Below are 48,447 nucleotides of genomic sequence, written 5' to 3' on the forward strand. Positions count from 1 at the left end.
GATGGCCGACATCGGGATGCCGGTGGGCCTCACGTTCGCCGGCCGCGCCTACGACGACACCGCGCTGCTGCGGCTCGCGGCGGCGTTCGAGGCGACCGGCGCCCGCCGCACCGAGCCGCCGCGGACCCCGCGCCTCGGCTGACACCGCCCGCGCGAGGCCCGGTCCGGCCGAACGGACCGGTTCCCGGGGCAATTTCCGTCTTCGAGATGAGGGAGAAAGGTAGCCGGCGACTACCTTTCTCCCTCGGTCGCGAGGCGGATCCCCTGCTCGACTACCATTCGGGGATGACGACTCCCGGCTCGATCGAAGACGTCCCGATCGGCGGCGAGATGATCCGCCTCGGCCAGTTCCTGAAGTTCGCGGGGCTCCTCGACTCCGGCGGTGAGGTGAAGGAGGTCATCGCCGAAGGCATGGTGACCGTGAACGGCGAGGTCGACCTCCGCCGCGGTCGGCAGCTCCACCCCGGCGACATCATCGAGTTCGAGGGGCACCGCCGTCGCGTCCAACCGTGAGACGTGCGCCGATCCCGACCGATCGGTGAGCGCTGGCGAAGTCAGAAGCAGTCAGGCTTGACCGGAATCGTCGTTCACTTGTTGAATGGTGCGCGGACGGGCCGTCCGCGAAGGGTTCCCGGCCTCGAGCCCGCCCGGATGGGAAGTCTGCAATGGCGCAGTACGACGTGGGAGACCGCTCGGCGATCGTGACGGCCGCGGGCAGCGGCCTCGGCCGGGCGACCGCGCTGCTCCTCGCCGCGAACGGCGCCTCGGTGCTCGTGAACGACATCGAGGCCGATCGCGCGAACGCCGTGGTCGACGAGATCCGAGCGGCGGGCGGGATCGCCGAGGCATCCCCCGGCGACGTCTCGGACCCGGCATGGATCGCGGCCTCGATCGAGCAGGCGAACGCGATCGCGCCGCTGCGCATCGCGGTCGACAACGCGGGCATCGGCGGCGCGGCAGCGCCGATCGGCGACTATCCGGATGACTCGTGGGATGCCGTCATGGACCTCAACGTGAACGCGACCTTCCGCAACCTCAAGGCGCAGCTGCCGCCGATCGTGGCGAACGGCGGCGGCTCGATCGTCGTCATGAGCTCGGTGTTCGGCAGCGTCGCGTTCCCCGCGCAGTCCGCCTACGTGACCTCGAAGCACGCGCTCGTGGGTCTCACGAAGACCGCCGCCGCGGAGTACGCCCCCGCCGGGGTGCGCGTGAACGCGGTCGGCCCGGCGTTCATCAAGACGCCCATGCTCACCGCCCACGCCGACGAGGCGCTCATCGAGCTGCTCGTGACGAAGCATCCGATCGGCCGCCTCGGCGAGCCCGAGGAGGTCGCCGCCCTCGTCGCGTTCCTCGCGAGCGACGCGGCGAGCTTCATCACCGGGAGTTACCACGTGATCGACGGCGGGTACGCCGCCGTCTGACCCCCGAGCCGGTCGTCGCGATCGGCTCAGGCGACGTCGAACGTGCGCTCGTGCAGCCCGGTCGCCCCATCGGGGGCGACCGGCGCGCGGTCGGCGGTCTGCACCTCGCCGTCGGCCGAGATCGCGCGCACCCGGATCGTGTGACGGCCGGGCGCGGCATCCCACTCGTACCGCCACTGCACCCAGGTGTCGGCCGAGATCGCCGTCGCGAGCGTCGCGGGCTGCCATGCGCCGTCGTCGACCTGCACCTCGACCGCCGCGACCCCGGTGTGCTGCTGCCAGGCGACCCCGGCGACGACCACGGCGCCGGCCGAGACCTGCTGCCCCACGCGCGGCACGTCGATGCGCGAGGAGAGCTTGATCGGGCCGCGCTCACTCCAGCCGCGGTCGGACCAGTACGCGCGATCGAGGTCGAACCGGGTGACCTCGAGCTCGGTCACCCACTTCGTCGCCGAGACGTAGCCGTAGAGGCCCGGCACGACCATCCGCACCGGGAAGCCGTGCTCGACGGGCAGCGGCGTGCCGTTCATCCCGACCGCGAGGATCGCCTCGCGGTCGGGGTCGGTAAGGACGTCGAGCGGGGTGGACGCGGTGAACCCGTCGATGCTGCGCGAGAGCACCATGTCGGCGTCGGCGCTCGGCGAGGCATGCGCGAGCAGCTCGCGGATCGGGTGGCCGAGCCACACGGCCGTGCCGATGAGGTTCCCGCCGACCTCGTTCGAGACGCACGCGAGCGTCGTGACGCTCTCGCCGAGGGGCAGTGCGAGCAGGTCGTCCCACGTGAGTTCGACCTCTCGGTCGACCATGCCGTGGATCCGCAGTCGCCAGTCCGCGGGATCGACCTGCGGCACGTTCAGCGCGGTGTCGATGCGGTAGAACTCGCCGTTCGGCGTGATGACCGGGGCGAGCCCGTCGATGCCGAGCTCGGCGGATGCCGGAACCGACGCCCTCGTCGCGGGCGCGGGCAGCTTCAGCGCCTCGCGGACCGTGCTCACCGCTCGGGACCCGGCCGAGAGCGCGGTCGACGCGATCGCGGCGAGGACGCCGACCGCGGCGGTGCCGCCGGCCCACACGAGGAAGCGCCGTCGGTCGAGGTCGGCGACGTTCGGGGCGGCAGCCGCGGCCGCGCCGGAAGCCTCCGCCGGGCGCGCAGGGGACGTGTCCGGGGCCGCCGCGGCACCCGTCGCGGGGCCCGGCGCCGCGACCCGTTCCGGAACGGCGACCCGCTCCGCGGGCAACCGCACCAGCAGCATCGACAGCGCACCCATCGCCGCGACGGCTCCGATCGCCGCAGGCAGGATCGCGAGGACCGAGGCGTTCGCCCGCGTCGCGGCCGCCAGCGCCCCGAACACGCCGAGGAAGGCGAAGAGCCCGCGACCCCAACGGGGATGCCGCGCCTCGAGGATGCCCGCGAGGGCGCCGACGATGACGAGCACCACGCCCACGCCGATGAGCAGTGCGAGCTTGTCGGCGGTGCCGAACAGGGCGATCGCGGCATCCTTCGCCCACGGCGGGGCGACGTCGATGAGGAGCCCGCCGATCGACGTGAACGGCGACGCCGTCGCGGAGATGATCGCCGCCGCGAGCTCGCCCGCCCCGGCGCCGAAGGTCGCGGCCGCGACGCCCGCCAGCGCGGGCCGCAGCCGTCCGACGGGCGCGCGTTCGGTCGGCATGCCCTCAGGCTACGTCCGTCCGGGTGGCGGAGCGCACGCGCAGGCACCGCCGTAAGCGGTTCGTAAGCAGGCCCGGTCCGGCTACACCCAGGGCAGCGTCGGGAGCACCTGGTCGGTCAGGAACGAGAACGACTGCGTCACGGCGCTCATGACCCAGCCGAACAGGGTGACGGCGGCCGTCACGATCCACGCGATCGTCTGCTCCTGGCGGGTGCCGAGCACGCGCCGGCCGTCGACGTCCTTGGCGCTGTTGGTGAGCGTCAGCACGAGGTCGACGAGCCACCAGATGCCGAAGCCGCCGACGGTGATGAGCTTCAGGACGCCGGTTCCGACCTTGCCGAGGTAGAACCGGTCGACGCCGAGCACGCCGAGCAGCCAGGCGAACAGCCACGTGGCGACGAACGAGCGGGTGGAGGTCGCGTCCTGTGCGGCTCGTGCGACCTGAGGGTTCTGGCCGGGCGCCGGGCCCGGCGGGTAGGCGGTCATGACGATTCCCCCTTCGTCACCGTCCACGATGCCGCCGGACGGCCCGGCGCTGCGAGGCCCTAGGTCCTGCGGCCGGGTCGGGCGTGCTGCGCGATGAAGTCCGCGACGCGCGGCGCGAGCCCGGCCCCGATCTCGGCCGCGGGGCGCTTCGCGCCCTTCACCTCGAACGAGTGGTTCGCGTCGACGATCCAGTCGAGCACGGCGGCGGGTGCGAGGCCCGCGACGAGCGCGTCGAGCTGGTCGTTCGGGATCGCAAAGGGGTCGTTGCGCCCCTGCAGGAACAGCATCGGCACACCCGCGAGCTTCGGGAAGTGCTCGTCGCGCGACTTCTCCGGCCGTCCGGGCGGATGCAGCGGGTAGCCGAGGAACACCAGGCCCGCGGCATCCATGCCCTCGGCGACGGCCATCGACGCCATCCGCCCGCCGAACGACTTGCCCGACGCCCACGCGGGCTCGCCGTCGGGCGCCTCGGCGCGCGCCGCGGCCATGACCGCGCGCCAGGTGGCGATCGCGACGGGCGGCCGGTCGGGGAAGCGGCGCCCCGCCGCGCGGTACGGGAAGTCGAAGCGCACCGTCGCGACGCCGAGTTCGCCGATCGCCCGGCAGAACCCCGTGAGAAACTGATGATCCTTGCCCGCGCCGGCGCCGTGCGCGACGACGAGCGTCGCGGACGCGCCAACCGGTCGCCGCAGCACCGCCGGCACCTCGCCGATGTCGTCGCCGACCTCGATCGACAGGATCCGCTCGTCGTCCATGCATCCATGGTGCCCGAGTGCGTCCGCGGCGGCGCGCCGTGCAGGCCGTCGCGGCGCGTGCGGACGCGCGCCCGGAACGTGGACGGGGCCGGGACGACTCGAAACGTCCCGGCCCCGCGCCTGCCGCGCCCCCGCGCAGCATCCGTGTCACCCAGTCCCGGAGGTCCCCACCCGCCGGTCGTCGCGCGTGGAGCGCATGGCTCCGATCCGCACGACGAGGGTGACCACGATGACGACGGCGGCCGCGATCGCCGCGGCGATGCCCGTTGCCGTCGACTCCGGCTCGTCCGCGAGGCGTCCCACCGCGACCCACGCGAGCCCCCACGCCAGGGACAGCGCCGGGGCGATCCGGCCGCGGCCCCACCAGGCGAGCGCGACGCCGACCGCGGCGGCCGCCGCGATGACGCCGATGGCCCATGCCTCGGCCGGAAGGCCCCAGCCCTCGAACCCGGCGGCCTGCAGCACCGCGGTCGCGTTCGCTGCCGTCGCGACGACGACCCAGCCGAGGTACAGCCCGATGGAGCCGTCGGTCACGACCGCGTCGACGACGCCGCTCGGCGGCATCCGTCGCAGCTGCACGAAGAGCCACGCGAGCACGACCAGCAGGACGACGATGACGGGCAGGCTCGCCCACAGGAGGTCGAGCTGCACGACGCCGATCCACACGGCGTTCAGCACGAGGGAGGCGGCGACGGCGTAGCCGATCCGGGGGTGCCGCGCGCTCGTGCGCTGCGCGGGCAGCACCTGGATGATCGCGTACGCGAGCATGCCGGTGTAGATCACGCTCCAGATGCCGAAGGCCGGCCGTGCCGGCGCGATCAGCGTCGAGTCGGCATCGAGCCAGCCGCCCGCCGCATCCTGGATCGGCGTCCCCCCGGCGGCGCCCGAGCCGATGAAGGCGGCGGCGATGGCGAGGAGCGAGGTCACGAGGACGACGACCTGGCGCGCCGTGTCGGCGACGCCGCCGCGAGGAGTGCCCTGCGCGGTCGGTCCCGTGCCCGGACGGCTCCGGCTCCGGTCGCGGCTCTGCGTCGAAGTCAACGGATGCCTCCCCTCGTCGTCGCGGTCGGCCGACCGGTGTCGCCGTACCGATCGGCCGATGCCCGCCAGCGTACGAAGCCGATACGGGCGCGGCGTCAACCGTTCGATTGAATCCGGCGTCCGGTCTCGGATGCCGGCCCGCCGGTGCGGCCGCCCGTGCTCCGGGAGCCCGGTCCCGCAGCAGACGTCGTGCTCGGGCGCGCGGTGATGGTCGACGCGAACAGTCGCCGCAGGCCGGCGATGCCGCCGCGGTGCCAGGCCGCCAGCTGGCGCTGCGCACCGGTGCCGTCGCGCAGCAGGCGTGCGACGAGCCGGTGGACGAGTTCGCGGTCGCCCGCGCGCTCCAGCGGCTCGGTGAGATGGCGTTCGAGCCGGCGGACGAGTTCGTGGGCCGGCGCCAGCCGACCGCTCGCGGGATCGAACGCACCGCCCGAGAGGCCGGCGTGCGCCGCATGCAGCGTCGCTGCGCTCAGGAGCTCGGGCGGCGGGTCGGGGTCCGGGTCGTCGACCGACCGCAGCGGGCGGATGGCGGCGGGGTCCGAGCCGAAGCGATCGTGCTCGTCGATCGCCCGCATCACGAAGGCCCGGCAGAGCGCGGCCACGAGGAGCGTGTCATCCGTGGTGAGCTGCGCGTCGGACATCCGGAACTCGATCGTCGGCAGGTGCTCGGAGAGCCGCACGTTCCAGGCGATGAGGGCGAGTTCGACGAGCCCGCCCAGCCCGAGCATGTCGTGGGTGCGACGCTCGTAGTCGGCGGCGTCCGCGAAGCGCGGCGGGCATCCGGCGGTCGTCCAGCGGCGCAGCTGCACGGTGCGCCAGCTCTCGTAGCCGGTCACGTGGCCGCGCCAGAGGGGCGAGTTCCCGGTCATCGCGGTGAGCAGCGGCAGCCACGGTCGCACCGCGTTCAGCGCGGCGACGCCGTGTTCGCGACTGGGGATGCCGACGTGGACGTGCAGTCCGCTCATCTGGTGGTCGGCGATGATCCCGGCCATGTCGCGCACGATCCGGTGGTAGCGATCCACGTCGGTGATCGACGGGAATCGGGGCGCGTCGGGCGAGGTCCCGACGCTGGCGACGCAGACCGCGTGCCGGCCGGCGTCGGCGTCCACCTCGCGGCGGAAGGCCGCCAACTGGTCGCCGGCCTCGGCGAGCGTCTCGAACACGGGCGTCGCGAACTCGACCTGCGACGCCAGGAACTCGGGGTGGGCGTGCTCGCCCCAGCGCGGGTCGGCGGCGAGCCGGCGATGGACGTCGGCCGCGACATTCGCCGGCATCATCGTCTCGGGGTCGAGGAAGAAGAACTCCTCCTCGATGCCGAACGTGGTCATCGTGACTCCCGTCCGGGGCGTTCCGTCCGAAGGGATTCCGGATGCCTCATGGCGGCAGCGTGCGCCCGCCGCGCGCCGGTGTCAAGGGGCTATCCGAGGGTGCCGCGAGTGTGCCTCGAACACCTCCACCGGCTCGGACAGGCCTTTCAGCTCGACGGGCCCGATGGGGCGGAACGACAGGCCGGGGTCGTCGTTGAGCTGCACCACCGCGCCGGTGACGAGGGTCTGCCCGGCGGTCGCCGCGCCGGAGATCCGCGACGCGAGGTTCACCGCCCGGCCGAAGTAGTCACCGTCCTGCATGACGACGGGGCCCGCCGCGATGCCCGCGTGCGCGGGGAGGCCGATCGTCGGCGCCGCCTCGACCATCTCGAGCGTGGCGCGCACCGCCCGGCCGGGGTGCCGGAAGTGCACCATGACGCCGTCGCCGAGCCACTTCACCGGGGTGCCGGCGTGGTCGGCGACGATCCGTTCGACCATCGCGCTCAGCTCCCTCGCGAGCCGTGCGCCGGTCGCGTCGCCCTCCTGGTCCGTGACGCCCGTGTAGCCCGCGAGGTCGATGAAGACGAAGGCCGGCGGGTGCGCGGATCCGACGGGCGCGCCGGACGCCTCGATCGCCCGCTCGATCCCCTCCACGATCCCCGCGGTCCAGCCCCGCTCCTGCTGCCGGCGGTACAGCGTGAGCACCATCCGCTCCATGAGCGGCGCCAACTCCGAGCCGAGGTCCGCCGACTGCACGAGCGCCTCCCCGAAGTCCAGGCCGGAGCGCATGAGCCCGCCGACGATGTACGTCTGGAACAGCTCGTTCTCGGCCTCGGTGACGCGGCGCAGGCCGTCGACGTAGACCCGGCCGATCCGGATCATCGCGTCGAGGTCCGTGAGGGCCGCGACCATGCCGATCAGCCGGTAGATCGACTCGTCGTCCTCGCGCGCGACGTCGTCGGGTTCCAGTCGCCGGTTCACGAGGGCCGCGCTCGTCTCGTGGATCACCTCGAACGGGATCCCGAGCCGTTCGGCGAGCTCGCCGTACGTCTCGGTGCCGAGTTCCGCCCACGAGCGATACTGCGGCGCGTCCATGAACGAAAGCGGCAGCCGACCCGCCGAGACCGCCGCGCCGATGGTCTCGGCGTCGAGGCCAGCGCGATCGCACGCCTCGAGGAGTCGGACGCGCTGCACGTCGCTCCGGTCGAAGGTGCCGTCGTCGGCGGGCGCGAGCACGCCGAATCGCAGCAGCTGCTCGATGAACCCGAGGCCGACGCCGGAGCGTTCGACGAGTTCATCGCGGGTGTATCGAACGACGGTGCCGCTCACGAGGGCGAGCCTACGCCGTCGTCACCACCCCTCGGTGAGCACCCGGTCGAGCATCTCGACGAAGAAGTCCGCGCTCTCGCGCGTGACCACGAGCGGCGGCTTCACCTTGAGCACGTTCTTGTGGTCGCCGGTCGGCTGCATGATCACCCCGAGTTCGAGCAGGCGGTCGCAGATCGCCGTGGTCTCCTCCGTCGCGGGTTCGAGCGTCGCACGGTCGCGCACGAACTCGACGCCGAGGTAGAGCCCCAGCCCGTGCACGATGCCGATGAGCGGATGCCGCTCCGCGAGCGCCTCGAGCCGGCCCTTCAGGTACGCGCCCGTGTCGGCCGCGTTCCGCTGGAGCCCCTCGTCGCGGAACGCGTCGAGCACGGTGAGCCCGGCGACGCTCGAGGCGGGGCTGCCGCCGGTCGAGGAGAAGAAGTAGCCGCCGGCGCGATAGCGCGCCGCGATCTCGCGCGTCGTGATGACGGCGCCGAGCGGGTAGCCGTTGCCCGCGGCCTTCGCGACCGCGATCACGTCGGGCACGACGCCCTGCTGCTCGAACCCCCAGAACCACTCGCCGAGCCGGCCGTACCCGGCCTGCACCTCGTCGGAGATCGCGAGCCCGCTGGCCTCGCGGACGGCCGCGTACACGTCGGCGAGGTAGCCGTCGGGCAGGGGGATGCCTCCGGCGTTGCCGGCGAAGCTCTCCGAGATGAACGCCGCGGGCGGGCGACCGGATGCCGCGAGCTCGCGGATGCGCGCGGCCGCCTCGGGTCCGTACCGACGGGCTTCCTCGCCGCGGTGCACGCCGCGGAACGGGTTCGGCGCGTCGACGGGGTGCACCCAGTCGGGGCGCGTCGCGAGCGCGTTCGGGTTGTCGGCGATCGACGTGCTCACGGCGTCGGACGCGTAGGTCCACCCGTGGTACGCCTCGAGCAGCGAGACGACGTCGCGCCGACCTGTCGCGGCCATCGCGACGCGGATCGCGAGGTCGGTCGCCTCGGAGCCGGAGTTCACGAGGAACACGGTGTCGAGCGGGTCGGGCGCGAGCGCCGCGAGGCGCTCGGAGAACTCGACGACGGCGCCGTAGTTGAAGCGCGAGTTCGTGTTGAGCGTGCGGAGCTGCTTCGCGACCGCGGCGGCGAGCCCGGGGTGCCCGTGCCCGAGCGGCGTGACGTTGTTGACCATGTCGAGGTACACGCGCCCGTCGGTGCCGACGAGGTGCTCGCGCCACCCCCGCTCGATGCGCGGCGGTGCGTCGTAGTAGTGCTCCTGCACGTCGGCGAACGAGCGGTCGCGGCGCGCGATGAGGTCGGCCGCATCGTCCCCGGTGGTCGAGTAGGCGCGAAGCGCCGTATCGAGACCCTCGTCGTGCAACCCGATCGCGACGGCTGGATCCTCCGTGACCGCGAGCCAGCCGGGCGCGACCTCGGGCCGCACGAGGTGCGGGACGTGCTGCGGTGCGTCCGGGGCCTCGAGTCGGATCCGGGCGCGCGTGCGCGCCGGCACGGTGCCATCGAGGATCGTCATGCCGTCGGCGGCCTCGACCACGAGCCGCGTGTCGGCGTCGGTCGTCGACACGCGGGTGGCGGCGGCGAACCAGACGTCGATGCCGTTCGGCACGGTCGCGGCGGAATCGGGTGCGTGCGTGCGGCTCGCCGTGAGGCGGGGCGTCGAGCGTTCGAGCCAGGCGAGCGGCGCGCCCGCATCGAGGGCGGCGTGCGCGAGGCGCTCGTCGAGGTCGGCGTCGAGCCAGGCGCCGGCGTCGACGTCGCCGGACGTGATCGACACGTCGAGGCGGGTCGCGCGCGTGAGGTCGATGGCGGGGTCGAGCGTGATGCGCGGGGAGGTCTCGATACGCGCCGGCTTCGCCGGTGCTACTCGACCACCGGCGGCGAGGCCCGGAGTCTCGGTACGCGCCGGCTTCGCCGGTGCTACTCGACCACCGGCGGCGGGGTCGACGCCGAGGGCCGCGGCGAACACGTGCGTCATCACGACCGACGGGATCGAGACGGCCTGCTCGAAGATGCGCCACTCGCGCTCGACGCCCTCGGCGGCGTACGCGTTCGCGCCGCCGTCGATCTGCACCTGCTGCTCGCCGCTCACGACGAGCACGGCGCCGCGCAGCACGACGAGCGGCCACAGCGCGCGAACCTCGGCGGCCGACAGCGGACGCATGGCGTGGAACGCCCGCACCGCGGGCAGCACCGAGACGGGCTCGGCGCCCGCGTGGTGCAGCACCGACGAGATCGTGATCGCTAGCTCGGCGACGGCCCAGCTGCGCGTGACGTCGCCGAAGTCGATCATGCCGTCGGGCAGGCGGATGCCGCGCTCGGTCGTGCACACGACGTTGTCGTCGGTGAGGTCGAGGTGCACGGCCTGCATCGGGAGGTCGGCGGCGACGGCCTGCAGGTCCGCCCAGGCGCTCGCCGCGGCATCCGTCACCTGCGCCCGCTTCGCGGGGTCGGGGTGGAGGTGCGCCAGCAGGTCGACCACGCGGTCGGCGTACCGGAGGTCCCACTGCAGCACGCGGTCGAGGCCGGGGTGCTCGAATTCCGCGAGGGCGAGGCTGGCGTGCGCGGCGACCTCGCCCATGCGCGAGACGACCGCGGGGGAGAGGTACGCGGGCCCGTTGAGGGTGCCGCCCGGCAGGTAGTCGAGCAGTCGGATGGCGAGCGGTCCCTCGCTCGTCGCCGCGACGACCGATCGGGGCGTGCCGTCGTCGGCGCGGCTGGTGGTCGCGATGCGGAGCTGCGGCGCGGCCTTGGCGATGCGGGACGCCGCGTGGTCCTGCGCGTCGAGCTCGTCGGCCGTGAACGCGGGATTCGTGATCTTGACCACGCCGACGGGTGCGCCGCGCTCGCCGGGGGCTTCCGCGGTGCTGGTCCGCGCGAGGAAGTTCTGGTCCTGCTGGCTGCCGAGCGGCTCGAGTCCTACGTCGAGCCCCCAGCGCTCGCGCACGATCGCGACGACCTCGTCGGCGGGCAGCGCGGGCGCCGGCAGTTCGCCGGCCGAGAAGAAGTCGAAGCCCCGGGCGTTCGCGGGCTGGCTCATGTTCGCCCCTTTCCGCCTCGAACATAGTCAGGGCGGATGCCTCCGGCCGAGCGCCGTCGTGTCGATCTCCGTGCCGTTCGTCCGCCCGGCGGGCGACGCGCGGGCCGCCTGCGACGGATGTCGGCGGTCGCTCGTACCGTGATGGCCATGACGAACCAGCCGCTTCCGACGCTCGAGCCCGACGTGCTCGACGAGCCCTGCCTGCGCTGCGGCTCCGCCGCGGTGCGGGTCATCGTGTACGGCCCGCTCGACCTCGAGGTCGAGGCGGATGCCGCGGCCGCCGGCCTCGCGGGCGAGGCGCCGATCTTCGACTGCCGCGACTGCGGCTTCGAGTGGGGCGAGGCGGTCCGCGACCTGCTCTCCTGAGGAGCGGGTCCTGCGCACCGCGAGCTACACCGACGTGCGATCGGTTCGGTCGGCGCGAAGCGACGCGAACGCGGCTCGGACGACGAATGCCGACCACGCGAGCACGCCGAGGAGCTTGGCGCCGTCTTCCGCGATCACGGAGAGTCGGGTCGCCGGTTCGACGAGCACGTCGATGCCGGCTGATGCGCCGAGGCTCGCGAAGGCGACGATCAGGAGCGCCGGGTCGAGGCGATCGATGATCGTGACGCGGAAGCGAACGGCGAACGCGACGAATCCGACGGCGTAGGCCGCCGCGAGCACCGTGCCCGAGCCCGGACCGAACGCCGCGGTCTCGTGCAACAGGAGGAGATCGTCGAGCGCGAACACGAGGCTGAGCGCGAGGCCCCATGCGAGCGGGCGGCGGAACCCGGTGCTCGGTCGCGCGTGCGCCATCGCGGCGACGACCGTGCCGGCCGCCATCACGAGGACGACGATGCCGAGGTTCGAGACGATGCCGTATGCCGGACTGGAGTCTCCGTGCGCCGCTGCGACGGCCTGACTGTCGCGCAGGAGGTCGGTGGGCGTCATCCACGGCTGGGTGAGCACTGCCGCGACGGTGGCCGCGACGGCGGCGGTGATGCCGACGTGGATCCGGGCCGGTGTTCGTCGGAGTGCGTCGCCGACCTGCTGACGGGGCGTCGGACCGGGGCTCGGTCGTTCGCTGGTGCCGGTGGCGCTCGCACGCTGCTCGCCGGTCTCGCGGTCGGCGGTGGCGCTCGTGGTTCGCGGGTTCGTGATCGTCGTCCCTCCCTGCGCCACTGCGGCGCATCACGCGAGCGTAGGCGGGACGCGGAGAGGGCCCCAGTCCTTGACAGGCGGCCGGGGTTTCGCCATCGCGCGGGCGCGGGCGCGGGTGTCAGCCTGGCGGGTGGGTCCCCGGTCGGTCTCCGGCGGACGACGGGAGGCGTGCGAACCACGAGCTGCGGGCGTTCGTCGCCACGATGTCGACGAGCGCGTCGAGGTGCTCGAGTGCCGCGATGAGCAGCGCGCCGAGCGCGAACCGATCCGGGTCGTCGAGTTCGACCGTGAGGACCGTCGATGTCGGATCCCGCCCGAGCTCGCGAGGGTCGACGAGCCTCGGGTTCCGCGCACCGAGCTCGCCGAACGCGGCCTCCAGTTCGGTGCGGCGCAGCTCGAGCCGCTCGGCCACTGTGAGCCGCCGGAAGGTCGACTCCGACATGCGGCTCACGCCGATCCGGGATCGATCGGCCTGTTCCGCCGCCGAGATCTCGAGTTCGCCCGACGCCAGCAGCGCGTGGTGGCGCGCATTCGCGAGAGCGAGCCGTTGCTCCCGGTCCACCGCCCCTTCGTCGAGGAGCGCCTCGCGCCACACGGCGAACGCGTTCACGGCGTCCCGCACCACCACCCCGCGAGAGCGGCCGAGCACGTGCGCGAGGTCGCCGATCAGCCGGTGGGTCTCGGCGTCGACCTTGACGCTCGTGAAGCGGCTCATACTCGTCGCCGAACGGGGCTGTTGATGGTTTCGGTTGCCGACATGGTGGAAAGGTATTCGCGGTTCACCTTTCCCCATGGCCTGCGAGCAAGGCCGTCCGTCGGTGTGCGGCGAGGTACCGCGGTGGAGGACGGGTGCGCGGGCGTTCGGGTGCACGGAAGTGCGGGTTCACGGACGTGCGGGTTCACGTGGTGGGTCCGCGGGCGTGCTGGTTCAGGTGGGTGGGTCCGCGGGCGTGCGGGTTAGTGAGGGTGTGCGCGGGCGTGGTGGGCTCTGGAGGGGGGTGCGCGGCCGTTGGGGCTCGGGAGGGTGAATGCGCGGGCGCGCCGGCTCCGGAGGAGGGGTGCGCGGGAGCGCGGGCGTGCGGAATCAGGAGGGCGGGCCGGTGTCGACCTCGTCCTCGAGGAGTTCCTCGCGGATGCGGCGGAGGTCCTCGAGGAGCGAGCCCATCAGGATCCAGTGCTCGGACTTGGGGGCGGCGATCTGGAGCGGCGCGGTCAGCGCCGGGATGACCGAGGTCAACGGCTCGGGGTCGACTTCGGCGAGGTGGACCGCGAGGCGGATGTCGTGTGCGACGCGGTGCAGCTGCTCGGCGATCGCACGGACGGTCGGTTCGGTGGCAAGACCCTCGTCGTAGTGGTCGACGAAGGCCCGCGTCATCCCCCCGACCTGCGTCACGATCGGGCTCAGCCGGGCGAGCAGCCGTCGCTGCTCCGCGATGTCGCCGCGATGGGCGGAACGGCGGGGATTCAGCGTGAGCGACTCCTCGGCGTCCGCGATGGCCGCGCCCGCGGCGTCCCGCATGGGTCGCATCAGCCGCACCTCGAGCATGAGCTCCGTGAGATCGGCGGGGCGCTGCGGGGCGAGCAGGGCGCTCGCGAGGCGGTCGACGGATGCCGCGAGCTCGCTGCCCAGGCGAGCCAACTGCTCGCGCGCCGGGCCCGACAGCACCGGCGGCACGATGACCGCGTTCACCACGATGCCGATCGCGGCGCCGATCAGCGTCTCGAGCACGCGGTCGAGCGCGTACTCGGGCGACGTGCCGCCGAGTGCGAGCACCAGCATCGCGCTGATCGCCACCTGGTTCGCGGTCGGCGCCGTCATCCGCGCCGCCCACGCGGCGACGAGCGCCACCAGGATCGCGACGAGGATGACCCAGCTGGTCGGACCGAAGATCAGCCCGAGCGCCGACGCGATCACGACCCCGGCGATCACGCCGACACTGCGCTCCAGGGCCTTGCCGAGCGACTGGTTCACGCTCGGCTGGACGACGAGGAGCGCCGCGATCGCGGCGAACACCGGCAGCGGGCCCGGGATCAGCCACCCCGCGAGGAGCCACGCGGCGACGGTCGCCACCGCCGACTTCAGCACCTGCAGGATCGGCGCCCGCCTGGTGGCGCGGAACCGCTCGGAGAAGCGCATGAGGCCCACGCTATCGAGACCGTGCACCTCGGTGGTCGAGTAGCACCGCGGAGCGGAGCGTATCGAGACCGGCACCTCGGTGGTCGAGTAGCACCGCGGAGCGGCGCGTATCGAGACCAGGCAGCGCGAAGGCCCGCGACCCATCGGTCGCGGGCCCCGGATCCGTCGTTCAGCTCGCGGCGGCCGACTCGGTGCCGGTCGACTCGGCGGCGGCCGTGTCGCGCTTCGGCAGGCGCCATCCGGGCCGGACGAAGTGGCAGGTGTAGCCCCACGGGATGCGCTGCAGGTAGTCCTGGTGCTCGGGCTCGGCCTCCCAGAACGCGCCCGCGGGCGCGACCTCGGTGACGACCGGGCCGGGCCAGATGCCCGAGGCATCCACGTCGGCGATGGTGTCGACCGCGGTGTCGTACTGGGCGTCGCTGGTCGGGAAGATCGCCGAGCGGTAGCTCGTGCCGACGTCGTTGCCCTGGCGGTTCTTCGTCGTCGGGTCGTGCACCTGGAAGAAGAACTCGAGCAGGTCGCGGTAGGTCAGCTTCGACGGGTCGAAGACGACCTCGAGCGCCTCGGCATGCGAGCCGTGATTGCGGTAGGTCGCGTGCTCGACGTCGCCGCCGCTGTAGCCGACGCGGGTGTCGATCACGCCCGGGAGCTTCCGGACGAGGTCCTCCATGCCCCAGAAACAGCCGCCCGCGAGGACCGCGGTCTCGGCTCCGGGAACGGTGGTGATGGCGCCTGGGGTGGTCATGCGGTCTCCTCGGTGGTGGTGACGGATGCCGCGGCATCCGTGGTGGCGAACAGGTGGCGGTAGTCGCCGTAGCCCTCGGCCTCGAGGTCGTCGAGGTGGACGAAGCGAAGTGCGGCGGAGTTGATGCAGTAGCGGAGGCCTCCGGCATCCGTCGGCCCGTCGTCGAAGACGTGACCGAGGTGGCTGTCGGCGCCCGCCGAGCGGACCTCGACGCGCTTCATGAAGAACGAGCGGTCGACGTGCTCGGTGACGGCCGCCTGGTCGATCGGCCGGGTGAAGCTCGGCCAGCCCGAACGGCTGTCGTACTTGTGCACGCTCGCGAAGAGCGGCTGCCCCGAGACGACGTCGACGTAGAGGCCCGGCTCGTGGTTGTTCCAGTACTCGTTGCGGAACGCCGGCTCGGTCGCGTCGTCCTGGGTGACCTTGCGCTGCAAGGGGGTGAGGCGGTCGAGCGCCTCGGGAGTCCTGCGGTAGTCGTGTGACACGGTTGCTCCTTCTCCGGCGGCTCCGGCTGGGCCGCCCCGGACCAGTGACACCGGCTGGGCCGGTTACGTCTGCGTCCATGAGGAAGAACCGCTGAGGGGCGGCCGATGTTCCGCAGGATGCGCCCGCCCGCTGTGGGTTTGCTGTGAGCGTCGCGAGTGTCCCTCCCGGTGGTCGAGTAGCCGCGCAGCGGCGCCCGCTCCGGTGGTCGAGTAGCCGCGCAGCGGCGTATCGAGACCCACGCCCGTCGCCCGGTGGTGGGAGGATCGGCGCATGGCCGATCGACTCATGCTCCTCGACACCGCGTCGCTGTACTTCCGGGCGTTCTACGGCGTGCCCGACTCGCTGAAGCGCGCCGACGGGACATCCGTGAACGCGGTGCGCGGGCTGCTCGACATGATCGCGCGGCTGGTGGCCGAGTTCGAGCCGACGCACCTCGTCGCCTGCTGGGACGACGACTGGCGCCCGCACTGGCGGGTCGAGCTCATTCCGAGCTACAAGGCGCACCGCGTCGAGCTCGTCGTGCCGGCCGGGCCCGATATCGAGGAGGTGCCCGACCCGCTCGAGGCGCAGCTGCCGATGATCCGCGAGACGCTGGGCCTGCTCGGCATCCCGATCGTCGGCGTCGCGGCGCACGAGGCCGACGACGTCATCGGCACGCTCGCGACGCACGCGACGATGCCGGTCGACGTCGTCTCGGGCGACCGCGACCTGTTCCAGCTCGTCGACGACGACCGCGGCGTGCGCGTGATCTACACGGCGCGCGGCATGAACCGGCTCGAGCTCGTGACGAACGAATGGGTCGTCGCGAAGTACGGCATCGAGGCGTCGCAGTACGCGGACTTCGCGACGCTCCGCGGCGACTCGTCCGATGGGTTGCCCGGCGTCGCCGGGGTGGGCGAGAAGACCGCGGCGGGCCTGCTCGGCGACTTCGGCTCGCTCGATGCGATGCTCGCGGTGGCGTCGGGCGATCCGGATGCCGCGGCCGCGGCGCCCGCGACGATGTCGGCTTCGATGCGGGCGAAGCTCACGGGCGCGCACGACTACCTCGCCGTCGCCCCGACGGTCGTGAACGTGGTGCGCGACCTCGACCTGCCGTCGGTGGAGGAGCTCGGCGCACGGCTCGCGCCCGTCACGGGCGCGCGTCGCGAGACCCTCGAGGACCTCGCGGAGGAGTGGAACCTCGGCGGGTCGGTCACGCGGCTGCTCGCCTCGCTCGATCGCGCGCCGGCGGCGTAGCGTCAGCAGCCGGGGCCGTCGGGGACGGCCGTGCAGTCGCCCGTGACGAGCACCGTGTCGAACTCGCCGACGAGCACGCTCAGCCGCGGTGCGGGCAGGCTCAGCGTTCCGTCGATCCAGCGCCAGACGGACCCGTCGAATCGGTACTCGGCGACGTAGACGACGGTCGGGTCGACGGTGTAGCGGCCGGATGCCGCGTAGGTGTGGCTCGTCGGGGTCGCGGAGAACTCGGCGAGGCCGAGTTCGCTCCACGTGGCGCCGGGATCCGCGGCCTGGACGAACGCTCCGTCGGAGTGCGCCCACCGGTAGGCGACGGGGTGGAAGCGCACCTCGGCGGGGCGACCGAGCAGCGTGCCCGACCGGGTCTCGACGGATGCCTCGCCGATGAAGTTCGCCGGAAGGCCGACCACGGCCCAGCCCGCGGGCTGCATCTCGCCCGACGGCACGGTCGGCTGGAACGACGCGATGTCGCGGAGGGTCACGGTCGGCTCGCCAGGTGCGGGCGGTTCGGGCTCGGCACCCTCGAAGGCGCACGCCAAGGGGTTGCCGGTATTGCACACGTCGCTCACGGGTTCGGCGGGGCGGGCCGGTTCGGCGGTGCCGATGGTCTCGGCGTCGGGGGTGTAGCCGTCGGCGACGGAGTCGTCGGTGGTCTTGCCGGCTTCTGCCACCGATGAATAGTCCCCACGAAGCTCGACGGTGTCCGAGGTGGACGATCCGCTTACCTGGCAAAGTTGGGCCAACTGCATCGAAACAGTGCACGCGGAGGTCCCTGGAGCCATAGGCAAGGCGGAAATCGCGAGTGTGGTGCTCAACAGAAGTTGTCGCCAGACCACACTTCATTCCCGTCGACTAGGAGTGCATCGCCGTCCGCTGCGACCGCAGTGATTACGAGCGCGATGCGTGGTTCTCGATCTGAGGGGGTTACGTCCTCGTCGGCACTGTTGAGGAGCTTCACCGCGGAAACGTCTTGGCATCCATAGAAGGTGACGCGGTTCGAGGAGAATTCCGCAAGCTTCGCCGAGTCGATCGTCGAACTTCCCTCGGTACGCAGACCGGCGTCGCGAAACGCCGCAAAGTCATCCTCGCTGAAATCTGCAAATTCGGGGGTCGTAACCTCACGGATTCGGGCTGAATCGACGCCGACGTCAGCGGTAATGCTGTCGCTGACGGCGAGGTACTCCTCGTACGCCTCGACCGCCGCCGCGAGCGCCTCCTCGTCGGTCGCGAAGAGCGGGGTGTCCGCGGCATCCGTCGTCGGGGTGGGCGTCACCGGGGGCGGCGGCGCGGCGCACGCGGCGAGGACCAGCACCGCGCCGGTGAGGGCGAGCGCGGCGAGGCGGGGGAGGGCTCGGGGCATGCGGTCCAAGGTAGGGGATCAGCGCGAGCGGATCGGACGTCATCCACAGGTCGGTGCGCAGAATGGAAGGCGGCGGCATCCGTCGACGGAGGAGGAGCGGGATGAGCGAAGCGAACGGTATCGGCGACGGCGACCTGGCACGGCTTCGGCGGTGCGTCGAACTCGCACGGGCGGCGCGCGAGCGCGGCGACCATCCGTTCGGGTCGATCGTCGTCGCGGCCGACGGGCGCGTCGTCGAGGGCATGAACACCGTGGTGACGCGGCGCGATCCGACCGGCCACGCGGAGACGAACGTGGTGCGTGCGGCGGCCGAGGTCCTCGATGCGGACGAGCTCGCGAACGCGACGCTCTACACGAGCACCGAGCCGTGCGCCATGTGCTCGGGTGCGATCTACTGGAGCGGCATCCCGCGCGTCGTGTTCGCGCTGTCCGAGGCCGGGCTGCGCGAGATCGTCGCCGAGCAGGAGGGCGTGCCGACGCTCAGCCTGCCGTCACGCGAGGTGTTCGCACGCGGCGGGCGCCCCGTGACGGTCGACGGGCCCGCCGACCTGCCCGAGGCCGCCGCAGTCCACGACGGCTTCTGGGTCTGATCGTTCGGCCGACGCACTCAGCCGTGCCGGCCGCTCAGCCGAGCCGACCCACGACCACCCAGGCCCGCGCCCGCAGCATGATCGAGCCGTCGGGCCGGCATCCCCACGCCGTCGCCTCGCGCATCCCGTCGCGAACCGCGTCGCGCGAGGCATCCGTCGTCGACTGCAGGTAGGTCGGTGCCGGGCCCTGCCCGCCGAGGAACGGCTCCCACAGGTCGTCGAAGTCGGCGAAGACCATGCCGATCTCGATCGACTTCACGCGGACGGAATCGACGTCCATGCCGGGCGCGTCCGACCAGAGGTGGCGCAGCGGTTCGGGCCGGCAGAGCGGGAACCGGCGTGCCTCGTCGAATTCCGCGGCGTCCGCGTCGACGTCGGCGGCGACGTCCCAGAACGTGCGGAGCATCTGCATGCCCTCGGCGTAGTCCCAGACGTAGGCGGCCATCAGCGCGCCCGGTGCGGCGACGCGCGCGAACTCCGCGACGGCGGCAGCGGGATCCGGCACGAAGTTCAGCACGAGTCCGGAGACCACCGCATCGACTGAGTCGTCCGGCACCGGGAGATGCCCCGCGTCGCCGACGACGAAACTCGCCTCGTCATGCCCCGCGAACTCCGGTCGCGCACGCGCCAACGACAGGAACCCCTCCGAGGGGTCGACCCCGATGATCGAGGCCGGCGCCCACCGTTCGACGACGGCGCTCGTGAGGGCGCCCGTGCCGCAGCCGACGTCGAGCCAGCGGATGTCTCGTTCCGCATCGAGCACGTCGACGAACTTCGCGGCGACGAGCCGACTCCATCGGCCGACGTACCGTTCGTACGGCTCGCCGCTCTGCCAGACATCGGCACCTGCCATGTACCTGTTTCTACGCCCGTCGCGGCCGCGAGGCAACGGTGATCGGCTCAGGGCGAGCCCTGTGCCGCCGGCGCGGGCCCGGGGTTACGCTCGCCGGATGGACCCGAACCACCGCCGACGCAGGCGCCTCGGAAGCGCCGGACCGATCCTCGCGGCCGCAGCCATCGCCGCCCTCGCGGGCTGCGCGCCCGGCGGCCCGGTCGCGCCCGCCACGAGCGAGCCGCCCGCGGCGACCACCGCGTCGCCGACGCCGACGGCGAGCGAGATGCCCCCGGCATCCGACGAGCCGATCGCGGCCGACGCCGACCGGCCGCTCGAACCCATCGACGCCTACGCGCTGTGCCGCGCGCAGACCTACGCGTACTACCCGGGCGACTTCGCGCTCGTCGAGTACGCGCCGTTCGCCGACGCGACCGTGCTGCTCCGCGACGACGGCTTCTGGTTCGTCTACATCGAGGTCGACGACGGCAACCGCACGCCCGACCTCGTCGATTCCGGCGCGAGCAACTGCATCGTCGGCGGCACGATCGGCGAGCCGCAGTGGGAGCTCTTCGGGGTCGTGACCCGCGGGCAGGACGTCATCGACGACTACAACGCGCCGCTCGCGACGCCCTGATCAAGGGCAGAGCGGATGCCGCGGCTCAGGTGGGAACGCCGGGCGCCGGCTCGGTCGTGCCGAGCCAGTACGACGGCGCGGGCAGCTGCACCCCTCCGCTCGCCGCGACGATCACGATGAACGCGTAGATCGCGACGCCGATCGCGAGCGCGCCGAGCACGGTCGCGAGCGGCACCGCCCACGAGACGCGCACGCCGGCGCGGCGGTAGCGCGACGGCGCCATCCAGGCGACCCACATCGCGGCCGCCCCGAACCCGGCGATCCACACCGTGCGCAGCGCCTCGCCCTCGAGCGGCGCGAACAGCGCGATGCCGAGCGCGCCGGCACCGAGCAGGACCGCGCTCCACGCGAACAGCCGTCCCATGCCGAGCCCGCCGACGTCGTACTGGTCGCCGAACCACGGCGCGGGCGGCTGCCCGGTGGGCCCGTCGGCCCGGCCGTCGGTCGGGCCCTCGCCCGGTCCGCCGACCGGGCCGTCGCGGCGCTCGCGGTCGTCGGGATCGTGCGCGGGATCGCTCATGCGTCGATCGTACGGGCGACGGATGCCGCGGCATCCGCCGCAGTCGACCCGCCAGCCCCCCGACCCGCCGTGTGGCCCGTTCGCGGGATGGCGCGCCCCGCGCGCCGACGGTGAGGATGGACGGGCAGGGTCGGCCCTGCGTCGCCGAGGGGGAACGGAGACCGGGCCATGGGTAGACCCGTCCGATTCGCGGCCGCGATCGCCGCGGCATCCGTCGTCGCCCTGCTCGTCGGCTGCACCGTCGGGGGCGAGCCGTCCGCGCAGCCGAGTCCGACGCCGGCCGAGGAACCGGGCGGCGGGGCCGGAGGCGGCGCGCCCTCCACGATCGACCCCGAGGTGCAGGCGCTGCTCGACGAGGCCGCCGCGGCGCAGGTCGAGGCCCACGCGCTCGGGTCGCTCCTCGGCGAGATCCGGATCGACGACGACGTGGTCGCGCAGGTCGCGCTCGGCGAGGCGGTCGGCGGCGAACCGGTGGCGATCGACGGACGGTTCCGCAACGGCGCCGTCGCGATCACCTACGTGAGCGTCGTGATGCTGCGGCTCGCCGAGCAGGGCGTGCTCGACCTGGACGAACCGATCGCACGGTGGCTCCCCGACCTGCGCGACGCCGACACGGTGACGCCGCGCATGCTCGCGAACATGACCGCGGGCTATCACGACTACGTGGGCGACCCTGCGTTCGAGGATGCGCTCGCCGCCGACCCGTTCCGCGAGTGGACGAACGAGGACCTCATCGAGGTGAGCCTCTCCGAGCCGCGGCTGTTCCCCGCCGGCGAGAACTGGGACTACTCGCACGCCGACTACGTGGTGCTCGGCGAGGTGCTCGAGGCCGCGTCGGGCGAGCCCCTGGCGGAGCTCATCGCACGCGAGATCCTCGACCCGCTCGGGCTGGAGCGAACCGTCGCGTCGGAGGAGCCGTCGATCCCGGCGCCCGTCGTGCACGCCTTCACCGCCGAGCGCGGCGTCTGGGAGGACTCGACGTACTGGAACCCGTCGTGGACCCTGCCGGAGGGCGCCGTGCAGACGAGCTCGATCGGCGACATCGCCGCGAGCTTCGACGCGATCGTCGGTCGGGGCGAGCTGCTCGACGCCGACTCGTACGACGCGCTCATCGCCCCCGACCTCGTCGGGTTCGGCGAGCCCCTCGACGGATGCCGCGCCTGCATGACCCTCGTCCCGGAGTTCTCGTACGGGCTCGGCACCTTCCTCAGCCTCGACTGGGTCATGCAGACGCCGCTCTTCGGCGGGTACGCCTCGGCGGTCGCGACGCTGCCCGCGGAACGCACCGAGGACGGGCGGTCGGTCACGATCGCCGTCGCGGTCACCTACACCGAGGACTCGTTCGAGGAGTGGGACGGCGCGCTCGTCAACTGGGGCGAAGACCTGGTGCGCCGGCTCACCGCCGACCTCGTGCCGGAGAGTCCGGCGGCGCAGCCGCGCGGCTGAGGACCGAGCACCTCGCGGCGGGGTGTCGATCGGCGGCCGGCTCGATCGTCATCATGTCGACGGGCCGGATCGGCCCGGTACAGTGACCGCTGATGGCCGGAGGGAGACCGCCATGCGCTACACCCTGCTGATGCACTACCCCGAGGTGGCCGACGAACTCGACCCCGCGATCATCGAGGAGGCGCAGCGCGCCTTCGCGAGCTACACCGAGACCCTCGAGGCCGCGGGCGTGCTCGTCTCCGCAGAGGTGCTGCAGCCGTCGACGAACACGACGACGCTGCGCCTGGAGGACGGCGCACTGCAGGTGCAGGACGGCCCGTTCGCCGACACGAAGGACCAACTCGGCGGCACGCTCGTGCTCGACGTGGCCGACCTCGACGCCGCGATCGAGTGGGCGCGCCAGGCACCGCCGCTCGCGTGGGGCGCGATCGAGGTGCGACCGGGCGCCGTGTACACCGTCGCGGGCGCGTGGACGCCGAACGGCTGACCGCCCCGGACCGGGACGCGCGCGCCGCTGCGGCACGGACCGCGGCGGCGCGCGCGGCGCGGGAGTCGTACGGTCGGCTCGTCGCGCTGCTCGCGGCATCCACCGGCGACCTCGCGCTCGCCGAGGACGCGCTCGCCGACGCCTTCGAACGCGCGCTGCGCTCGTGGCCGGAGACCGGCGTCCCCGCCAACCCCGACGGATGGTTGCTCACCGTGGCCAGGAACCGCGAACGCGACGGGTGGAAGTCCGCCGCCCGCCGTCGCGCCGCGCCGCTTCCGTCGGACGACGAGCCCGGTTCGCCTGCCGCGGGCTCGTCGTCGGGGGCGGCCCGCCCCGAGGCATCCGCCCTCGCCCACGACCCGCTCGCCGATGTCGACCCCGATCGCATCCCGGACCGCCGGCTCGAGCTGCTCTTCACGTGCGCGCATCCGGCGATTGACGCGTCGGTGCGCACGCCGCTCATGCTCCAGGCCGTGCTGGGCTTCGAGGCGGCCGACGTCGCCCGCGCGTTCGCGGTGCCGCCCACGACGATGGCGCAGCGGCTCGTGCGCGCGAAGCGCCGAATCCGCGACGCGCGCATCCCGTTCGCCGTGCCCGATCGGCACTCGATGCCCGAGCGGCTGCCGCCCGTGCTCGAGGCGATCTACGGGTGCGCGGCGCTCGACTGGCGCGGCGGCGCCGCCGATCTCGCCGGCGAGGCGCAGTACCTCGCGGTGGTGCTCGCGGGACTCCTCGAGCACGAGCCCGAGCCGTGGGCGCTCGCTGCGCTCACGACGCTCACGCTCGCGCGTCGCGGGCCGGATACCGCGGGGTTCGTGCCGCTCGACGAGCAGGACCCGTCGACGTGGGACGCCGCCTCGATCGACGAGGGCGACGCGTACCTGCGACGGTCGGCCCGCGAGCGAGGACGGCTCGCGACCCCCGGACGGTTCGAACTGGAGGCGGCCATCCAGTCCGTGCACTGCGCGCGGCGGCGCACCGGCGCGACCGACTGGGCGGCGCTGCGCACGCTGTACGACGCGCTGCTCGCCACGTCGCCGAGCCTCGGCGCGGAGGTGGCGCGTGCGGTCGTCGTCGGTCGCCTCGAGGGGCCCGCCGCCGGGCTCGCGGCGCTGCCGGCCGACGCCTCCGGCTTCCAGCCGTGGTGGGCGGCCCGGGCGGACCTGCTCGCCGGTCTCGGGCGTCGGCGCGAGGCCGCCGACGCGTTCCGCCGGGCCGCCGGGCTCGCGGCCGACGAGGCGGTGCGCGAGTACCTCGTCGCGCGCGCCGTGCGGGTCGACGTCGCGGGCGACGCGGCGCGCGAGGACGAGCGGGATGACGCGAGCGACGACATCGGCGAGGAGACGCAACCCGGGTGACGCCTCGTGTGTCCCGCGGCAGGATGGTCGGGGACGACGACCACGAGGAGGGGCATCCATGCCGAAGCGGATCTGCGTCACGGGCGCGTCAGGGCTTGCGGGGAGGGCCGTCGTGCTCGACCTGCTCGACCACGGCTACGAGGTGCTCGCGACCGACGTCACGCCGCCGTCGCCGAAGCTCCCGCCGCGCTGGTCGCGGCCCGACCTCGTGTACACGCAGGCCGACCTCACCGATTTCGGCGACGCGGTCGAGGTGCTGCAGGACGTGGACGCGGTCGCGCACCTCGCGGCGATCCCGGCGCCGACGATCTTCACGCCCGCCCGCACACTGAACGTGAACAATGCGATCAACTCGAACGTGTTCCTCGCGGCCGCGAAGGTGGGCCTCGAGAAGGTCGTGTGGGCGTCGAGCGAGACGACCCTCGGGCTCGACTTCGGCCCCGACGGGCTGCCCGACTACCTGCCGCTCGACGAGGGCCACTACCCGAAGCCGAACTCGACGTACTCGCTGTCGAAGGTGCTCGGCGAGACCATGGCCGAGCACGTCTCCGACTGGACGGGCATCCCGTTCGTCGCCCTGCGCTTCTCGAACGTGATCGACCCCGACCGCTACGACGAGTTCCCGGCCTTCGAGGACGACCCGCGCTCGCGGCTGTTCAACGCGTTCGGCTACATCGACGTGCGGGATGCCGCGCAGTCCGTGCGCCGCTCCCTCGAGGCCGACGTGCAGGGCGCCCGCGCCTACGTGATCGCGAACGCCGACACGGTGATGCACCGGCCGACGCGCGACCTCGTCGAGGAGTTCTTCCCCGGCGTCTCGCTGAAGCGCGAGTTCTCGGGCACCGAGTCGCTCTTCTCGATCGAGCGGGCGCGCGACGAGCTCGGCTTCGAACCCGAGCACGGCTGGCGCGAGGGGCGCTCGTGACGGCGCGCTCGGTCGGCTGCGAGATCCGGCTCCAGATCGACGCCCCCGCCCGGCTGGCGTTCCAGGTGGCCGTCGCGGGCGGTGCCGACGCGACCGAGCGCCTCGAGTTCCGTGCCGACGGTCGCCCGATCGAGGCGACCGAGCTGACGGATGCCGCGGGCAACCGCCTGCACGTCGTCGACGCGCCGTCCGGATCGCTCGAGTGCTCGTACGCGGCCGAGGTCCCGGGGCGCGCGGCCGAGGCATCCGTCGACCCGGTCGACCTGCTCACGTACCTGCGGCCGAGCCGCTACGCCGAGTCGGACCGGCTCGCGGCGACCGCGGCCGCCGAGTTCGTCGGCATCGAGGGCGCCGATCGACTGGCGGCCGTCTCGTCGTGGGTCGGCACCCGGCTGACGTACGTGCCCGGCTCGAGCAGTCCGACGGATGGCGCGGTGCAGACGCTGCTCGCCCGCCAGGGCGTGTGCCGCGACTACGCCCACCTCGTGGTCGCGCTGCTCCGCGCGCTCGACGTGCCGGCACGGCTCGTCGCGGTGTACGCGCCGGGGCTCGACCCGATGGACTTCCACGCCGTCGCCGAGGCCTGGGTCGACGGCGCGTGGCACGTCGTCGATGCGACGACGCTCGCGCCGCGCGACACGATGGTGCGCATCTCGACCGGACGCGATGCGGCCGACACCGCGTTCCTCTCGGCGTACGGCGGGGTGGTCCGGCTCGACTCGGTGGAGGTCACGGCCGTGGCCGACGAGCTGGCCGACGACGACGTGCGCCGGCTCGTGCGGCTCGGCTGACTGCCCGCCCGACGCCGGCCCGACACCCGCCCGACGCCCAACCGACGCGGCCCGTGCGTTCCGGCGACCGCGGTCTCGGCGCCGCCGGGTCAGCGGAGGCCGGTCGCGGTCGGCATGAGCAGCGCCGGCAGCACCGAGATACCGACGATCGCGAGCGCGCCGATCCCGAGCCAGATCGCCGCGATCGCCGCGGTGGACGGGCGCTCGCCCGCACGCCGGGCGCGGCTGCGCGCCACGAGCCCGAGCGTCGAGGTGAAGACCGCGAGCGCCGCGAGCAGCGCGGAGCCGAGCGACTCGCGATAGGGCGTCGCGAACGCGAGGATCACCGTAGCGATGCCGATCACGAGCGCGACCGAACCGAGTCCGCGGCCGGATGACGCCGAGGCGTCGCCGACGCGCAGGCGCTCCTCGCGCGGCTCGTGCGACTCGGCTGCCGACATGTGCTCTTCCCCCGGATGTTCGCGTGACGATGCCGCGAGCCGAGAGATCCGGCACGTCGTCGTCCCAGCTCGCGGTGATGCTCCAGACATCCTCCCGCGGGGTTCGCGCGCATGACGCCGATTCGGGGGTCGTCGGGGTCTCGATCAGGTTACGTCGGTCTCGATCCGGTCACGACGGTCTCGGCGGCGTCACGATCCGAGCCCCGTCTCCGGTTCAGGGGACGCTCAGCCACGAGTAATCGACAGGTGTAGATTAGAACTGAACCCGGAGCCATCCGACCCCGGGCCCGAACGGCAACGAACGCCGCAGGGCCGACGCCCGCGGCGAGACAAGGAGCGTCAGCAATGGCACGCGTCAGCGGCAAGGTCGCACTCATCAGCGGTGGAGCACGGGGCATGGGCGCCTCGCACGCCCGCCTCCTCGTCGAGGAGGGCGCCAAGGTCGTCATCGGCGACCTGCTCGACGACGAGGGCGCCGCGCTCGCCGCCGAGCTCGGCGAGGCGAACGCCAGGTACGTCCACCTCGACGTGACCGACTACGCCCAGTGGGAGGCCGCCGTCCAGGTCGCCACCGAGGCGTTCGGTCGCCTCGACGTCGTCGTGAACAACGCGGGTATCGCGAACTTCGGCCCGATCGAGGACTACACGCTCGAGGCGTGGGACACGATCCTGAAGATCAACCTCACGGGCGTCTTCTACGGCATCAAGGCCGCGATCCCCGCACTGAAGGAGTCCGGTGCGGGCTCCATCATCAACATCTCCTCGACCGCCGGCCTCCAGGGCTACGAGGCGCTGCCCGGCTACAACGCCGCGAAGTTCGGCGTCCGCGGCCTCACCAAGAACGCGGCCCTCGATCTCGGGCGGTACAACATCCGCGTGAACTCGGTGCACCCGGGCGTCATCCGCACGCCCATGACCGAGGCGCTCGACACCCCGCAGAACCACGTCGCGCTGCACCGCGTCGGCGAGCCGATCGAGCTGTCGAACCTCATCCTGTTCCTCGCGAGCGACGAGTCGAGCTTCTCGACCGGCGCCGAGTTCGTCGCCGACGGCGGCGAGACCGCGGGCCTCGCGCACTACGAGAGCTGAATCGGCTCCCGAGATGCGAACCGGTGGGCGGATGCCGCGGCCGCGCGCCGCGGCATCCGCCCGCCGCCAACGAGGCCGATCGCGCGACGACCCGCCTCCGCGATCAGTCGCGGACGAGCCCCAGGTCGACGAGGCTCCGCGCCGAGGCGAGCACCGACTCGTCGCGGTCGCGCGGCACCCAGCCGAGGAGCAGCGTCGCCTTCTCGTGCGACGCGTCCCCACGGCGACCGAGCTCCTGCGACATGAGCCGGAGGTCGCGGCTGAACGGCGCGCCGGCCCGCACGACCCAGTCCGGGATCACCCGCGTCGGCACGTGCCTCGCGCGCTCGCCGAGGCCGGCGCGGAGCAGCCGCGCCAGCTCGAGGTAGGTGATCGCGTCGCCCGACACGGCGAGGAACCGCTCGCCCGCGGCATCCGGATGGCGCATCGCGCGCACGTGCAGGTCGGCGACGTCGCGGACGTCGACCGCGCCGACCGAACCGTTCGGCACGACGGGGAAGGCGCCGTTCAGCAGCTGCCGGAGCAGCTCGAGCGACGACGACAGGTCGGCGCCCAGCGCGGGCCCGAAGATGCCGACGGGATTGATCGTCGCGAGCTCCAGACTCCCGCCCTCGCGGGCGATGAAGTCCCACGCCGCGCGCTCGGCGAGCGTCTTCGACTTGGCGTACGGCGTCACGCCGGGGCCGTCGGGGTCCGTCCAGTCCTCCTCGGTGTACCGCCGGCCCGGGTTCGGGCGGCCGTAGCCGATCGCCGCGAACGACGAGGTCTGCACGACGCGGCGCACGCCCGCGTCGTGTGCGGCGCGGAGCACCCGCAGGGCGCCGTCGCGCGCGGGCACGATGAGCTCGTCCTCGTCCTTCGGCTGCCGCGTGGGGAACGGCGACGCCACGTGCAGCACGTGCGTGGCACCCGCGACCGCCTCGGTCCACCCGGCGTCGTGCAGCAAGTCGGCGGCGACGACCTCGACCCCGCTCGGGTCGGCTCCCGAGCTCCGGACGAGGTCGCGCACCTCGTCGGCACGCGCGAGGTCGCGCACCGTGGTGCGCACGCGCACTCCGTCGCCGAGCAGCCGGATGATGCAGCTGATCCCGACGAAGCCCGTGCCGCCGGTGACCAGGACCAGTTCGTCGTCCACGATCGCCTCCCGACTCGGACCCTACCCCGGCCGGCCGGGCGTCGGGCGGGTGCGGCCGGGGCATCGCACGCACCGCGATCGCTAGGGTGACGGCATGAGCGAAGCGGATGCCACGACCTCGCCGGTCGCGTCGCCTTCGACTCCGACGTCTGCGGTCGCGTCGCCCGCCGACGACCCCCGCCACCGCCGCACGCGTGTCGCGCTCAGCGCCGCGCTGCTCCGCCTGCTCGAACGCGAACCGCTCGATGCGATCTCGGTCGCCGCGCTCTGCCGCGAGGCGGCCGTGCATCGCACGACCTTCTACGCGCACGCGTCGAGCGTGCACGACTTCGCGCTCGACGTGTTCACGCAGGACCTCGACCGGCTGACGGCCGTCGCGGTCGAGCCCGAGGCGGAGAGCCCCGAGCACGTCGCGGAGCGCTACGTCGCCTCGCTCATCGCCGTGCTCGAGCACGTCGCCGACGATCGAGCCGGGTACCGCGCGCTGTTCGGCTCGACGAGCCGGGGCGTGTTCCGCTCGGCGCTCGACGCGCGCATGCGGCACCGCGCGCGCCTGGCCCTCGAGGTGTGGCGGGCGCAGGGCGTGCCCGGCGCCCCGCGCGACGAGGTCGCGATCGCCGAGGCTGCGGCGTTCATCGCGGGCGGCCTCGTGGGCGCGCTTGAGACGTGGGCGCTCGGCGACGAGACCGATGCCGAGGCATCCGCCGCTCGGCTCGCGACGCTCATGCCGTCGTGGTGGCCCCGCCCCACCTGACCGCGGCCCAGCGGTCGATGAGGATCGGGATCGCGGTCCGCACCCAGAACGACGGCAGCACGCGGCCGTCGCTGATGCCGCTGCCGGTCACGAATGCGGCGACGCGCAGCGGCTCGTCGGTGTCGGTGAGCGCCTGACCGGTCAGCCGGGCGAACTCGCGCTGGACGGTGCTGCGCACGTCCCAGAACCCTTCCGGGAACGGCTCGCCGGCGAGCGCGTCGCGCATCGCGTCCCACAGGTGCGGGTCGCCGCGCAGGCCCCACTGCACGAGGCCGCGTGAGAAGAGCGAGGCGAAGTCGGGGACGGATGCCTCGGGGTCGGCCGGGGTGGACATGCGCCCACGCTACGCGCGGCACGGTGGGGCCGCGACGGCGCGGAGGTGCGAGATCCTTGCGATCAGTGGCATCCTTGCCAATGCGCGCCGGCCGCGCGCGCGGCCGGTCGAGAGAGGGGCAGCGGATGGCACGCAGGAACCACCGGGTCGCCGTGCTCGTGCTCGAGGGCGCCAAGCCGCTCGACGTCGGGATCCCGGCGCAGACGTTCACGACCCGCGCGAGCATGCCGTACGAGGTGCGCGTGTGCGGCGCGCAGCCCGGGCCGGTCGCCGGCGGCGACGGGCTCTCGTACCACGTGGCCGACGGGCTCGAGGCGTTCGAGTGGGCGGAGACGATCTTCATCCCGGGCTATCGGCACCCCGACCGCGAGGACCCGCCCGCCGCGGTCGTCGATGCGCTGCGGGCGGCGCACGCGCGCGGAGCGCGGCTCGCCGCGATCTCGACGGGAGCGTTCGCGCTCGCCGCGACCGGGCTGCTCGACGGGCGCCGGGCCACGACGCACTGGCACTACACGCGTGCGTTGCAGGCGCGGCATCCGCTCGTCAGGGTCGACGAGAACGTGCTGTTCGTCGACGAGGGCCAGGTGCTGACGTCGGCGGGCGCGGCATCCGGCATCGACCTCTGCCTGCACCTCGTGCGGCGCGACCACGGGGTCGCAGTATCGAACCACGCCGCACGGCGGCTCGTCGCGGCGCCCTACCGCAGCGGCGGCCAGGCGCAGTACGTGCCGCGCGCGCTGCCCGAGCCGCTCGGCGAGGTGTTCGCGGCGACCCGCCAGTGGGCGATGGAGCACGTGCAGGATCCGCTGACGCTCGCGGACCTCGCGCGGAATGCGAACGTGTCGCCGCGTACCTTCTCGCGGCGCTTCGTCGAGGACACCGGCTACACGCCCATGCAGTGGATCCTGCGCGCGCGCATCGACCTGGCGCGCGAGCTGCTCGAGCGCACCGACCTCGGCGTCGAGCAGGTCGCCGATCGAGTGGGCCTCGGCACCGGCGCGAACCTGCGGCTGCACTTCCACCGCATCCTCGGCACGTCGCCGAGCGAGTACCGACACACCTTCGCCGCCTGAATCCCTTTCTCAGGAGGTTGTGGGCGTGTCGCGGGAATCGGCGGCGTGTCTTCCTGAGAAGCGCGCGACGTCACGCGCGTGTCCTGAGAAGAGCACCGGTGCCCGGTGCCCGTGCCGGAGGGGTGCGGGCGGGCCGGTCAGCGGATGCTTCGCCCTGCGGGCGCGCGGGTGCCCGCGCGGTCGTCGGCGGTGAGGCGGATGCCGCCGGTCGCCGTGCGGATCGGGGCCGTCGACGTCGTCCGGATCGGCGAGGTGCGTGTGGCCTCGCGCGCGAACGCCGCGCGGCGGCGGGCCGTGAGCCTCGCCGGGATGCTCGCGATCGCGTCGGAGATGCGCGCGATGAGGATGCCGATCACGGCGCCGAGCGAGTTCGCGACGAGGTCGCGCGGGTCGGAGATCCGGTCGGCCATCGGGATCTGGGCGACCTCGATGAGCAGCGCGAACCCCGCGCTCATCACGGCCGGCACGATCGCCGGCGCGCCGCGGACGGCGAAGGCGAGCAGCGCGCCGAACGGCACGAAGAGCAGCACGTTGAGCTCGAACTCGGTCTGCGAGCCGATCGTCCACGTGTCGGAGTCGAACCAGATGCTCGGGTCGAGCACGCCGCCGGGCGCCTGGTTGCCGGAGACCGCACCCGGTGCGGGGCCCAGCGTCACCCAGAGCATCACGACGGCGTACGCGAAGAGCAGTACGGCGGCGGTACGGGAGGGACGCATCTCCCGATCGTCGCGACCCGACCTTTGTCCTTCCTGTGTGCGGGGTGGGAGCTCGGGACGAGTCGACGCTCGCAACGGGGGGCGAGGTGCGGGCACGGTTGGCGAGATCCTTTCGCATGCTGTCGCTCCGGCCACTACCGAGGCATCCGTCTCACCATGATGCTGGAACGCGCAACAGAGGAAAGGACCCCTGACGTCATGACCCGCATCGCCGTCAACGGATTCGGCCGCATCGGCCGCAACGTCGTGCGCGCACTCATCGAGCGCGACGCCGACTTCGAACTGGTCGCCGTGAACGACCTCACGGAGCCCGCGGCGCTCGCTCGCCTGCTGAAGTACGACACGGTCGGCGGCCGCTTCGGTCGCCCCGTCGAGGTCGACGGCGACGTCCTCGTCATCGACGGTCGCCGCGTGAAGGTGCTCGCCGAGCGCGACCCCGCGAAGCTGCCCTGGGGCGAGCTCGGCGTCGACATCGTGCTCGAGTCGACCGGCCGCTTCACCGACGCCGAGGCCGCCAAGGCGCACCTCGAGGCGGGCGCGAAGAAGGTGCTCGTGAGCGCTCCGTCGAAGGGCGCGGATGTCACGCTCGCCTACGGCGTGAACACGGATGCCTACGACCCCGCGTCGCACACGATCGTCTCGAACGCGTCGTGCACCACCAACGCGCTCGCCCCGATCGCGAAGGTCCTCGACGACCTCGCCGGCATCGAGCACGGCTTCATGACCACGGTGCACGCCTACACGCAGGACCAGAACCTGCAGGATGCCCCGCACTCCGACGCGCGCCGCGCCCGCGCCGCCGCCGAGAACATCGTGCCGAGCTCGACCGGCGCCGCGAAGGCGATCGGCCTCGTGCTGCCGAACCTCGACGGCAAGCTGAACGGCGACGCCATGCGCGTGCCCGTGCCGGTCGGCTCGATCGTCGAGCTCAACACGACCGTCTCGAAGGACGTCACGCTCGACGAGGTGCTCGCCGCGTTCCGTGCCGCCGCCGACGGTCCCCTGAAGGGCGTGCTCGAGTACTCCGAGGAGCCGCTCGTCTCGAGCGACATCGTCGGCAACCCGCACTCGTCGATCTTCGACGCCGCGCTCACCCGCGTCGACGGGAAGCACGTCAAGGTCGTCGCCTGGTACGACAACGAGTGGGGCTTCTCGAACCGCGTGATCGACTCGCTCGGGCTGCTCGCCGCGGCCTGAGCGCCGTCCGGCCGCCGGCCCCTCCGGGTTGATCGCGGTCGCACCGACTCCGGTCGGCCCGGGGGGCGGTACCCGGGTCGACCGGCCCCGACATCGCGTCGGCGGGGGAGTGGAGCCCCCGCCGACGCGATTCGCGTCTCCGGCATCGCGGGTGCGCCCGCGTTGCGGCGTCCGCGAGCTACGCCGAGCGCGAGTAGGGGGCTTCCGGGGGCAGCTTCTCGCCCGCTGCGCGGAGGATCGGTCGCGGCATCCGCTCGGCGTTCGCATCGAGGAAGGCCACGAGGCCGTCGGGGTCGACCGCTCCGACGTGCCGCAGCGCGATGCCGACGGGCTTCGAGACGACCGGGTCGGGGTCCTCGAGGAGCAGGCCGGCCAAGCGGAACAGGTCGGCTCTGGCATCCGCGTCGCCCCGTCGCAGGAACCCGAGCGGCGCGGTCATCGCCGTGCGGCGACGGAGCGGGTCGGATGACGCGGCCAGCTCGAACAGCGGCGCTCGCGATCGGGTCGCGAGGTACTCTCCGATGACGCGCGGGGCCGCGCGATCGACCATGTCCCAGGTGTCGATGCGGTCGTGACGGCGGAGGTACAGGTCGTACCGGTCGCGGCGGACGCTGTCGTCGCGCGACCCGCGCACGGCGAAGTCCATGACGCAGAACGCCGCGAGCCTCGGCTCGTACTCGGACTCGTCGAGGAGAAGCTCGAGCTCGTCGATCGGCATCGCCGCATACCGCTTCGTGATGTCGAAGAGCGTGCCCATCCGCACGCCGAGGACGCTCGCCGTGCCGTGGTAGTGCTGCTGCGGGTGCTCGTCCGGGCGCGCCGCGTCGCGGAGGTCGACCAGCAGCGCGGCGGCGGTCGGGGTGGGAGTGGCGGCCATGGCCCCACGCTAGGTCCCCGCGGCGACATCTGCGAGAGGTGGAATGCGACGGTCCCGGGCTCGGCGCTGCGAAACTGAGTAATTCTCGCGAAACTCGTCGCACGAGCGCTCGACGACGTAGCCTGAACGAAGGGTACGGGCCGAGTCGACACCGCCCCTGCCGCCCTCTCGGTCCTCCGGAAACCGCGACGCTGAGCGCGCGGGAGAGGAGGCCATCATGACCGACCATGCGATCGCCGCCCGAGCGCGACCGTCGCCGCCGAACAGCGACTTCACCGACCTGGCCCGCATGGTCAGGGCCGCGGGTCTCATGCGACGGCGCTACGGCTACTACTGGACGAAGCTCGTCGCCCTTCCCCTGCTCCTCGCCGGTGGGATCGCCCTGTTCGTGTGGATCGGCGACAGCTGGTGGCAGATGTTCACGGCCGCGGGCTTCGCGGTGGTGTTCACCCAGATCGCATTCCTCGGCCACGACGCGGCGCACCGGCAGATCTTCCGGTCGGGTCGCTGGAACGACTGGATCAGCCTGGTGCTCGGCGACCTCATCATCGGCATGAGCTACGGCTGGTGGCAGCACAAGCACACCCGGCACCACGCCAACCCGAACCGGGTCGGTGCCGACCCGGACCTCGAGCTGCCGGTGATCGCCGTCACGCCGGAGCGCGCGCGGCGGAGCCGATCGGCGCTCGTGCGTTGGATCATGGCGCACCAAGGCGCATTCTTCTTCCCGATCCTGCTCGCCGAGGGCATCTCGCTGCATGCCTCGAGCGTGCGGCGGGTGGTCGTGCGGGAGCGCGTGGCACGACGCCCGATCGAGATCGCGTTCCTGGCGATCCGTCTCGTCGGCTTCCTGGCGCTCGTCTTCGTCGTGCTCTCACCCGACAAGGCCGCGGTCTTCCTCGCCATCGAGCTCGGCCTGTTCGGGTTCTACATGGGCGCGTCGTTCGCGCCGAACCACAAGGGAATGCCGATCGTGCCGAAGGGCGCGAGGATCGATTTCCTCCGCCGCCAGGTGCTGATGAGCCGTGACATTCGCGGCAACCGAGTGCTCGACACCGTCATGGGCGGGCTGAACTACCAGATCGAGCATCACCTCTTCCCGTCGATGCCGAGGCCGCACCTTCGCGCCGCGGCGGCGATCATCGCCGCGTACTGCGGTGAGCGCGGCGTCGCCTACACCCGGACCGGCCTCTGGGAGAGCTACGCGATCGTCGTGACCCACATCAACCGCGTGGGCCTCGGCGAAGAGCGCGACCCGTTCGATTGCCCGCTCGTGCAGCAGCGAGCCTGCCTGACGGCCGAGCCGTCATCGCCGCTCGGCGGTGCGCCGAAGGCCTGAGCCCGCCTCGATCACGTGTAGTGCGAGACCCGCGGCGAGAAGTCGATCTGCGTCGCCTCGTCCAGCACGTGGCTCGCCCGCTCGGCCGCGCGTGTGGCGAGCTCGGCGGCATCCCGTGCCTGGGCCGACCTCGTGACGGCGACGCGCTTGCCGATGTCCTCGAGGATGAGTCCGATGGTGCGTGCGAGTCCGACCTTCAGCTCGTGGAGGTTGGTGTTCGCGATCACGAGCCGACGATCCGCGGTGGTGAGCGTGACGCGCGGGTACCCGGCATCGGCGAGCTGCCGCTCGACGGCGGGATCGCCGAGCAGCGCGAGCTCCTGTGGGAGCGGCCTGCGTGTGAAGACGGCCATGACGCTGTAGCGTTCGGGTGCCTCGACCGTGCCGAGCGATGACGGAAGCTGGTCGATCAGGATGCGGTCGACCGCGAACGGCTCGAACCGGCCGGGCCCGTGGTCGTCGCCGGCCGGAGGCGGAGTGGGATGGTGCGACGATGCGTCGTCTGTGCTCATCTCCGGAGCGTAGGCCCGCGAGATGTGCGCCCTCACAGCTTCGCCGGGATCCCTCCGCCCCATATCGATCCCGCGGCCGATTCGACGTCCGGAATGAAGGCGGAGGGCCCGCCCGAGCCGACCCGACAGGAGCACGCGATGCGCACCCTCATCGTGAGCGACAGTCGCGAGTGTCGGCGGCACGCGCGAGACTTGGCAGGTGACTCGCCGTGGGCTCTTCCTCTTCGCTGCGCTCGGGGTCGCCTGGGGCATCCCGTACCTGTTCATCAAGGTGGCGGTGAGCGAGCTCGAGCCCGCGATGGTCGTCCTCGGGCGATCGGCGCTCGCCGCGCTCCTGCTGATGCCGCTCGCGTTCTTCCGGCGCGAGGTCTGGCAGGTGGTGCGTCGGTGGAAGCCGATGCTCGCGTACACGGTCGTCGAGATCATCCTGCCGTGGTACTTCCTGAGCGCGGCGGAGCAGCGCCTGCCGAGCTCGACGGCAGGACTCCTGTTGGCCACCGTGCCGCTCGCGGGCGTGGCCATCGCGTTCATCATGGGCCGCCCCGAACGGCTCACGCGGCTCAACTGGCTCGGCATCGGCCTCGGCATGCTGGGCGTCGCGGCACTCGTCGGGCTCGACGTCGCGGGCTCCGACCTCATCGCGGTGGCCCAGATGGCGGTGGTGGTGATCGGCTACGCGCTCGGCCCGGCCATCCTCGCCCGCTGGATGCCCGACCTGCCGGGCGTCGGCGTCGTCGCCGTGTCGCTCGCCGCCACCGCCGTCGTGTACGTGCCCTTCGTGCTGTTCACCGGCGCGTGGCCCACGGCATGGCCCTCGACGAACGTCATCGTGTCGATCGTCGTGCTGGCCGTGATCTGCAGCGCGCTCGCGTTCCTGCTGATGGTGGCGCTCATCGGCGAGATCGGGCCGGTGAAGGCGACCGCGATCACCTACGTCAACCCCGCCGTCGCCATCCTCGCGGGCGCCCTGGTGCTTGGCGAGAGGGTGACGGTGTGGACGATCGTCGGGTTCGCGCTCGTCCTCGCGGGTTCATACCTCGTGACGCGCAGGCGACGGGAGCAGATCGCGGCCGAGGGCGTCGAGGAGGCCTGCGCGGAGCAGGCATCGCTGGCGCCGGCAGACGGCGGACGTGAGCGAGGGGCCGAGCCCGAGCCCGAGCCGGAAGCACCGATCGGCCGCCCGTAGTCGCCCAGCCACGAGATCGCGTCAGCTGCACCGGGCGTCTCGTCGCAGAAATGTTCCGCACCCGATGTCGATCGCGCCCCCGCCCGTTCGACGTCCAGAATGAGAGCGGAACTTCCCGCCTCGCCCGAACCGAGCAAAGGACGACCAATGCGCACCCTCATCGTGACCGAGTTCATCACCCTCGACGGCATCGTCGACTCGCCCGGCGGCGGCGACCACCCGCGCGCCGGTTGGACGTTCAAGGAGGTCCCGTTCGTCGAGGAGGCCTACGAGATCAAGGGCCGCGAGCAGCTCGAGGCGGGCGCCATGCTCATCGGCCGGGCCAGCTACGACGAGTTCGCCCCGGTCTGGCCGAGCATGACCGAGGAGTTCGCCGAGTACAACGCGATGCCGAAGTACGTCGTCTCCTCGACGCTCGAGAACCCTGAGTGGAACAACACGACCGTGCTGCGCTCGCTCGACGAGGTCGCCGCACTGAAAGAGGGCGGCGGCGCCCCGATCATCGTGCACGGCAGCGCGACGCTCGCGAAGGGCCTCGCCGCGGCCGGGCTCGTCGACCGCTACCACCTGCTGGTCTTCCCGGTCGCCCTCGGCGAGGGCAAGCGCCTCTTCGACGGCAACGAGCAGGGCACGCTGAAGCTCGTCGAGCACGAGGCGTACTCGAACGGCGTCGTCAAGAACGTCTTCGACGTCGTGCGCTGAGCGGTCGGCGGTGATCGGGTACCTTCTCCTCGTCTTCGTGTGGTCGTGGGCTTCGGCGGTGTCGCCCTGACGTCAGGACGGGACGGGAACACTCAGCCCGCGTCATCCGTTGCCCCTCAGCATGACCACACTCGGAATCATCGGAGCAGGACACATCGGCAGCCAGGTCGCGCGCGCGGCACTGGCGAACGGCTACGAGGTCGTCCTCGCGAACTCGCGGGGTCCGGAGACCCTCTCAGCGCTGATCGAGGACCTCGGCCCGGGCGCCCGCGCCGCGACGGCCGCCGAGGCCGGCGCGGCGGGCGACGTCGTCGTGGTGACGGTGCCGTTCAAGGCGTACGCGTCGATCCCCGTCGAGCCGCTCGCCGGCAAGGTCGTCATCGACACGAACAACTACTACTGGGAGCGCGACGGCCACGTGCCCGCGCTCGACGAGGGGCGCGCGACCGTCTCCGGCATGCTGCAGGCGCACCTGCCCGACAGCCGCGTCGCGAAGGGCTTCAACCACATCATGGCGAAGGACATCACGACGGATGGCTCTCCTGCCGGAACGCCCGGTCGTCGGGCGCTCGCGACCTCGAGCGACTTCGAGGATGCCGCGGCGGTCGTCGAGCGTCTGTACGACGCGTTCGGCTTCGACACCGTGAACGTCGGCCCGCTCGCCGAGAGCTGGCGTGTCGAGCGCGACCAGCCCGCGTACGTGGTGCCGCAGACGCGCGAGGAGCTCGTCGCGAACCTCGCCTGCGCCGAGCGCGGCGCCGTGGCGGCCTGACCCGCCGGTCTCGCGCTTCGGGAATCCGACCGGACCGTCGTTGCGGGTGCATGGCGGACGGCACCCGCAATGACGGTCGCGGCACGGTCGGGTGCGGCGGTCGCCGAACCGGGCGGGGACGCGACGCGAACGGAAGGTGACGACGACACGTCCACATTCCGCTTTGCGGTGGGGCCGCGACGCGGTATCTTCCTCTGCACCGGTTGACGACGACGTCATGATCGCTCCGACGACCGAGAAGAGGAGACCATGATCTACGAAGACCGGGACCGCCTGAAGCGCGCCTTGCAGGCCAGCGCCGAGGGAACCAGCCGACAGCTCGAGCTCGACGAGGCCGCACGCGAGTGCGCCGAGGCGTTGATGACGGGCGCGATCGACCTGGCGCAGGTCCATGCACAGCGCTACTCCGAGCTGAAGGGCGTACCCGCCGTCTCCTGATGCGACCGGCGGATGCCGCTGCCGCTCAGTGCCATCCCTGATGCGCGCGGTCGGGACTCGGCGCAGCATGTGCGCTGACCCGGCCTGTCCTTGGGGGAGGACGCGATGGAGCACGGCGAGCACCACGACGACCAGACGACGACGACTTCCGCGCAGGGAGCGGGGATCGTCGACGCCCCGGAGGCGGTGACCGGCGGCCCCGCACCGAACGGCGCGAAGCGGCCGCAGCGGCACCGGCAGGCGATCGTCGTCATCCACGGCATGGGCGAGCAGCGCCCGGTCGAGACGCTGAACGCGTTCAGCACGATGATCGCGAACGGCAGCCCCTTCCATTCGCGGCCGTCGAAGGTCGGCGACTACGAGGCGCGCATGCACGTCATCCCGCCGACCCAGCCCGGCGACGGAGGCGAAGGCGCCGAGTTCGACGTGCAGACCGACATCTACGAGTACCACTGGGCGCACCTGATGCAGGGCAACCGGCTCGACGACCTCTGGCCGACCTTCCGGCGTGTGATGTTCCCGGTGACGGGCATCATGCGGGCCGTGATCGGCGTGGCGCTCCTCGGGCTCATCGTGCTCGGACTGGCGTGGGCGAGCGGGGTGCTCGTCGCACCGACGCCCTGGGCGGCGCCGGCGTTGATCGCGGCATCCGCCATCGCCGTGCTCGCCCTCATGCTGCCGCTGGTGCCCCCGGGTCTCATCGGCCTCTGGGTCGTGGTGTGGGCCGCGGTCTTCGCGCTGGTCTGGGCGTTCATGGCGGTCCCCGCGGTGCGGCACCTCGCGACGTTCGACTCCCCGATTGCGCTCATCGGCGCGTTGTTCGCCGGCAGCGCGTCGGCGATCGCGGTGGTCGCCTATCTCGCGAGCCGCGTGCTGCCCGGATGGCTCGTGAAGAGCTTCGTGGATGTCGTGCGGTACCTCGACACGTCGCCGCGGTCGTACGACGCGCGGCACGAGATCCGGAAGGGGATCGTCGACCTGCTGCAGGGCCTGCACGACTCGGACAAGGGGTACTCGCGCATCATCGTGGCCGCGCACAGCCTCGGGTCGTACATCGGGTACGACGCGATCTCCTACCTGTGGACCGTGCGCAACGAGCGTTTCACGCTCGATCCGGCGGATGTCGCGGATCTCGAGTCGGCCGCCGCCGATCTCCATCGGGGCTGGGCGGGCCGGACCCGCTTCGACTTCGCGCGGCGATGGGAGCGGCTCGCGCGCGTACGCGACGCCTATCGCGACGCCCAGCGGCGAGTGTGGCGGACGCAGCGCGAGGCGGGGCATCCGTGGCTCATCACCGACTTCGTCACCTTCGGCAGCCCGATGAACTTCGCCGACCGGATCTTCACTCGGAGTTGGGCGGAGTTCGACGACCGGATCGCCCGCCGGGAGCTGGTGACCTGCCCTCCGGTCTCCGAACGGGCGACCGCCGAGAACCGCGGGCTCACGGCCGAAGGCCGCACCGGACTGATCTGGCCCGCCACCGGATCGCGCAAGCGCCGGCTGCACGAGGCCGCGCCGTTCGCGGTCGTCCGGTGGACCAACCTCTGGTATCCGGCACGGTACTTCTTCTTCGGCGACTGGTTCGGCGGCCCGCTCGCGCGGCTGTACGGCCCCGCCGTGGAGGACGTGCGACTCGACCACGCGTCGGCGGCGAGCCGCATCCCCGGCTATGCGCACGCCGTGTACCTGCGCGAGGGCACGCGGTCGCGACCCGTGGACCTGCGCCGCCCGGGCTCGTTCGGGGTCGCGTTCGAGCGCGCGCTCGACCTGCGGAGCCTCACGTGGCTGCCGGCCAGGCCCGTGCGCACGGCATCGTCCGCGACGTCGCGGTCGGGTGCCTCCCGGACTGCGGGGTCCGGCGGGTCCAGACGGAGCGCCGCGACCCCGAGTCGCACGGCCTCGGGGGCCACCCGCCGCGCGACGGCCGGTGCCGGGCGTGCGCCGGGCGGCGAAAACCGACCGTAACGCCCCGGGTGCATACTGATCCCGAGCGCCGGGCCCGACCTCCCCCGACCGGGACCCCGGCTGGGAGGAGACCCGGCATGAACCGATCCGTGCGCTTCGACGACATTCGCGCCCTGCTCGTGTGCCATGTCGACAACGCGGGCATCTCGCGCGTGAAGGTGCTGCCGCACCGGAAGCTGCTGTCGGCGAGCACGCACGGCGTCACGATCTCGAACAGTGCCGGCGTGCTGTTCTCGGTCGACGATCACCTCAACGCGACGCGCGACGTCGACCCCGTGGTGGGTGACCTCCGCGGCATCGCCGACACGTCGTCGATGGCGATGCTCGACCGCGAGGCGCGGCTCGCGTGGGCCCCCGCCGACCTGTTCTCGCTCGACGGCACACCCCACCCGACGTGCCAGCGCACCGCGCTGCGGCGCGTGGTCGACGACGCCGAGGACGCCCGGCTGACCTTCCTGGTGGGGTTCGAGCTCGAGTGCACGGTGTTCCGCCCGTCGCCCGTCGAGGGCGAGCCGCCGGTCCCCGCGACGACCGGTCCGGCGTACTCGACGCGGGCGCTGCTCGAGGTCGAGGCGTTCGCGTTCGCGGCACTCGAGGCGCTCGATGTCGCGGGCGTGCCGGTCGACCAGATGCATCCTGAGTTCGGCACCGGGCAGCTCGAGTTCGCGTTCGCGCCGCGCGACCCGCTCGCGGCGGTCGACGACCTCGCCCTGGCCCGCGTCGTGCTGACCCGGGTCGCGCAGCGGCACGGGCTCATGGTCTCGTTCGCGCCCGTGCCGATCGCGGGCGGTTCGACGAACGGATGCCACGTGCACCTCTCGGCGCGACGCGACGGGCGCAACGTCTTCGCCGACCCGAAGGCCAAGCTCGGCGTCACCCCCCTCGGCGCGAACATGATCGCCGGCATCCTCGACCGCCTCGAGGAGGGCGTCGCCCTGCTCGGCGGCAGCGTGCTCTCGTTCGCCCGGCTGCGCCCGCACGCGTGGGCGGGCGCCGACATCTGCTGGGGGCCGGGCAACCGCGAGGCGGCGATTCGCTTCGTGCCGGGCCAGGCGGGCATGGGCGCCGAGCAGTCGAACATCGAGGTGAAGCCGACGGATGGCGCGGCGAACCCCTACCTCGCCGTCGCCGCGATCATCGCCGCCGCCCTCGACGGCGTGGCCCGCGGCGCGACGCCGCCGAAGCCGGTGCACGTCGACCCGTCGACCCTGACCGCCGCGCAGCGGCGATCAGCCGGCATCCGCCCCCTGCCCGCCGACCTCGGCTCGGCGCTGCACCGGCTCGAGTCGAGCGAGTTCTACCGGGGCGTCTTCGGCGACGTGCTCATCGACGCGTACGTCGCGACGCGACAGCACGAGTGGGAGGCGTACGGCGAGCACGTGCCGGAGGACGTCGCCGACCTCGTGCGCTGGCGGTACTGAGGGAGGGCGGTCGACCGGGTTCGGTCCCCGCGGCCGCGTTCGGGCGTCAGCCTTGGCCGACTCCCCGACTTCGGGCGTCAGCCCTCGCGACTCGATCGATCCGTGCCGAACAGGCGCGCGATCGCCGCGCGAAGGCCTCCCGTGGCGGGCCGCGGCGGGGCGTCCTCGAACCCGTCGTGCAGGTGCACCGGACCCGTGAAGGCCATGGCCCCGCTCCATCCGGGGTCGGCCCAGGGTGCCGAGCCACCGTGCTGGGTCGTGTCGTTGATGCTCGTCGCAGCGCTCATGATGTCCTCCTCGACTGGTCGTCATCGACGGTCGGATCGCGCCGACGCTGCCCGCCCATTCTCCTCCTGTCGGGGCGCGGCCGCCTCGGGGATCGCCCGGATCGAGGCATCCGCTCGCCGGTACCACGGGTCTTGCCGGGTGACCGCCGGTGCCGCGAGCATGGGGCGCATGGATGCCGCAGCCGCGCCGGAGGGCGCCCAGCCCGAGCCGTCCGAGCCGCCGGACCCGCCCGACCCGACCGGCGCGCCCGACCCGACCGGCGCGCCCGACCCGACCAGCGCGCCCGACCCGACCGGCGCGCCCGACCCGACCAGCGCGCCCGAACCGCCCGTGGCGATCTCGCCGCAGCAGTTCCACGACGCCGCGGGGGTCGACGACTGGCGCGTGCTCTACTGGGGTGCGCACGCGTTCTTCCGAGCGCCGTCCTATGCGGCGGCCGCGGGCTTCGTCGCCTCGATCACTGCGATCGACGAGGTCGCGCGTCACGAGCCCGACGTCGACCTGCGGCACGAGGGCGTCGCGGTGAAGCTCATCAGCCGCGACGTGCGCGACCTCAGCGCGCGCGACGTCGAGGTCGCCCGCATCATCTCGTCGGTCGCGCGCGAGCACGGCCTGGCGTCGGATGTCTCGGTGCTCCAGGTCGTGCAGACCGCGATCGCGTCGCCACCATCGGCCGAGGTCACGCCGTTCTGGACGGCGGTGCTCGGATACGTGCGTCCGAACGACACGCACCTCGTCGATCCGCTGCGCCGCGGATCGTCGGTGTTCCTGCAGCCCGAGGAGCGGGTCGGTTCGCGCCGCGGACGCATGCACGTCGACGTGTGCGTGCCCCACGACCAAGTGCACGCGCGCATCGAGGCCGCGCTCGCCGCCGGCGGCCGCATCGCCGACGACTCGTTCGCGCCCGAGTGGTGGACGCTCGCCGACTCCGAGAACCACGGCGTCGACCTCACGACGTGGTGGGGCCGCGAGTCGACGCGGCTCGAGGAGGCGCGGCTCGAGGGGCCGCGGCGTGAGGAGGCGCGGCGCGAGGATGCGCGGCGCGAGGAGGCGCGGCGCGAGGAGGCGCGGACGGAGGACACGCGGCCGGAGTGACGGGGCGGCGGCTGCTCGTGGCAGCGGGTCGCGCTGATGTTCGTCTCCAGCGACGCCGGTCGCACCGACGGAGGCCGCCGATGCGGGGGATGGTCCCGCGCTCGGTCGAGGGAGAAAGGTAGCCGTGGTCCACCTTCTCCCTCGGTTCCGGCGGGAGCATGCCGCGACCCTCGATCGGCGGGAGGAGAAGCGGGCCCACGCCGGATCGCGCCGACACCGCGGTCTCGCGCTACCGCCACCGCGGCCTCGCGCTGCCGTCGCCGGCTCGCGCTGCCGTCGCCGGCTCGCGCTGCCGTCGCCGGCTCGCGCTGCCGTCGCCAGCTCGCGTCCCCGTCCCGTCGTCGGTTCGCTTCCCATCGCCGCCGCCGGCTCGCGCTGCCACCGCGGGACCGGCGACCGTAGCCGCTGACGGCGGACGGGGTTACCCTCCTCCCGTGGACCTCGACGAGGCGAACGACCCAGGACCCGCCGCGCGCGACGCGCGACCGACCGGCACCGCTGCCGCTGGTGCGGGCGCTGCTGCGGGCGCCGACCGATCGCGCATCGACGCGATCCGGAACGCCCCGCTCGTGCGACGCATCCGCGAGTCGGTCATCGGCGACGACCAGGTCGTGCCGGGTCCGTACGGGCCGCGTCGGGTGACCTACGCCGACTACACGGCATCCGGCCGGGCGCTGACGTTCATCGAGGACTTCATCCGCGACGAGGTGCTGCCCCGCTACGCGAACACGCACACCGAGTCGAGCGGCACGGGCCTGCAGACGACCCGGCTCCGCGAGGATGCGCGCGCGACGATCCGCGAGGCCGTCGGCGGCGATGACGACACGGTCGTGATCTTCACGGGTGCAGGCTCGACGGGCGCGATCGACAAGCTCATCGGCATGCTCGGGCTGCGCGTGCCATCCGCCCTCGACGACCGCTACCACTTCGCCGCGTCGATCCCGCCGGAGGAGCGGCCGGTCGTGTTCATCGGCCCGTTCGAGCACCACTCGAACGAGCTGCCGTGGCGCGAGTCGATCGCCGACGTCGTGACGATCCCGCAGGACCCCGATGGGCACATCGACCGCCGCGTGCTCGAGGCCGAGTTGGTGCGCCACGTCGACCGGCCGCTCAAGATCGGCTCGTTCTCGGCCGCGAGCAACGTGACCGGCATCGTGAGTGACACGGCGGGCATCTCGGCGTTGCTGCACGCCTACGGCGCGCTGTCGTTCTGGGACTTCGCGGCGGCCGCCCCCTACGTCGACATCGAGATGACGCACGGCGACCCCGGCATGGCGCTCGCGTCCGGGCAGTACAAGGACGCGATCTTCCTCAGTCCCCACAAGTTCATCGGCGGCCCGTCGACGCCGGGCGTGCTCGTCATGCGGCGCGAGCTCGCGACGAACCGGGTGCCGGATGTCCCGGGCGGCGGCACCGTCGCCTTCGTGAACCCGACCGAGCACGAGTACCTGGCCGACGTCGCGCACCGCGAGGAGGGCGGCACTCCCGCCATCGTCGAGTCGATCCGCGCCGGGCTCGTGTTCGGCCTGAAGGACGCCGTCGGCGTGCCGACCATCCGCGCCCTCGAGGACGACTTCCTGCGGCGCGCGATCACCGCCTGGCACGACGAGCCCGCGATCGAGGTACTCGGCAACCTCGAAGCCGAGCGACTGTCGATCGTGTCGTTCATCGTCCGTGCTCCGAGCGGCAAGTACCTGCACCACAACTTCGTCGTGGCGCTCCTCAACGACCTGTTCGGCATCCAGTCGAGGGGCGGATGCTCCTGCGCGGGCCCGTACGGGCACGACCTGCTCGGCATCGACATCGAGCGCTCGCACGAGTACGAGCGCGAGATCTCGCGCGGCTGCGAGGGCATCAAGCCCGGCTGGGTGCGCATCAACTTCAACTACTTCATCTCGGAACCCGTGTTCGACTACCTCGTCGAGGCCGTGAAGCTCGTCGCGCGCGATGGCTGGCGGATGCTGCCGGACTACACGTTCGACCCCGCGAGCGGCATCTGGCACCACCGCCGCGGACCGCTCGAGCCGCCGCTGCGGCTCTCGCAGGTGTCGTACGACGACGACGGCCGGCTCGTGTACCCGCACCACGACGACCGAGCGCCCGAGTCGGCGCTCACCGGATACCTCGCGGAGGCCGGAGTGGTGTTCGCGGCCGGGCCGGGCGAGCCCGAGGCATCCGCTGCAGGTGAAGCGACGACGGATGCCGCGCCCGCGCGCCTCTCGGACGACTTCGAGCACCTCCGCTGGTTCGACCTGCCGGCGGTGTGCCTCACGCCGTGAGGGCTACGCAACGACCGTGATCGCGCAGGTCGTGCCCGGCGCTCGTGCCAGGCGCGCATCGCGCGTGACGAGCGTGGCGTCGATGCGCTCGGCGAGCGCCACGTACGCGGCGTCGTAGCTCGAGAGGTTCCCGCGCAGCCGCCAGACGCGCTCGCCGAGCGTCGGCCAGGGCCAGAGCTCGATGTCGAGGGCAGCGTAGTCCGCGAACGCCCGCTCGGCGTCCCGTTCGGCGAGCTTGCCGGCACCCTGCAGTCGTCTGAGCACGTTGGAGACCTCGTACGGAAGGACGCTCGGCGCGTGCAGATTGCCGCGCGGCGCGATGGCGTGCTCCTCCGCATCGGGGTCGAGCAGCAGCCCGACGACGGACGACGCATCGAGCACGAGCTGCTGCACCGTGACGGCTCCGACGGCTCTGTGGACCTCGCGCGGGCGCGGCGGGCGCGGCGGGCCCGGTTCAGTGTCGGTCGGCATCGCGCGCGTCGAGGATGTCGCCAGTGGACACGCTCGGGTACGAACGCGCGTGTTCGCGGATCGCGGCCAGGGTGTCGTCCGCCGACGGGGTGGCGGCGATCCGACCGAGTTCTGCGGTCAGGAACTCCTGAAGCGAGCGACCGGAGCGCTTCGCTCGCGCGGCCAACTCGTCGCGCACCGCATCCGGTACGGCCCGGATGGTGATGGTCACAGGCATCCTTCAATGATGCCGCACGCATGCATGCACTATGCATGCGTGCGTGCTCACGTGGCGCCGCGCAGCATCGCGATTCCGAATGCCCGGGCGTTCGGATGGGCGATGCGGCCCTCGGCGTCGACGAGTTCGAGCGTCGCGAGCATCCGGTCGAGCCGGGTCGGCCCGAACTCGCTGGTGCGCGCCGCCGACCATGACTGCCGGTGCGCCTCATCGAACGCGAAGCGACGCACGTCCCGATCGCCGCAGACCAGGTCGACCGCGCGCTCGGCCACGTCGGAGCGCGAGCGGTACGAACTCGACGAGGAGTCGTGCATGAGGCGCTCCGCGAGCGTGTGCCAGAGTGCGAGCGGATCGTCGAGCAGCGTGTCGCGCACGGTCACGTAGGTTCGGAGGATCCCCTTCTGGACACGGGCCAGTCGCAGTGCCTTCAGGTCGTCGCCGAGTGCGCCGGCCGCCTCGACATCGACGCCGTCGGGATCCGCGCTGGACCGCAGCAGCTCCCGGATCGGGGCGAGGGCGCGAACGACCTGCTCCCCATCGACGATGGGTGGTTCGAGTGCGCCGAGCCCGACGAGATCCATGCGGAGGGCGCGTCGAGCGGGTGCGCTCGACCCGCTCAGCGCGGTGTCGAGCGGAGCCCAGGTCGGACCGTCGAACGGACGGCCGAAGGAGGTGCTGCCGAACATGAGGTCGAATTCGTGGTCGAGCGCGGCACGGTCCGATGGATCGCCAAGCTCGCCGTATGCCGCCTCGGTCCCGATACGAGGCACGGTCCCGGCGCCGCCGAGCAGCGCGGCGCTCGGCGCGAACGTGTCGGACGTCGCCGCGTCGAGCGCCGACTCGACCACGATGCGATGGCGCCACGTCGGGCCGGATCGCACGGCCCCGGCTCCGCGGCCGCGCACGCTGCCGAGGTCGACCTGGCGATACTCGAACTCGAGCTCGCCGCCGAAGCGTTCGACGACCTGATCGACGTTCCACTCGCGGTCGTGCTCGTACGTGCGGTCGTAGCCGCACGGGTCATCCGCGTACCGGTCGTCGACGTACCCATGGCCGGCCGCCCCGTACCCGTAGCCGTCCGACCCCGAGCGGTATTCGCCGGCCCGGTCTGACCGGCGCGCGATCGGCCGGGCCGGGGTGAGGATGCCAGGGCCCCACGCATCCGCATCGCGCCCCCACCACGGCGTGTGCATCGTGCCGAACCGCCAGGACCCCGCGCCAGTCCACCCGAACGCGAGCATGATGGCATCGGCGAGCCGATCAAGCCCGAGCGATGGGTCGATGCTGATCGCCCGCCAAGGCGGGTCGCCGTCGATCGAAACGAGTTCGACGCGGAGCATGAGTCGTGCGCGGGGCGCACCGGTTCGAGTGGGCATACAGCGAGCGTCGCGGTTCCGAGGTAACGGGAGCGGCCGGCGCCCGGATCGGAAGCGCGAGCGCCGTCGCCGCGGCCTGTGGAGGAGTGGATTCCGGCTCACTCCGAGCGACGTGCCCCGCAGTTCCAGCAGGTGCCGCCCTCGACGAGCGCGCCGCATGCGCTGCAGGTGGCGGCGAGCCAGCAGACATCGCCCAGTGCTCCGTCCGATTCCAGGTCGCCGGTGGGGTGGGTTCCGGATGGCGCAGGGTCGCCGCCCGCGCGCCCGGCGTGGCGCCGATCGGTCATCCGGTTCCCTCCCGATCGGCCCAGATCGCGATGTCGACCTTGTTGCCCGCGGGGTCGGCGAGGGTCCACCATCCGTCTTCCTCGGCGCCGGCGGCGATGCGCCCGCCGGCGCGGAGGGCCGCCTCGACGCGAGCGCGGCCGACGGCGCGGGGAACCGACACGTCGAGGTGGAACGCGTGGCGCAGCGGCTTCTCGGGCGGCAGTTCCTGGAACCACAGGCTCGGGCCTCGCCCGTCGAGGTCGACGAGGTCCTCGTCGCCGTGCTCGGCGTAGTCGAAGAGCTCGCGCCAGAAGGGCCGCACCGCGGCCTCGGCCTTCGACGCGATGGCGATCTGCACAGTCTGCACGTTCGACGGATCCGACCGCGCGCCGAACGCCGCCGCGGCCGCCGAGATGCGGCGCGCGAGGTCGAGGTCCGCCTCGACGAGCTCGGTGAAGTCGCGCGCGAGCCGCACGGCGACGCCGTCGGCGCGCAGGTCGAGGTGCAGCCGGTCGGCGCCGTCCAGCGCGGCGAGCTCGGTCGCGAGGGCCGCGTTCCGCGCGAGCGACTCCGTGTCGAACCATGCGGTCGGCCCCCAGAACACGACCGGCCAGTCGTCGAGGTCGGATGCCTCGCGGAACGCCGCGAACATGGCCTCGCCGTGCTCGAGCTCGGCGGGCCCGGCGGCGACGAGCGGCGCGGCATCCGTCGCGGACGCAGGCCCGGGCGAGGACGTCGGCGCCGGCGTGGCCGAGGCCCGCCC

Annotated in this window: 52 protein-coding genes (1 of these 52 cut by a window edge); 25 read left to right on the top strand and 27 right to left on the bottom strand. The window is 72.6% G+C overall.

The window, feature by feature from the left end; genetic code table 11:
* The 3 genes from GJ743_RS05150 to GJ743_RS05160 all read left to right on the top strand — a co-directional run.
* On the top strand, window positions 1–142 hold the final stretch of the coding sequence (locus tag GJ743_RS05150; RefSeq protein WP_155050853.1) for an amidase. Its footprint begins 1,691 nt before the window's first position; the window shows 142 of its 1,833 coding nt (coding positions 1,692–1,833); its start codon lies off the left edge, out of view; the stop codon is at window positions 140–142.
* 143 nt (window positions 143–285) lie between these two features.
* Complete coding sequence (locus tag GJ743_RS05155) at window positions 286–513, top strand: RNA-binding S4 domain-containing protein (protein WP_155050854.1); 228 nt, start codon at window positions 286–288, stop codon at window positions 511–513.
* Between the two features lie 152 nt (window positions 514–665).
* Window positions 666–1,421: an SDR family NAD(P)-dependent oxidoreductase gene (locus tag GJ743_RS05160; RefSeq protein WP_155050855.1), complete on the top strand. Its 756-nt coding sequence runs from the start codon at window positions 666–668 to the stop codon at window positions 1,419–1,421.
* Window positions 1,422–1,447: 26 nt separating this feature from the next.
* On the opposite strand, the gene GJ743_RS05165 is transcribed toward GJ743_RS05160, so the two are convergent.
* The 7 genes from GJ743_RS05165 to GJ743_RS05195 all read right to left on the bottom strand — a co-directional run bounded on the left by GJ743_RS05165 (window position 1,448) and on the right by GJ743_RS05195 (window position 11,048).
* The gene (locus tag GJ743_RS05165) at window positions 1,448–3,094 is read right to left on the bottom strand and encodes a molybdopterin-dependent oxidoreductase (RefSeq protein ID WP_155050856.1); all 1,647 of its coding nucleotides are present in this window, start codon (window positions 3,092–3,094) and stop codon (window positions 1,448–1,450) included.
* 81 nt (window positions 3,095–3,175) lie between these two features.
* Window positions 3,176–3,580 (bottom strand): TM2 domain-containing protein, encoded by a 405-nt coding sequence (locus GJ743_RS05170; RefSeq protein WP_155050857.1) that lies wholly within the window; start codon window positions 3,578–3,580, stop codon window positions 3,176–3,178.
* A 59-nt stretch (window positions 3,581–3,639) separates the two neighbouring features.
* Window positions 3,640–4,335 carry an alpha/beta hydrolase family protein gene (locus GJ743_RS05175; protein WP_155050858.1) on the bottom strand — a complete coding sequence of 232 codons (696 nt, stop codon included), beginning with the start codon at window positions 4,333–4,335 and terminating at the stop codon, window positions 3,640–3,642.
* Window positions 4,336–4,482: 147 nt separating this feature from the next.
* Window positions 4,483–5,376 (bottom strand): tryptophan-rich sensory protein, encoded by an 894-nt coding sequence (locus GJ743_RS05180; RefSeq protein WP_230386515.1) that lies wholly within the window; start codon window positions 5,374–5,376, stop codon window positions 4,483–4,485.
* Between the two features lie 95 nt (window positions 5,377–5,471).
* On the bottom strand, window positions 5,472–6,704 hold the full coding sequence (locus GJ743_RS05185) for a carboxylate-amine ligase (protein ID WP_155050859.1): 1,233 nt from the start codon (window positions 6,702–6,704) through the stop codon (window positions 5,472–5,474).
* Between the two features lie 81 nt (window positions 6,705–6,785).
* The gene (locus GJ743_RS20110) at window positions 6,786–8,012 is read right to left on the bottom strand and encodes an adenylate/guanylate cyclase domain-containing protein (protein WP_155050860.1); all 1,227 of its coding nucleotides are present in this window, start codon (window positions 8,010–8,012) and stop codon (window positions 6,786–6,788) included.
* 21 nt (window positions 8,013–8,033) lie between these two features.
* A complete protein-coding gene (locus GJ743_RS05195) occupies window positions 8,034–11,048 on the bottom strand; it encodes an aminotransferase (RefSeq protein ID WP_155050861.1) in 3,015 nt (1,004 codons plus the stop codon).
* A 147-nt stretch (window positions 11,049–11,195) separates the two neighbouring features.
* Here GJ743_RS05195 and GJ743_RS05200 point away from each other — a divergent pair, with 147 nt between their 5' ends.
* A complete protein-coding gene (locus GJ743_RS05200) occupies window positions 11,196–11,414 on the top strand; it encodes a hypothetical protein (RefSeq protein WP_155050862.1) in 219 nt (72 codons plus the stop codon).
* 24 nt (window positions 11,415–11,438) lie between these two features.
* Here GJ743_RS05200 and GJ743_RS05205 read toward each other — a convergent pair whose 3' ends face one another.
* From GJ743_RS05205 to msrB, 5 genes are all read right to left on the bottom strand, one after another.
* Window positions 11,439–12,212, bottom strand: a complete 774-nt coding sequence (locus GJ743_RS05205; RefSeq protein WP_155050863.1) for a hypothetical protein — start codon at window positions 12,210–12,212, stop codon at window positions 11,439–11,441.
* A 97-nt stretch (window positions 12,213–12,309) separates the two neighbouring features.
* Window positions 12,310–12,906: a hypothetical protein gene (locus tag GJ743_RS05210; RefSeq protein ID WP_155050864.1), complete on the bottom strand. Its 597-nt coding sequence runs from the start codon at window positions 12,904–12,906 to the stop codon at window positions 12,310–12,312.
* A 369-nt stretch (window positions 12,907–13,275) separates the two neighbouring features.
* Window positions 13,276–14,328 (bottom strand): FUSC family protein, encoded by a 1,053-nt coding sequence (locus tag GJ743_RS05215; RefSeq protein WP_155050865.1) that lies wholly within the window; start codon window positions 14,326–14,328, stop codon window positions 13,276–13,278.
* 169 nt (window positions 14,329–14,497) lie between these two features.
* Window positions 14,498–15,073, bottom strand: a complete 576-nt coding sequence (gene msrA, locus GJ743_RS05220; protein ID WP_155050866.1) for a peptide-methionine (S)-S-oxide reductase MsrA — start codon at window positions 15,071–15,073, stop codon at window positions 14,498–14,500.
* Complete coding sequence (msrB, locus tag GJ743_RS05225; protein WP_328288814.1) at window positions 15,070–15,558, bottom strand: peptide-methionine (R)-S-oxide reductase MsrB; 489 nt, start codon at window positions 15,556–15,558, stop codon at window positions 15,070–15,072. The genes msrA and msrB overlap by 4 nt, the downstream gene beginning before the upstream one ends.
* A 271-nt stretch (window positions 15,559–15,829) precedes the next feature.
* Here msrB and GJ743_RS05230 point away from each other — a divergent pair, with 271 nt between their 5' ends.
* Window positions 15,830–16,795 (top strand): 5'-3' exonuclease, encoded by a 966-nt coding sequence (locus GJ743_RS05230; protein WP_155050867.1) that lies wholly within the window; start codon window positions 15,830–15,832, stop codon window positions 16,793–16,795.
* Between the two features lie 2 nt (window positions 16,796–16,797).
* Here the strand turns inward: GJ743_RS05230 and GJ743_RS05235 are convergent, their stop codons facing one another.
* Window positions 16,798–17,466: a hypothetical protein gene (locus GJ743_RS05235; RefSeq protein ID WP_155050868.1), complete on the bottom strand. Its 669-nt coding sequence runs from the start codon at window positions 17,464–17,466 to the stop codon at window positions 16,798–16,800.
* A gap of 140 nt (window positions 17,467–17,606) precedes the next feature.
* Window positions 17,607–18,155, bottom strand: a complete 549-nt coding sequence (locus tag GJ743_RS05240) for a hypothetical protein (RefSeq protein ID WP_155050869.1) — start codon at window positions 18,153–18,155, stop codon at window positions 17,607–17,609.
* Between the two features lie 101 nt (window positions 18,156–18,256).
* Between GJ743_RS05240 and GJ743_RS05245 the strand changes: the two genes are divergently transcribed.
* On the top strand, window positions 18,257–18,745 hold the full coding sequence (locus GJ743_RS05245; protein WP_155050870.1) for a nucleoside deaminase: 489 nt from the start codon (window positions 18,257–18,259) through the stop codon (window positions 18,743–18,745).
* Between the two features lie 34 nt (window positions 18,746–18,779).
* Here the strand turns inward: GJ743_RS05245 and GJ743_RS05250 are convergent, their stop codons facing one another.
* A complete protein-coding gene (locus tag GJ743_RS05250) occupies window positions 18,780–19,598 on the bottom strand; it encodes a class I SAM-dependent methyltransferase (RefSeq protein WP_155050871.1) in 819 nt (272 codons plus the stop codon).
* 97 nt (window positions 19,599–19,695) lie between these two features.
* Here GJ743_RS05250 and GJ743_RS05255 point away from each other — a divergent pair, with 97 nt between their 5' ends.
* A complete protein-coding gene (locus tag GJ743_RS05255; protein WP_155050872.1) occupies window positions 19,696–20,214 on the top strand; it encodes a hypothetical protein in 519 nt (172 codons plus the stop codon).
* Window positions 20,215–20,239: 25 nt separating this feature from the next.
* Here GJ743_RS05255 and GJ743_RS05260 read toward each other — a convergent pair whose 3' ends face one another.
* Window positions 20,240–20,734: a hypothetical protein gene (locus GJ743_RS05260; protein WP_155050873.1), complete on the bottom strand. Its 495-nt coding sequence runs from the start codon at window positions 20,732–20,734 to the stop codon at window positions 20,240–20,242.
* Between the two features lie 168 nt (window positions 20,735–20,902).
* Between GJ743_RS05260 and GJ743_RS05265 the strand changes: the two genes are divergently transcribed.
* From GJ743_RS05265 to GJ743_RS05285, 5 genes are all read left to right on the top strand, one after another.
* On the top strand, window positions 20,903–22,180 hold the full coding sequence (locus GJ743_RS05265) for a serine hydrolase domain-containing protein (RefSeq protein ID WP_155050874.1): 1,278 nt from the start codon (window positions 20,903–20,905) through the stop codon (window positions 22,178–22,180).
* A 112-nt stretch (window positions 22,181–22,292) separates the two neighbouring features.
* Window positions 22,293–22,667, top strand: coding sequence for a YciI family protein (locus tag GJ743_RS05270; RefSeq protein ID WP_155050875.1), 375 nt, complete (start codon window positions 22,293–22,295; stop codon window positions 22,665–22,667).
* The gene (locus tag GJ743_RS05275) at window positions 22,649–24,025 is read left to right on the top strand and encodes an RNA polymerase sigma factor (RefSeq protein WP_328288815.1); all 1,377 of its coding nucleotides are present in this window, start codon (window positions 22,649–22,651) and stop codon (window positions 24,023–24,025) included. Before GJ743_RS05270 ends, GJ743_RS05275 begins: the two co-directional genes overlap by 19 nt.
* A gap of 58 nt (window positions 24,026–24,083) precedes the next feature.
* Window positions 24,084–24,950: an NAD-dependent epimerase/dehydratase family protein gene (locus GJ743_RS05280; protein WP_155050876.1), complete on the top strand. Its 867-nt coding sequence runs from the start codon at window positions 24,084–24,086 to the stop codon at window positions 24,948–24,950.
* Window positions 24,947–25,741 carry a transglutaminase-like domain-containing protein gene (locus GJ743_RS05285; RefSeq protein WP_328288816.1) on the top strand — a complete coding sequence of 265 codons (795 nt, stop codon included), beginning with the start codon at window positions 24,947–24,949 and terminating at the stop codon, window positions 25,739–25,741. Before GJ743_RS05280 ends, GJ743_RS05285 begins: the two co-directional genes overlap by 4 nt.
* Window positions 25,742–25,830: 89 nt before the next feature.
* Here GJ743_RS05285 and GJ743_RS05290 read toward each other — a convergent pair whose 3' ends face one another.
* Entirely contained in the window at window positions 25,831–26,181 is a 351-nt protein-coding gene (locus GJ743_RS05290) for a hypothetical protein (RefSeq protein ID WP_155050877.1), read from the bottom strand.
* Window positions 26,182–26,526: 345 nt separating this feature from the next.
* Here GJ743_RS05290 and GJ743_RS05295 point away from each other — a divergent pair, with 345 nt between their 5' ends.
* Window positions 26,527–27,270 carry a glucose 1-dehydrogenase gene (locus GJ743_RS05295; protein ID WP_155050878.1) on the top strand — a complete coding sequence of 248 codons (744 nt, stop codon included), beginning with the start codon at window positions 26,527–26,529 and terminating at the stop codon, window positions 27,268–27,270.
* 103 nt (window positions 27,271–27,373) lie between these two features.
* Here the strand turns inward: GJ743_RS05295 and GJ743_RS05300 are convergent, their stop codons facing one another.
* Window positions 27,374–28,405, bottom strand: a complete 1,032-nt coding sequence (locus tag GJ743_RS05300; protein ID WP_328288817.1) for an SDR family oxidoreductase — start codon at window positions 28,403–28,405, stop codon at window positions 27,374–27,376.
* A 94-nt stretch (window positions 28,406–28,499) separates the two neighbouring features.
* Here GJ743_RS05300 and GJ743_RS05305 point away from each other — a divergent pair, with 94 nt between their 5' ends.
* The gene (locus GJ743_RS05305) at window positions 28,500–29,159 is read left to right on the top strand and encodes a TetR/AcrR family transcriptional regulator (protein ID WP_155050879.1); all 660 of its coding nucleotides are present in this window, start codon (window positions 28,500–28,502) and stop codon (window positions 29,157–29,159) included.
* On the opposite strand, the gene GJ743_RS05310 is transcribed toward GJ743_RS05305, so the two are convergent.
* On the bottom strand, window positions 29,128–29,493 hold the full coding sequence (locus GJ743_RS05310) for a MobA protein (protein ID WP_155050880.1): 366 nt from the start codon (window positions 29,491–29,493) through the stop codon (window positions 29,128–29,130). The two genes, GJ743_RS05305 and GJ743_RS05310, sit on opposite strands and share 32 nt — an antisense overlap.
* A gap of 125 nt (window positions 29,494–29,618) precedes the next feature.
* On the opposite strand from GJ743_RS05310, the gene GJ743_RS05315 reads away from it, so the two are divergent.
* Window positions 29,619–30,566 (top strand): GlxA family transcriptional regulator, encoded by a 948-nt coding sequence (locus tag GJ743_RS05315; RefSeq protein WP_155050881.1) that lies wholly within the window; start codon window positions 29,619–29,621, stop codon window positions 30,564–30,566.
* A gap of 137 nt (window positions 30,567–30,703) precedes the next feature.
* Here GJ743_RS05315 and GJ743_RS05320 read toward each other — a convergent pair whose 3' ends face one another.
* Complete coding sequence (locus tag GJ743_RS05320) at window positions 30,704–31,282, bottom strand: VanZ family protein (RefSeq protein WP_155050882.1); 579 nt, start codon at window positions 31,280–31,282, stop codon at window positions 30,704–30,706.
* Between the two features lie 198 nt (window positions 31,283–31,480).
* Here GJ743_RS05320 and gap point away from each other — a divergent pair, with 198 nt between their 5' ends.
* Window positions 31,481–32,479, top strand: coding sequence for a type I glyceraldehyde-3-phosphate dehydrogenase (gap, locus tag GJ743_RS05325; RefSeq protein WP_155050883.1), 999 nt, complete (start codon window positions 31,481–31,483; stop codon window positions 32,477–32,479).
* Window positions 32,480–32,657: 178 nt separating this feature from the next.
* Here gap and GJ743_RS05330 read toward each other — a convergent pair whose 3' ends face one another.
* On the bottom strand, window positions 32,658–33,356 hold the full coding sequence (locus tag GJ743_RS05330; protein WP_155050884.1) for a DNA alkylation repair protein: 699 nt from the start codon (window positions 33,354–33,356) through the stop codon (window positions 32,658–32,660).
* A gap of 217 nt (window positions 33,357–33,573) precedes the next feature.
* Between GJ743_RS05330 and GJ743_RS05335 the strand changes: the two genes are divergently transcribed.
* Window positions 33,574–34,695, top strand: coding sequence for a fatty acid desaturase family protein (locus tag GJ743_RS05335; protein ID WP_155050885.1), 1,122 nt, complete (start codon window positions 33,574–33,576; stop codon window positions 34,693–34,695).
* Window positions 34,696–34,706: 11 nt separating this feature from the next.
* On the opposite strand, the gene GJ743_RS05340 is transcribed toward GJ743_RS05335, so the two are convergent.
* Window positions 34,707–35,207 (bottom strand): hypothetical protein, encoded by a 501-nt coding sequence (locus tag GJ743_RS05340; protein WP_155050886.1) that lies wholly within the window; start codon window positions 35,205–35,207, stop codon window positions 34,707–34,709.
* A gap of 199 nt (window positions 35,208–35,406) precedes the next feature.
* Here GJ743_RS05340 and GJ743_RS20115 point away from each other — a divergent pair, with 199 nt between their 5' ends.
* The 6 genes from GJ743_RS20115 (at window position 35,407) to GJ743_RS19210 (ending at window position 41,691) form a co-directional block, all read left to right on the top strand.
* A complete protein-coding gene (locus tag GJ743_RS20115) occupies window positions 35,407–36,393 on the top strand; it encodes a DMT family transporter (RefSeq protein WP_328288818.1) in 987 nt (328 codons plus the stop codon).
* Window positions 36,394–36,540: 147 nt separating this feature from the next.
* Complete coding sequence (locus tag GJ743_RS05350) at window positions 36,541–37,095, top strand: dihydrofolate reductase family protein (RefSeq protein WP_155050887.1); 555 nt, start codon at window positions 36,541–36,543, stop codon at window positions 37,093–37,095.
* Window positions 37,096–37,216: 121 nt separating this feature from the next.
* The gene (locus tag GJ743_RS05355) at window positions 37,217–37,867 is read left to right on the top strand and encodes an NADPH-dependent F420 reductase (RefSeq protein ID WP_155050888.1); all 651 of its coding nucleotides are present in this window, start codon (window positions 37,217–37,219) and stop codon (window positions 37,865–37,867) included.
* 249 nt (window positions 37,868–38,116) lie between these two features.
* A complete protein-coding gene (locus GJ743_RS05360; RefSeq protein WP_155050889.1) occupies window positions 38,117–38,305 on the top strand; it encodes a hypothetical protein in 189 nt (62 codons plus the stop codon).
* 105 nt (window positions 38,306–38,410) lie between these two features.
* A complete protein-coding gene (locus tag GJ743_RS19205) occupies window positions 38,411–40,270 on the top strand; it encodes a hypothetical protein (protein WP_196216925.1) in 1,860 nt (619 codons plus the stop codon).
* A gap of 77 nt (window positions 40,271–40,347) precedes the next feature.
* The gene (locus GJ743_RS19210) at window positions 40,348–41,691 is read left to right on the top strand and encodes a type I glutamate--ammonia ligase (protein WP_196216926.1); all 1,344 of its coding nucleotides are present in this window, start codon (window positions 40,348–40,350) and stop codon (window positions 41,689–41,691) included.
* Window positions 41,692–41,768: 77 nt separating this feature from the next.
* On the opposite strand, the gene GJ743_RS05370 is transcribed toward GJ743_RS19210, so the two are convergent.
* Window positions 41,769–41,978 (bottom strand): hypothetical protein, encoded by a 210-nt coding sequence (locus GJ743_RS05370; protein ID WP_155050891.1) that lies wholly within the window; start codon window positions 41,976–41,978, stop codon window positions 41,769–41,771.
* Window positions 41,979–42,147: 169 nt separating this feature from the next.
* On the opposite strand from GJ743_RS05370, the gene GJ743_RS19935 reads away from it, so the two are divergent.
* The gene (locus GJ743_RS19935; protein ID WP_155050892.1) at window positions 42,148–43,074 is read left to right on the top strand and encodes a VOC family protein; all 927 of its coding nucleotides are present in this window, start codon (window positions 42,148–42,150) and stop codon (window positions 43,072–43,074) included.
* A 434-nt stretch (window positions 43,075–43,508) separates the two neighbouring features.
* The gene (locus tag GJ743_RS05380; protein ID WP_328288819.1) at window positions 43,509–45,353 is read left to right on the top strand and encodes an aminotransferase class V-fold PLP-dependent enzyme; all 1,845 of its coding nucleotides are present in this window, start codon (window positions 43,509–43,511) and stop codon (window positions 45,351–45,353) included.
* Between the two features lie 3 nt (window positions 45,354–45,356).
* On the opposite strand, the gene GJ743_RS05385 is transcribed toward GJ743_RS05380, so the two are convergent.
* The 4 genes from GJ743_RS05385 to GJ743_RS19215 form a co-directional block, all read right to left on the bottom strand.
* Window positions 45,357–45,746: a type II toxin-antitoxin system VapC family toxin gene (locus tag GJ743_RS05385; RefSeq protein WP_328288820.1), complete on the bottom strand. Its 390-nt coding sequence runs from the start codon at window positions 45,744–45,746 to the stop codon at window positions 45,357–45,359.
* A gap of 61 nt (window positions 45,747–45,807) precedes the next feature.
* Entirely contained in the window at window positions 45,808–46,035 is a 228-nt protein-coding gene (locus GJ743_RS05390; RefSeq protein ID WP_328288821.1) for a FitA-like ribbon-helix-helix domain-containing protein, read from the bottom strand.
* Between the two features lie 53 nt (window positions 46,036–46,088).
* Window positions 46,089–47,417, bottom strand: a complete 1,329-nt coding sequence (locus tag GJ743_RS05395) for a hypothetical protein (protein WP_155050895.1) — start codon at window positions 47,415–47,417, stop codon at window positions 46,089–46,091.
* A 283-nt stretch (window positions 47,418–47,700) separates the two neighbouring features.
* Window positions 47,701–48,447: VOC family protein (locus GJ743_RS19215; RefSeq protein WP_230386524.1), on the bottom strand; the 747-nt coding region annotated here is incomplete at its 5' end.

This window comes from Agromyces bracchium, from assembly GCF_009709675.1.
GTDB lineage: Bacteria > Actinomycetota > Actinomycetes > Actinomycetales > Microbacteriaceae > Agromyces > Agromyces bracchium.

Excerpts from the sequence above, each read along its gene's own strand:
- GJ743_RS05155 (WP_155050854.1), top strand. The coding sequence starts at position 286 with ATGACGACTCCCGGCTCGATCGAAGACGTCCCGATCGGCGGCGAGATG.
- GJ743_RS05160 (WP_155050855.1), top strand. The coding sequence starts at position 666 with ATGGCGCAGTACGACGTGGGAGACCGCTCGGCGATCGTGACGGCCGCG.
- GJ743_RS05165 (WP_155050856.1), bottom strand. The coding sequence starts at position 3,094 with ATGCCGACCGAACGCGCGCCCGTCGGACGGCTGCGGCCCGCGCTGGCG.
- GJ743_RS05170 (WP_155050857.1), bottom strand. The coding sequence starts at position 3,580 with ATGACCGCCTACCCGCCGGGCCCGGCGCCCGGCCAGAACCCTCAGGTC.
- GJ743_RS05175 (WP_155050858.1), bottom strand. The coding sequence starts at position 4,335 with ATGGACGACGAGCGGATCCTGTCGATCGAGGTCGGCGACGACATCGGC.
- GJ743_RS05185 (WP_155050859.1), bottom strand. The coding sequence starts at position 6,704 with ATGACCACGTTCGGCATCGAGGAGGAGTTCTTCTTCCTCGACCCCGAG.
- GJ743_RS05195 (WP_155050861.1), bottom strand. The coding sequence starts at position 11,048 with ATGAGCCAGCCCGCGAACGCCCGGGGCTTCGACTTCTTCTCGGCCGGC.
- GJ743_RS05200 (WP_155050862.1), top strand. The coding sequence starts at position 11,196 with ATGACGAACCAGCCGCTTCCGACGCTCGAGCCCGACGTGCTCGACGAG.
- GJ743_RS05210 (WP_155050864.1), bottom strand. The coding sequence starts at position 12,906 with ATGAGCCGCTTCACGAGCGTCAAGGTCGACGCCGAGACCCACCGGCTG.
- GJ743_RS05215 (WP_155050865.1), bottom strand. The coding sequence starts at position 14,328 with ATGCGCTTCTCCGAGCGGTTCCGCGCCACCAGGCGGGCGCCGATCCTG.
- msrA (WP_155050866.1), bottom strand. The coding sequence starts at position 15,073 with ATGACCACCCCAGGCGCCATCACCACCGTTCCCGGAGCCGAGACCGCG.
- GJ743_RS05230 (WP_155050867.1), top strand. The coding sequence starts at position 15,830 with ATGGCCGATCGACTCATGCTCCTCGACACCGCGTCGCTGTACTTCCGG.
- GJ743_RS05240 (WP_155050869.1), bottom strand. The coding sequence starts at position 18,155 with ATGCCCCGAGCCCTCCCCCGCCTCGCCGCGCTCGCCCTCACCGGCGCG.
- GJ743_RS05245 (WP_155050870.1), top strand. The coding sequence starts at position 18,257 with ATGAGCGAAGCGAACGGTATCGGCGACGGCGACCTGGCACGGCTTCGG.
- GJ743_RS05250 (WP_155050871.1), bottom strand. The coding sequence starts at position 19,598 with ATGGCAGGTGCCGATGTCTGGCAGAGCGGCGAGCCGTACGAACGGTAC.
- GJ743_RS05255 (WP_155050872.1), top strand. The coding sequence starts at position 19,696 with ATGGACCCGAACCACCGCCGACGCAGGCGCCTCGGAAGCGCCGGACCG.
- GJ743_RS05260 (WP_155050873.1), bottom strand. The coding sequence starts at position 20,734 with ATGAGCGATCCCGCGCACGATCCCGACGACCGCGAGCGCCGCGACGGC.
- GJ743_RS05265 (WP_155050874.1), top strand. The coding sequence starts at position 20,903 with ATGGGTAGACCCGTCCGATTCGCGGCCGCGATCGCCGCGGCATCCGTC.
- GJ743_RS05270 (WP_155050875.1), top strand. The coding sequence starts at position 22,293 with ATGCGCTACACCCTGCTGATGCACTACCCCGAGGTGGCCGACGAACTC.
- GJ743_RS05280 (WP_155050876.1), top strand. The coding sequence starts at position 24,084 with ATGCCGAAGCGGATCTGCGTCACGGGCGCGTCAGGGCTTGCGGGGAGG.
- GJ743_RS05290 (WP_155050877.1), bottom strand. The coding sequence starts at position 26,181 with ATGTCGGCAGCCGAGTCGCACGAGCCGCGCGAGGAGCGCCTGCGCGTC.
- GJ743_RS05295 (WP_155050878.1), top strand. The coding sequence starts at position 26,527 with ATGGCACGCGTCAGCGGCAAGGTCGCACTCATCAGCGGTGGAGCACGG.
- GJ743_RS05305 (WP_155050879.1), top strand. The coding sequence starts at position 28,500 with ATGAGCGAAGCGGATGCCACGACCTCGCCGGTCGCGTCGCCTTCGACT.
- GJ743_RS05310 (WP_155050880.1), bottom strand. The coding sequence starts at position 29,493 with ATGTCCACCCCGGCCGACCCCGAGGCATCCGTCCCCGACTTCGCCTCG.
- GJ743_RS05315 (WP_155050881.1), top strand. The coding sequence starts at position 29,619 with ATGGCACGCAGGAACCACCGGGTCGCCGTGCTCGTGCTCGAGGGCGCC.
- GJ743_RS05320 (WP_155050882.1), bottom strand. The coding sequence starts at position 31,282 with ATGCGTCCCTCCCGTACCGCCGCCGTACTGCTCTTCGCGTACGCCGTC.
- gap (WP_155050883.1), top strand. The coding sequence starts at position 31,481 with ATGACCCGCATCGCCGTCAACGGATTCGGCCGCATCGGCCGCAACGTC.
- GJ743_RS05330 (WP_155050884.1), bottom strand. The coding sequence starts at position 33,356 with ATGGCCGCCACTCCCACCCCGACCGCCGCCGCGCTGCTGGTCGACCTC.
- GJ743_RS05335 (WP_155050885.1), top strand. The coding sequence starts at position 33,574 with ATGACCGACCATGCGATCGCCGCCCGAGCGCGACCGTCGCCGCCGAAC.
- GJ743_RS05340 (WP_155050886.1), bottom strand. The coding sequence starts at position 35,207 with ATGAGCACAGACGACGCATCGTCGCACCATCCCACTCCGCCTCCGGCC.
- GJ743_RS05350 (WP_155050887.1), top strand. The coding sequence starts at position 36,541 with ATGCGCACCCTCATCGTGACCGAGTTCATCACCCTCGACGGCATCGTC.
- GJ743_RS05355 (WP_155050888.1), top strand. The coding sequence starts at position 37,217 with ATGACCACACTCGGAATCATCGGAGCAGGACACATCGGCAGCCAGGTC.
- GJ743_RS05360 (WP_155050889.1), top strand. The coding sequence starts at position 38,117 with ATGATCTACGAAGACCGGGACCGCCTGAAGCGCGCCTTGCAGGCCAGC.
- GJ743_RS19205 (WP_196216925.1), top strand. The coding sequence starts at position 38,411 with ATGGAGCACGGCGAGCACCACGACGACCAGACGACGACGACTTCCGCG.
- GJ743_RS19210 (WP_196216926.1), top strand. The coding sequence starts at position 40,348 with ATGAACCGATCCGTGCGCTTCGACGACATTCGCGCCCTGCTCGTGTGC.
- GJ743_RS05370 (WP_155050891.1), bottom strand. The coding sequence starts at position 41,978 with ATGAGCGCTGCGACGAGCATCAACGACACGACCCAGCACGGTGGCTCG.
- GJ743_RS19935 (WP_155050892.1), top strand. The coding sequence starts at position 42,148 with ATGGATGCCGCAGCCGCGCCGGAGGGCGCCCAGCCCGAGCCGTCCGAG.
- GJ743_RS05395 (WP_155050895.1), bottom strand. The coding sequence starts at position 47,417 with ATGCCCACTCGAACCGGTGCGCCCCGCGCACGACTCATGCTCCGCGTC.